A 57671-nucleotide genomic window follows, 5' to 3' on the forward strand; every position below is an offset into this window, starting at 1 on the left:
TACCGCATCGGCCTTACCCATGGCTGGCGCGACGGTCTGCAACTGCCGGGGCAGCCCCGGTACATGCGTTTCAGTACACCGCTGGAGGGTGAGGTACGCACCAATGCCTTGCGTGAAGTGGAGCGACGGGAAGCCACCCCAGTGTTTTACGACGACCTGATCGCCCGCAACTATTGGGTGCGCTACCTCGAAGACAAGTACCCCGATCAATTCAGCGCGCTCCAACGTCATGAGGCGCAGGAGCAGGGACGGATCGAGGATGAGCATGCTGACATTTCCAGCGAGGCATATGCACAGGCCCTGCAGACCCTGGAAATTGAGCGTGCCGTGGCGCGCAACCAGACGTTATTGGAGCTGTCGCGCCAGGAGGTGGCTGCTCTGGAGGCTGTACCCCGTGATCCGAACCTGCCCGGCTCCTCCAGAGAAACGATGGGCAGCTAAGTGGCCGGCGACCGCATGGGGTAAATAGTCAGGCTTTTTGCCCGCGTGGCCCCAGTAGGCTGATGGTTTTCCATCAAGGATGACCGTCATGCCCGATCTGCAAACCCCGCCTGCCGCAGGAGGCACCCTTAATGCCGACTTGCGCGGCGTTCACTACGACCTGCTCAAGACGCGAGTGCCGACCTGGTTTTCCCAAGGCCCGGCACACCGCCAGATGGAACTGGGCAACTACGAACTGCACCTACCGTCCTGGTACCGGCGTGCGCCCCCGGAGCAGCATGCAGCGTTATCGCGCAGTCACCTGGACTTTCGCGAAGCGTTGAACCAACTGGAAACCCGTCTGGCAAGCTTCAATGACATTTTCGATTTCGCCGAGCAGCCGCTCAAGGACGCGATCAAGGACCAGTTCAACTTGGACCTGGATGTGCGCAATGTCTATTTCGCCCGTAAATACGCATTCAAGGACCGTGATGATCTCTACGGTTTCCTGGTGTTTGACCGTACCAACGACCCCTCGCTGAATCACGAGTACCGTGGCATTTCCCTGTTGGAAGCGGCCCTGGCCAACTTCGAGCCCAATGAGGAAAAACCGCCGCGTTGCAGCGATTGCGAGATTATCACGGGGTGGGGCAGCTACGACGGCGACATCATCGTGCGCTACCCCACCGTGAGGTCGGAGGCCATCGCCATTGCGCCCCACGCGTTCGCCAAGCTCTGCCGCAACCTGGATCTGGGCAAGCGCTACCAGCAGCACATCAAGGACATCCTGCAACCGTCCAATCCGGTCGCGCGCCAGTCGTTGGAGGCACAGCTGGAAGAGCACCAGCGTCAGCATCTGGCGGTGAGCGTCGACATTGCCCGGCAGCAATATGCGCTGAAACCCAGCAGCCGTGAGATCGAGTCGGGTGTCAGCGCCGATGTCTACAGCATGCTGCAACAGCTACTCGGCAATACTGGCAATATTCTGTTGGATGGCCGGCCCGTACTGGTCCAGGCGCTCAAGGTATTCGACATCGGACTGGTCGGGCCACTACTGATCGGACCGACGCGTTTTCACGCAGGCAAGGCCCAGCGCCTGGCGGTATACCTGCCCAATGACCCGCAACAACCGTTGAAGGAATACGCCAGCGGCGCCGCGTTTATGGCAGACCTGAGGATGCGCCTGCACAGCGCTGCCTACCGCCGCTTCTTCAGCCGTTTTATCCCGGTGCGCCAGCAAGGCGAGTTTTTCCGAAAATTCAACAACCTCTACCAACCCGATGGCAGTGACGGCCAGGGCGACTACCCACTGCGCTCCAGTCCCGCCAAGCTGCCGTTGGAGGATGTCACTCTCAACGGCGACCTGTGGCCGCAACTGCGTCGGGCGAGTGTCGATAAAATCTACGCCGATGCTCGCGCAGTCGCGGTGCCCACTGGTGATGAGGACCGCAAGGCCCGCAATGAACGGTTGTCGTCCTATCTGGACGCCGTGGTCAGCGTGTTCAACCTCGCCGCCTTCGTGGTGCCCGGACTGGGACCGATCATGCTGGCGGTGGGCGCGGCGCAGATGTGCCGAGAGGTATTCGAGGGCTTTGAAGCCTTCGAAAATGGCGATACCCGGGAGATGTGGGCGCATTTTTCCAGTGTGGCGCTGAATGTCGGTTTTATTGGCACAGGCGCCTATGTGCTGCCCCGGATTCAACGGTCGAGCGTGGTCGACCAACTCAAGCCGGTCACCTTGGCCAACGGTGAGCGCCGTTTATGGAAACCGGACCTGGCGCCCTACAAGGCCGACCTTGAGCTGGCCCAGGATGCCCAGCCCGATGGGATGGGCTTGTTTGATCACGACGGGCACAAGGTGCTGAACCTGGACGGCGATGTTTACCGGGTCAAGCAGGACGCCGACAACGGCGACTTTCGGGTGCAGCATCCGACCCGATCGCAGGCATATGCGCCCTTGCTCGAGCACAACGGGCAAGGCGCCTGGAGTCATGAAGCCGAAGAACCGCAGACCTGGGATGGCCCCACCACGCTCCGGCGCCTGGGCCATGATGCGAGATCCCTGACTGCCTCGCGTCGGCAGGAGGCGCAGATCGCCAGCGGCATAGGCACTGACACCTTGCGCGCCGTGCATGCCGATCAGCAGCCAACACCGTTGTTGCTGGCCGATACGCTGCAGCGTTTCCGTCTGCATCGCGAACTGAGCACCTTTATCGAGCAACTGGGCAGCCCCGACCGAACGGTTTACGCCAAGGCCGGCCTGGCTGCGCAACTGGACCTGATGTCGCGTCGGGGTTTGTTTGGAACCCAGACGCTACGGGTGCTGGGCAGTTCCGGTGATGTGCTGTGGGACGCCCCGGCATCGGCAACCACAACCACGCCACGCATGCGGGTGGTGCTCAATCAGGACCAGATGGCGCGGGGAGAAGGACTCATTGAAGTATTGAAGGCACTTCAAAGATCCGACCCTGAGCTAAAGGAACTGCCAGGCAGTGCATCGGACACTGTCATCCAGCGTGCTACCCGGCTGCGTCAGTATTTGGCGGCACAAGCCTCGGACCTCAAGCGCATTCTGTTGGAAGAGCGCTACCGTGCGCAAAATCTTGACGCTGATCCGGCCGTACGGCGGCTTCTGGCGCAATATCCAACACTGCCGGTACGCATCGCGCGTGTATTGCTCGACAGTGCCGGCCCGCTTGAAAGCGAGACGCTACCTGCCGCACTGGACGAACAGGCACGTTGGGTGGAGCAGGAAACCCGTGTCTCCCGTGCTTACGAAGGACTGTTCTTCGATGACCTGGCCAGTCTCGACACCCAGCGCCTGGCGCTACACACCCTTGAAAACCTGCCCGGCTGGCAGCGCGGCACACGTCTGGAACTACGACAGGTGGCGGCCGACGGTGCGCTTCTGGATGCCATCGGCCCCCCCGGTGCGCAGGCAAAACGAAGCCTGATCCTGACGGTGGATGGCCAATTCGACAGTCCGCAAGGCGCGGATTTTTATTCGGCCACCTGGGCCCTGCTCACCCCCGTCGAACGCCAGGCCCTGGGCTTCAACGGCGTAGGTGACCTCAAGCACGCCATCGTGCATAGGCCCTTGTCGCGCGAGCCATTGCGTGAGGTATTGCTGGAGCACCCCGTGCGCAAACCGGCCTACGACACCTCGATGCGATTGCTTGGTGGCGGCCGCGGTGTACCGCAGTTGTTGGCCGGCACGGCTAACGCCTTGCGTACGCCGCAAGCGCGCGTGCGTCGGCTGTTTCGCACGTTCAGTGACGAGCAGGTGGCACGGTTTATCGAGTCACTGGGGCCCGATGTTCGCGGTGAACTGACACGGTTGGAATTCGAGTACGCAACCCTCAAGCAGCAACTCAAGGAGTGGGTACGGACCAGTGGTCGTACCTCGGCGCTCTCGAAGATCAACGCGAACGATATCGCCCTTCAAATCAAACGTTGCTGGCGACGGGAGACGGGCAGCGAGTTGCGTCTGGTACCTTCCCAGCCCCATGGCTTGCCAGCACTGACTGCCGATTTCAGGCATGTGCAGACGGTGGTCATTCGTGGGGTGACATGGTCGCCTGAGGCGGACACCCTGCTCAATAACTTCACGGCTCTGAAGTCACTGACGATTTCTCGCTCCAATGTCCGGCAATTGCCTGAGGCTGTTGGTGCCATGCGTGAGCTGACCTATCTGTCCATGCGGGAAAACAGCCTGCGGCTGACGGTACACAGTGCCGCGAACCTGGCGGCGCTGGAGCGCCTGGAGTATGTGGACCTGTCCCACAATAACCTGGGGATTGCTCCGGATTTCAGTGCCATGTCTGAGCTCAAGCACGTGGATCTGAAATACACCGGTATTGACCAATGGCCTGCCGGAGTGCACAACCAACGCAACTTGCAACGCCTGGACCTGCAATTCAACCAGCTCCGCGACGTGCCGAGTGACACGCTTGAACCCGCCCCCGAGGATTATGAGCATAGGGTGCGTATTAACGGCGTGACCCTGATTGCCGGCAATCCGTTTTCACCTGAGGCCGGGCAGCGGGTGGATGACTATTGGTTGCGCCTCTCACGTGAGCGGCCTGAGCTGCTCAATATCGGTATCACCGATGCTTTCGGTGTCGAGTCGCCGATGATCCGGCAGGTACGGCACATGCACCCGAACATGACGTTCATGGCTGCCAGAGAACTGATCTGGAGCCTGGGCGAGGGCGCTGAGGCCCAGTTGACAGGGCAGGTGCAGGCGTTCGATCAACTCCACGCGCAACTCAATGCCTGGGCGTTTTCCGGCGGTGGTGCGCGCCAGCGTTACATTCGTCATAGTCAGTTGCAGCTCAACGCACGGACCCGAGATGTGCGCTTCATCGCCAAGGACCGCATTCTGCGATGCTGGCTGCGCGAAACCCCGTCATTGCAGGCCCACGATGGTACGCCTATCGGCCTGGAACTGGACCTCAGCGGCCTGGACTTGCCGAGCCTGCCGGACCTGGATGCAGATTTCAGCCATGTCGGCTCACTCAAACTGAGCAACATGAACCTCAGTACATCACCGGAAGGGTTCCTGGCGAAATTCCGTGGGGTGCGTTGGCTGGACCTGTCGAACAATCAACTACGTGAGTTGCCGCCAGCGCTGGAGCAGATGCAAGGCTTGACCCGGCTGTTTCTGCAGAAGAACCAGATTCGCCCGAGCCCGCAAACGTCGCGGATTCTGGCGACCCGCACGACGTTGCGTGCCTTGTGGCTGGACAGTAATCCACTGAACGTGCTGCCAGACTTCAGCGCTATCACTGACATGCGTTCACTGAGCCTCCAGAGCCTGGGGCTCGACACGTGGCCTACCGGACTGGGCGAGCAGCCTTTGCTGGACCTGATCGATCTACGGGATAACCAGTTCACCGAGATTCCCGCTTCGCTGGTGGCGCCACCAGCCGAACAACTGGCGCACAGTGCACGTATCACGAATACGGTCTATCTCTCGGGAAACCCGCTGTCCGAAGTGACGTTGCAGCAGGTGCGTGCCTACGGCGAGCGACTGCGGGAAGCGGGGCTGAGCACAGTCGAGGCACCCAACAGATTGGTAGCGTCCGCGGGCGGTCGTGACCACGTGCGCAGTGTGGCGTTCGACGCCACTCCGTTCACACGCTGGAGCCAAGGCCTGGGGGGCGATCAGTTGCAGGCTCGCAAGCTCCAGTGGCAGGCCCTGCGCGGGCAGGCCGGCGCGGATGGGTTCTTCCAAATGCTCAACGACCTGCCACAGGCCGGTGCCCAGCATGAGGATCTGCAACAACGGGTCTGGACGGTCATCGACAGCATCACCGAGCACAGTGCGGAGTCCGAAGCGTTGCGCGAGCGCATGTTCGAGTGGGCCGGACGGGCAGCCTGCTGCGACCGTGCGGCGTTGTCCTTCAGTAATGCGGAGGTCATGGCCATGGTCGAAAAGGCCCGTGCCCAGGCGAGCGACCAGACCCAGGCGGGAGCCTTGATCAAACTGTCCCGTGGGTTGTTCCGACTGGACGAAGTCGAAAAAATCGCCCTGAATGACATTGCCGCGCGCACCGCTGCGATCTATGAACAGCGCAACCTGTCGCCGGTGGAGCAACAGGACCGGCTCCAGCGCCTTGAAGAAGTGGAAATCCGGCTGGCCTACCGCGTCGGGCTCAAAGGACCGGAGCGCCTGGACCTGCCCGGGCAACCCAGCCGTACACAATTTACTGCGCTGGGCCAGGTCACCCCGGCGATGCTTGATGCGGCCCAAGCCAAGGTGCTTGAACTCAACGGTACGCCCGAAGAGTTCCAGGCTTTGATGTCCAGGGAGTTCTGGCAGGATTTCGTCACCGGCAAGTACCGCGCGCGATTCGACGCCTTGAGCAAGCCCTATCAGGAGCAGTTGGCGGCCTTGCATGACCAGGTCTCAGCCGGGTCCCTGGGGAACGACGCTTATGACACCCAGGCTAGGGCATTACAGGCGCAACTGGCAGTGGAAGAGGCTGCCCTGATCGAAGCCCTGTCCCGTCAGGAGCTACTTGAGCATCCCCTGACCTGAGGGGCCACGTCGACGGGTAGATAGTTAGCGCCGTCTGCCCGAATTCGCGACCTAGGATGACCTTCTTTCACTCCTGAAGGTAGGTCATCCCATGCCTGATTCCCAAGCCTCTCAACCCTCATCACTGGCGTTGCCCGGTGAACAGGGGCAGCACTATGCGTTTATCCGCCAGGCCATCGCGCCGTGTCTGGTGCAGGCTTCGCCTCGACACCGTGAGTCCCTCAAGCAAACGGCCCCGCAGATACCTGCATGGTATGCGGCGGCCACCGACACCTAGAAGGACCGGCTCAAGACGCTGATGCAAGCACGCTGTGAGTCGCTCAACGTGATGGAAAAAACCCTTGGCAACGTTCAGCCGGTGGAGACGTTCTGCCAACCGCTGCTGGAAGCCGCGTTGAAAGACGCCGGTTACCCTCTGAATGTCAACACCACCTGGCTGCGCCTGTACAGCCCGGTGGCGGATGCGTTCGGCGTCAAGACCGGAGGCTTCAAGAGCAAGACCTTCTCCCTGTTGCAGGCGGCGCTGAATAATTTCGACGCCGAAGAATCCGAGGCCGGTTATTACAACGCGGCTTCCGGTTTCATCACCGAACCGGATGCGCGCGGCCACTTCGAGCGCCATGCGACGACGCTGAAGATCGAAACCTTCACCCAGTTGTGTCGCGGCCTGGACCTGGGGGCCCGCTACCAGGCCCACCTCACCAGTCAGCTGCACCCGGTGGATACGGTGGCCGAGGGCGTGCTGCGCGAGCGCTACTTGCGCTACCAGAAGGACGCCTTCCTGGCCGCCGCGTACCTGGCACTGGTCAAGGGCGATGTCACAGACAGTGATTACGCGCTGCTGTTAAGAGTGGCTGAGGGGGAAGCCGCGATCATGCTCGGCGACAAGCAGGTCTGGTATCGCGCGCCATGCCTGATGAACCTGCGCCTGCACGACTGCCTGATCATTGAGCCCTGTGTGAAGTACCGCTATTCGGACTGGTTCATTGCGTACATCCCCGATGACCCCGACCACCCCATCAAGCGCTACGCCAACTTCAGTGAGTTTCACAATGACCTCAGCGCGCGGCTCAAGGGGGCCGGCAAGGACCGCTCGGCCAACGGCTCGGTGACGGATACCCAAATGTTCTTCAGCCGTTTCATCGCCTATAAGGACCGCCCCTACTATTTTCGGCGGCTCACCGAGTTGGTGGTGGACGCGCCGCCTCAGCCGTTCGCCACGCAGTGGCTGGGGTCGGAGTGGGGGCAGGTGGCGCTCGGCCTGGCTGCGCCCCGCCTGGTACCGTTCAGCTCGTTGCTGGGGAACCCGCAACCGCAGGTTCGCGTGCCGGTGACGGACCCGCAATTTCATATCAATGCCGACGCCCTCGGCAGCCCCTGGGCCGAGATCGACCTGTGGCCCCAGCGTTTCGAAGACCTGCGTAAACGGATGCTTGCCGATGGCCGGGCCCAGGCCATTTCCACCGCCGACACTGATGCCGCCGCCCGCGCCGGGCGCTTGCAGCACTACCTCAATATCGGCCTGTTCGGCGTCAACCTGCTGGCGATGGCGGTGCCGCCCCTGGGGGTGGTGATGTCGCAGGTGATGGTCGGGCAGTTGCTGTACGAAGTCCTCGAAGGCGCCATCGAGCTCAGCGAAGGTGACCGCGAAGCGGGTTGGGCGCATATCACCGACGTGCTTGAGAATGTCGCGCAACTGGCGGCTGGGGCCGCGGTGTTTCATTTCACGGTGTCGCCGTTCATTGAAAGCCTCAAGTCGGTGCAATTGCCCAATGGCGAAACGCGGCTGTGGAAACCCCAGCTTTCCGGCTACGAACACACCAGCCCCCTGCCTACAGCACGTAGCACCGATGAGTTGGGCCTCGATAGGGTTGGCGGCCGCCGCCTCCTGAGCCTTGAAGACAAGCGCTACGGCGTGCGCCAGGACCCGCTCACCGAGAAGTTCTATATCGAGCACCCCACGCGCCTGAATGCCTATCGGCCCAAACTGGTGGAAAACGGCAGCGGTGCCTGGAACCACGAGCTGGAGCGACCGCTGGAATGGCAGGGCGTGACGTTGATGCGCAGGCTCGGTCCGGTGGTGGAGGGGTTCAGCGACGAACAGCTGGAACATATCCGCCAGGTCAGCGGCGTTGAGGAGGCCACGCTGCGCCGGATGCACGTGGAAGGCGAACCGGTACCGGCGATGTTGCTCGATACGGTTCGCCAGTTCCGTGCCTATGACGAAGCGGCGCAAGTGGCGCAGGGCATTGGCGCGGGCGCGTTGTCCGATGCCCTGTGCAGTTATGCCGCGTCCCTGGCGGTGGAGTTGCCCGGATGGCCGTCGGGCAAGGCGATTGAAGCCGTCAGCGGGGCTGAGCTGAGTGGGCCGTCGGTCAAGTACGGCGACCCACAGGCCAGTGGCGCGCAGGTGCTGAAGGTCAGCCGCCATGACTTGATGACCGGGCAATTGCCCCAGCGCATCGTCGATTTTCTCGACGAAGGCCAACTCGACAACTTGGTAGGCCGCCAGACCCCGCGCACCCCGCAAGCCCGTGTCGATGCGATACGCCAGCAATTGCAGGCACGCGCCGAATTCTGTCGTTCACGGTTGATGCGCAGCCTCTACAGTTCGCGCCAGCCTATCGCCGACACGGCCGTGAGCCTGGTACAGCGTGACTTCAAGGGCTTGCCGACCCTGATGGTGCGCGACCTGGTGGCCAAGGCGAGGCCCGCCGAAAAAGCCCAACTGGATCGAGGCCAGCGTATCCCCCTGCGCCTTGCCGAACAGGCGCGTCGTCTGCAACAGCAGGTGCGGCTGAACCTGGCTTATGAAGGGCTGCACATGGACGCCATGGCCAACCCGGACACCGAAGCCCTGGCGCTCAACAGCCTGGCGAACCTGCCCGGCTGGACCGACAGCCTGCGCCTGGAAGTGCACGACGGCGGCATGGAGGGCACCCTGAGAGCCAGCTTTGGCCCGGCGGACGCCGCCGAGCGCAAAGTGCTGGTGCGCGTGGCCGAAGGGCATTACCAGGCCTTCGATGCGCGAGGCCAGCAATTGCACGGAGTCAATGGCCTGTTCGGTGCGCTGCAACATGCCTTGACCGATGCCCATCGCAACGCCATCGGCCTGCCCCATATCGGCCAGGGCGAGCAGTTGAGAACACGGCTTATCGGCAAGGCGCTGTCCCGCGATGCCCTGCGCGCGGTTCTGGGCATGCAGCCCGAGCGTTTGCCGTTCTTCCGCTGGCCCTGGCGGGTGTCCGATAACCGCCTGGGTTACCCACTGAGCGGGCGTGGGCGCGGGACCTGGCGCGGCCAAATCGAAGAGCGGGTGCAAGCGCTTTACCGCACCATGAACCCGACGCAGATGGCGGAATACTTGCGTGGCCGCAACCTGGAAGATGACAGATGGCTCAAAGCCCTGGAGGCGGAGCAAAGGCAGTTGGACAACGTTTTGAGCAGTTGGTTGGTGGACGGGCCGAGGGACAGGCCAACACTGAGGCTTCGTCGCAAGCTCTATGACGTGATCAAAAACGCCTGGGCCAAGAGTGGTGAGTGGGATGTCGACTTGAGTGGCAACTACCGTGGGCAACGCATCTACTTGGAAAATCCGGGAATGGGCGCGCAGATCGCCACCCTGCCGGCGTTGCCAGGCAACTTTGATCATGTCACCAGCCTGCATCTGCCTGGGTGTGGCCTGACCGATCAGGGGGCGGGCTTTCTCTCCACGTTTCGCCGGCTGCGGATTCTGAACCTGGACGACAACCAACTGACCCAGTTGCCCGACGCCTGTGCACAGATGTCGCGCCTGGAGGGCTTGGACCTGTCCGACAACGAGGTGGTGTTGACGGAGCAGGCCGCCCTGCAACTGCGCGGTCTGCACCGTATGGAATGGCTGGCGCTGCAGGGTAACCCGCTGCTCCTGCCGGTCGATATCAGCCGCATGCCAAGGCTGCGCTGGTTGTACCTGTCCGGTTGTGGCCTGAGCGCCTGGCCCGTGGGGGTGTTTGCGTCGCCCCGGCCCCGGGAGTTTTTGCTGGAGCTGACCGGTAACCACCTCACCTCGATCCCGGACGTTGCGCCCGGTTCAGAGCGGGCGCGGATCCTGGCCAGGACGGCGGTGACACGTGAATGGTTGCGGCCCGACGTGCTCGCCAAGCTCAAGGTTTACCTCGAGTCCGTGGGCCTGGACCCGAATCGCAGGTTCCCACCCCGGGGTGCCCAGGACAGTGCGCACTGGATGCGTGGGATGACCAAAGAGCAATGGCTGGATAAGCAAGGGGTTTGGAACGACCTGGAAGAGGCGCTCGACAGCGAGCCGTTCTTCGATGAAATCCGCAAATTGAGCGAACACCTGGAAGCGCGACCAGAAGCCTACAAGGTCGATTTGACCGCCAAAGTGTGGCGCATGCTCGAGGCCATGGCCGGCAATGAAGGTTTGCGCGAGCGCCTGTTTCAGATGGCGGTGGCGCCGACCACCTGTGTTGACGCGGGCGCGCAGCTGTTCAATGGCATGGGCGTGGAGGTGTTGCTGCACGAGGCGCTGTCGCTGGCCAATGCCGACCTGAAGCGTCTGGAGTTGCTGGCGCTCGCCAAAGGCAAGGCGCGCCTGGACGAACTGGGGCGTATCGCCCATGCCCGCGTCAGTGAACTGGTCGATCAGGGTCGCCGCTTTCCGGAGTACGACAGTGATGGTGGCCTGGTCCAGCAGACCGACGCCGCCGGCAACCCGGTGCTGGGCATCGATGAAGTGGAAATCCATATGGCCTACGTCACGCGGCTGGCCGACCGCCTGGAACTGCCTTGGCAGACCGCGATGTTTTACCGGGAGCCGGATGTCACGGATGCGATGATCGAGGCTGCCCACAGCCGGGTGGTCGCGCTGGAGCATGGTGACCTGCTACGTGACGGCATCATCGACCAGCCGTTCTGGGCCGACTACGTGCAGGACACCTTCGCCAACGAGTTCGAGGCGGTCAGCGCCAAGAACGAGGCGTTGATCGACCTGTACGAGGCCCAGCACGAGCTGGCCGACAACGGTGACCTATCGGCCCAGAAAAAGGCCGACCTGCGCCAGGTCATCGACACGTCGACCCAGGTGCTGGGCAAGTCGCCGTCCCAGGTCAGCCCGGAGCGGGTGATGAGTGACGACGAGTTCTTTGCCGACATGGCCGACTTGGGCGAGGAGCGCAAGAACGTCCTGCGCACCGTGACCGATCGGGTGATGGGGCGCGAACCTCAGAACAGGAAGTAACGCTGGGCCATCGGCAGCACCTCTGCCGGTTCGCACCACAGCAACACGCCATCGGCCTTGACCTGATAGGTCTGCGGATCCACTTCGATGTCCGGCAGGTAATCGTTGTGGATCAGGTCGGTTTTCTGCACATTGCGGCAACCCTTGACCACCGCGATCTGCTTCTTCAACCCCAGGGCTGCGGGCAACCCGGCGTCTTGGGCGGCCTGGCTGATAAAGGTCAGACTGGTGGCGTGCAGGGAGCTGCCGAAACTGGCGAACATCGGGCGGTAATGTACCGGCTGCGGGGTGGGGATCGAAGCGTTGGCGTCGCCCATGAGGCTTGAGGCAATGGCGCCGCCCTTGAGGATCAGGGTCGGCTTGATGCCGAAAAACGCCGGGCGCCACAGCACCAGGTCGGCCCACTTGCCCACTTCGATGGAGCCGACGATATGGCTTACACCGTGGGTGATCGCCGGGTTGATGGTGTACTTGGCGATGTAGCGCTTGGCGCGGAAGTTGTCGTTGCCGGGGCCATCGCCGGGCAGCGGGCCGCGCTGTTTTTTCATCTTGTCGGCGGTCTGCCAGGTACGTGTGATCACTTCGCCCACGCGACCCATGGCCTGGCTGTCGGAGCTGATCATGGAAAACGCGCCGAGGTCGTGCAGGATGTCTTCGGCTGCGATGGTCTCGCGGCGGATACGGCTTTCGGCGAAGGCCACGTCTTCGGCAATGCTCGGGTCGAGGTGATGGCAGACCATCAGCATGTCGAGGTGTTCGTCGATGGTGTTGCGGGTGAACGGCCGCGTCGGGTTGGTGGAGCTGGGCAACACGTTGGCGAAGCCGCAGGCCTTGATGATGTCCGGCGCGTGGCCGCCACCGGCGCCCTCGGTGTGGTAGGTGTGGATCGTGCGACCCTTGAGCGCGGCGAGGGTGGTTTCGACAAAACCGGATTCGTTAAGGGTGTCGCTGTGGATCGCTACCTGCACGTCGTAGTCGTCGGCCACGCTCAGGCAGTTGTCGATGCTTGCCGGGGTGGTGCCCCAGTCTTCGTGCAGCTTCAAGCCGATGGCACCGGCCTTGACCTGCTCGATCAGCGGCTCCGGCAGGCTGGCGTTGCCCTTGCCGGTGAAACCGATGTTCATCGGGAACGAATCGCTGGCCTGGAGCATGCGCGCCAGGTGCCATGGGCCCGAGGTGCAGGTGGTGGCGTTGGTGCCGGTGGCCGGGCCGGTGCCGCCGCCGATCATGGTGGTGACGCCGCTGGTCAGTGCTTCTTCGATCTGCTGCGGGCAGATGAAATGCACGTGGCTGTCGATGCCACCGGCGGTGAGGATCATGCCTTCACCGGCAATCACCTCGGTGCTGGCGCCGATGGCCATGGTCACGCCGGGCTGGATATCTGGGTTGCCGGCCTTGCCGATGGCGTGGATGCGGCCGTTCTTGAGGCCGACGTCGGCCTTGACGATGCCCCAGTGGTCGATGATCAGCGCGTTGGTGATCAGGGTGTCGACCACTTCATGGGCGAGCAGTTGGCTTTGGCCCTGGCCGTCGCGGATCACCTTGCCGCCGCCGAATTTCACTTCTTCGCCGTAAATGGTGAAGTCTTTTTCCACTTCGACAAATAGCTCGGTGTCGGCCAGGCGGACCTTGTCACCGACGGTGGGGCCGTACATGTCGGCGTAGGCTTGGCGGCTGATTTTCATGTGTGTGCCCTGAAATATTTGTGTTGAATGTGAGACTGCTTTCGCGAGCAAGCCCGCTCCCACATTTGAAATGCATTCCCCTGTGGGAGCGGGCTTGCTCGCGAAGAGGCCCTAAAGATCACCCATAACCCGCCCGGCAAACCCAAACACCCGGCGCCCACCGCTCAAGTCCACCAACTCCACCTCCCGACTCTGCCCCGGCTCAAACCGCACCGCCGTCCCCGCCGGAATATTCAGGCGCATGCCGCGACTCGCCGCACGATCAAACGTCAGCGCGTCATTGGTTTCGAAGAAATGGTAATGCGAACCCACCTGGATCGGCCGGTCGCCGCTGTTGGCCACGCTCAGGCTGATCGTACGGCGGCCGACGTTGAGTTCGATATCGCCAGGCTGGATCTGATATTCGCCAGGAATCATGCAGGTTGCCCCAATGTCTTGAAGTAGATAGCGGTCGGGCTGTAGCGCCCGTCCGGGCTTTGGCAGTAGTCGGGCAACTCACCGATCCTGGTGTAGCGCAGCGACTGGTAGAACGCTTCGGCAGGAGAGCCAGCCTCGGTGTCCAGGTACAGCAGGCCGCGCTTGTGCTGGCGGGCGGCAAGTTCCAGGGTGTTCATCAACTGCTGGCCGAGGCCGTGGCGCCGTGCGCTGCTGTGCACCAGCAGCTTTTGCACCTCGGCGCGGTTCAGGCCGTTGGCCTTCTGGCACAGCGCCAATTGCACGCTGGCGATGACGTGCTCGTCGCGCACCACCACCCACAGCAACAGGCTGGCGTCTTCGATGCTGGCCTGCACGCCGCTCAAATAGGTGCGCGCCTGGGCCTCGTCGAAGTCGGCCATAAAGCCCACTGAGGCACCGTTTTTGACCGCGTCCAGCAACAGTTCGATCAAGCCCTGGCGATAGTGGGCAAAACTTTCGGCATTGACTCGACGCAGTTGGGTCGCGCTCATCGCTCTCACTCCTTGGGTGGCTCTGCACCCGGGTTCAAGGCCAGTTGCATAAAGGTCAGGTCCAGCCAGCGGCCGAACTTGATGCCCACCTGGGGCATTTGCCCGGTGGTGATGAAACCCAGGCGTTCATGCAGGCGGATCGAGGCGTGGTTGCCGCTTTCGATGGCGGCGACCATTACGTGTTTGCCGCCGCTGCGCGCGCGCTCGATCAGGGCTTGCATCAGCAGTGGGCCCAGGCCCTTGCCGCGCTGGTCGTTGCGCATGTACACCGAGTGCTCGACGCTGTAGCGGAAGCCTTCGAAGGGCCGCCAGTCGCCGAACGAGGCGTAGCCGGTGACTTCGCCGTTTTCCACCGACACCAGGATCGGATACTGCTGCGCCTGGCGCGTGTTGAACCAGGTCTGGCGGTTGGCCAGGTCCACCGGTTGTTCGTTCCAGATCGCCGTCGTATTCAGCACCGCATCGTTGTAGATATCGCGGATCGCCGGCAGGTCGCTTTCAAGTGCATCACGAATCATGGCGGCTTCTCAGGCAATCGGCTGGTGGACGGTGACGAGCTTGGTGCCGTCGGGGAAAGTGGCTTCCACCTGGATGTCCGGGATCATTTCCGGGATGCCTTCCATTACCTGTTCGCGGCTGAGCAGGGTAGTGCCGAAGTGCATCAGGTCGGCCACGGTGCGGCCATCGCGGGCGCCTTCCATCAGGGCAGCGGAGATGTAGGCGATGGTTTCCGGGTAGTTGAGCTTCACCCCGCGTGCAAGGCGGCGCTCGGCGACGAGGCCGGCGGTGAAGATCAGCAGTTTGTCTTTTTCCCGTGGGGTCAGATCCATGGTTCAAGGTCCTTCATAAATACATTCTCAAATACACCAGAGATCCAATGTGGGAGCAGGCAAGTCAGCTCCCACAGTTTTGATCTTCATGTGCTCCAGATTCGTGGTGAGACGGCTTCTCGGCCCAGCACGGCTGGGCGCAACAGACGCCATAAATCAATCAACCATGCCCGCGCCAACAGCGCCTCACTGGCCAGGCAACGCGCCACCAACAGACCCGGCAATTGGCTCAAGTCGCCACGCACCGCATGGGGCAGGGCACGGCATTGTTCGAGTAACTCGGGGTCAATCTCGCCCGTCAGCAACAACGTCGCAAACACCGGTTGCCCATCCAGCCCGATCGGCGAGTCGAGCAAACCATCGGCGCCAACAATGCGCTGGCGCTCATGCCAGAGCAACTGGCCGTCGCGGCGGATATCCAGGTGGGATTGAAAGTGGCCCAGGTCAAAACGCTCGCCACTGGCAGGGCGGCCAAGTGCGACCACGTCCCAGTAGAACAGGCGCGCGTCGCCTTGCAGCTCGATGCGCGTGGTGAGTTCGGCCTGGGCCGCGCTGAACACGATGGTTTCCTGGGGCAGCCATTCCAGCGTGGCGCCGGCTTCGACAGTCAGGTCGACCTGCTGGAACGCCGGGCCGCTGGCGCGGTACCACTTGGCCGCGCCGGGGCTGGTCAACTGCGCCCAGGCGCCCGCGCCGACATGGGCGCTGATGTCCAGGCGATCACCGCCGGCAATCCCGCCAGGCGGATGCACGATGATGTGTTGGCACACCTCGGGGCCTTCGGCGTACAGGTGCTTTTGCACCCGCAGCGGGCCGAGGTGGCGGCGCATCACCGGGCGCGTGGTGTCGCCGAAGCGCGCGTAGCCGAGGTTCAGTTCGGCGTGCCAGCTGGGAGTGAACAGGGCAGGGGTAACGGGCAGGTTCATGGTGTGTGCTTTTTATCAGGACGCCACAGATTAGATGGTAACGAGGCCACGCACACCCTCGCTTTCCATATTTTCACCACGGCCCTGGGCGACGATTTCACCCCGTGACATCACCAGGTACTGGTCGGCCAGTTCGGCGGCAAAGTCGTAGAACTGCTCCACCAACAGGATCGCCATATCGCCGCGGGCGGCGAGTTTTTTGATCACCGCGCCGATCTCCTTGATCACCGAGGGCTGGATGCCTTCGGTGGGCTCATCAAGGATCAGCAGGCGCGGACGGCTGGCCAGTGCGCGGCCAATCGCCAACTGTTGCTGCTGGCCACCGGACAAGTCACCGCCACGCCGGTGTTTCATTTGCAGCAGCACCGGGAACAGCTCGTAGATAAACGCCGGGACTTCCTTGGCTTCCGAGCCCGGGAAGCGTGCCAGGCCCATCAGCAGGTTTTCCTCCACCGTCAGCCGCCCGAAAATCTCGCGGCCCTGGGGCACGTAGGCGATGCCGGCGTAGACCCGCTGGTGCGGTTTGAATGTGGTGATGGCCTTGCCTTCCCAGTTCACTGCGCCTTCTTTGGCGGGCAGCAGGCCCATCAGGCACTTGAGCAAGGTAGTCTTGCCCACGCCGTTACGGCCGAGCAGGCAGGTGACTTCACCGACTTTCACATCAAAGGACAGCCCGCGCAGGATGTGGCTACCGCCGTAGTATTGGTGCAGCTTGTCGACTTGCAGCATTCTAAAATCTCCTCAATTCCCAATTGGGAACCGGATCAAATGTGGGAGCTGGCTTGCCTGCGATAGCGGACTATCAGTGACAACTGTTTGGCTGACCCACCGTCATCGCAGGCAAGCCAGCTCCCACATAAAGCAGTCTGTGGCAGCCTTATCGGCCGAGGTAAACCTCGATCACCCGCTCATTTTCCTGCACCTGCTCCAACGACCCTTCCGCCAGCACACTGCCTTGGTGCAACACGGTGACGTGGTCGGCAATCGAGCCGACAAACCCCATGTCGTGTTCCACCACCATCAGCGAATGCTTGCCCGCCAGGCGCTTGAACAGTTCGGCGGTGAACTCGGTTTCGGCGTCGGTCATGCCCGCTACCGGTTCGTCCAGCAGCAACAGTTGCGGGTCTTGCATCAGCAGCATGCCGATTTCCAGGAACTGCTTCTGCCCGTGGGACAACAAACCGGCCGGGCGCTGTGCCGAGGCGGTCAGGCGGATAGTGTCGAGCACTTCATCGATGCGGTCCTTCTGCTCACCGCTCAGGCGGGCGCGCAGGCTGGCCCACACCGATTTGTCGGTCTTCTGCGCCAGCTCCAGGTTTTCGAACACGCTCAAGGCTTCGAACACCGTGGGTTTCTGGAACTTGCGGCCGATACCGGCCTGGGCGATCTGCACTTCGCTCATGCTTGTGAGGTCGAGGTTTTCGCCAAACCACGCGGTGCCGTGGCTGGGTCGGGTCTTGCCGGTGATCACGTCCATCAGCGTGGTCTTGCCCGCGCCGTTGGGGCCGATGATGCAGCGCAACTCGCCCACGCCGATGTACAGGTTCAAGGTGTTGAGGGCCTTGAAACCATCGAAGCTGACGCTGATGTCTTCCAGGGTCAGGATGGTGCCGTGGCGGGTGTTCAGGCCCTTGCCGGCGACCTGGCCAAGGCCGATGGCTTCACGGCCGCTGCCTGCGTCGAAAATAGGTTCAAGCATGACGTTCCTCATTTTTTCAGCAGCCCGATCACGCCCTTGGGCAGGTACAGGGTGACGATGATGAACAGCGCTCCGAGGAAGAACAGCCAGTATTCCGGGAACGCCACGGTGAACCAGCTCTTCATGCCATTGACCACGCCGGCGCCGAGCAGCGGGCCGATCAGCGTGCCGCGCCCGCCGAGGGCCACCCACACGGCGGCTTCGATGGAGTTGGTCGGCGACATCTCGCTGGGGTTGATAATGCCGACCTGCGGCACATACAGCGCCCCGGCCAAGCCGCACAGCACCGCGCTCAGCACCCACACGAACAGCTTGAAACCACGCGGGTCGTAGCCGCAGAACATCAGGCGGTTTTCGGCATCGCGCAGTGCCGTCAGCACCCGGCCGAACTTGCTCTGGGCCAGGCGCCAGCCGATGTACAGGCTCGTCACCAGCAACAGCACTGTCGCGACAAAAAGCACCGCCCGCGTGCCCGGCTCGGTAATGCCGAAGCCGAGGATGCTGCGGAAGTTGGTGAAACCGTTATTGCCGCCAAAGCCGGTCTCGTTCCTGAAGAACAACAGCATCCCGGCAAAGGTCAGGGCCTGGGTCATGATCGAGAAATACACGCCCTTGATCCGCGAGCGGAAGGCGAAGAAACCGAACACCAGTGCCAGCAACCCCGGCGCCAGCACCACCAGACACATGGCCCAGAGAAAGTGTTCGGTGCCGACCCAATACCACGGCAGTTCGGTCCACGACAAAAAGGTCATGAACGCCGGCAGCTCATCGCCGGATGCCTGGCGCATCAGGTACATGCCCATCGCATAACCGCCGAGGGCGAAGAACAGGCCGTGGCCGAGGGACAACATTCCCGCATACCCCCACACCAAATCCAGGGCGAGGGCGACGATGGCGTAACAGAGGATCTTGCCCACCAGCGTCAGGGTATAGGCGGAGATATGAAAGGCGCTGTCGGCGGGCAGCAGCGACAACAACGGCAGCGCCAGCAGCAGGAGCAGGATCACCGCACCCACGGCGATCGTCACTTTGGGGCCGGCCTTTTGCGCGGCCGTGAGCATCAATGGCTGGTTCATCAGTCGATCACCCGTCCTTTCAGTGCGAAGAGTCCTTGCGGGCGTTTCTGGATAAACAGAATGATCAGCGCGAGGATCAGGATCTTGCCGAGCACCGCACCAATCTGCGGTTCGAGGATCTTGTTGGCGATGCCCAGGCCGAAGGCGGCCATCACGCTACCGGCCAACTGGCCGACACCGCCGAGTACCACCACCAGGAAGGAGTCGATGATGTAGCTCTGGCCCAGGTCCGGGCCGACGTTGCCGATCTGGCTCAGCGCCACGCCACCCAAACCGGCAATGCCGGAACCGAGGCCAAACGCGAGCATGTCCACGCGCCCGGTGGGCACACCGCAGCACGCCGCCATGTTGCGGTTCTGGGTCACGGCGCGCACGTTGAGGCCCAGGCGCGTCTTGTTCAGCAGCAGCCAGGTCAGCACCACCACGCACAGAGCGAAGGCGATGATGACGATGCGGTTGTACGGCAGCACCAGGTTGGGCAGCACCTGGATGCCACCGGACAGCCAGGCGGGGTTGGACACTTCGACGTTCTGCGCACCAAACACCAGGCGCACCAACTGGATCAGCATCAGGCTGATGCCCCAGGTGGCGAGCAGGGTTTCCAGTGGCCGGCCATACAAGTGACGAATCACCGTGCGCTCCAGCGCCATGCCGATGGCAGCGGTGACAAAAAACGCCACCGGCAGCGCGATCAACGGGTAGAACTCGATGGCCTGCGGCACATAACGCTGCATCAGCATTTGCACCACATAGGTGGAATAGGCGCCGAGCATGAGCATCTCGCCGTGGGCCATGTTGATCACGCCGAGCAGGCCGAAGGTGATCGCCAAACCCAGGGCTGCCAGTAGCAGGATCGAACCCAGGGACATGCCGCTGAAGGCCTGGCCGAGGATCTCGCCGAACATCAGCTTGCGCTTGACCTGGGCCAGGCTGGTTTCGGCGGCGGTGTGCACGGTGGCATCGGTTTCCACGCCGGGGGCGAGCAGCGCTTCAAGGCGCGTGCGCGCCAGCGGGTCGCCGGTGCTGCCGAGCAAACGCACGGCGGCGAGGCGCACGGCCGGGTCGGTGTCCACCAGTTGCAGGTTGGCCAGGGCCAGGCTGAGGGCGGTGTGCACGTCCTCATCGGTTTCGCTGGCGACCTGCTGGTCGAGGAATTTCAACTGTGCGGGTTGCGCGGTTTTTTGCAGGGTTTGCGCGGCGGCCAGGCGCACCTTGGGGTCGGCGGCGAGCAATTGCTGGCTGGCTCGGACGTTGTCGATCAGGCCGCGCAGGCGGTTGTTCAGGCGCACGGTCCTGGTTTCACCGTTGAGCGTGAGTTGGCCTTGTTGCAGGGCATCCACCAGCTCGATGCGTGCCGGGTCGGGCTGGGCGGCCCAGTCCTGGAGGAGCTTGGCTTGTTGGGCCGGGTTGGCGGCCAGGAAGTCTTCGGCGTCGCTGGCGTGTGCGGCGAAAGGCAGCAACAGCAGCAAAGCCATGAAATAGCGATGAAGGGCAGTAGGCATAACTAAAGTGTCCTGATCATGCGCGGTCAAAACTGTCGGAGCGGGCTTGCTCGCGAATGCGGTGGATCAGTAACAGATGGATTGACTGACACACTGTATTCGCGAGCAAGCCCGCTCCCACATTTGATCCGTGGTGGGGCTTAGTTACTTTTCACGGCGTAATCCGGCTTCTTGTCATTGCCCGGAATGTAAGGGCTCCAAGGCTGGGCGCGGATTGGCTCCTGGGTCTGCCACACCACCGAGAACTGCCCATCGGCCTGGATCTCGCCGATCATTACCGGCTTGTGCAGGTGGTGGTTGGTCTTGTCCATGGTCAGGGTGAAGCCCGACGGCGCGGCAAACGTCTGCCCGGCCAGCGCTTCACGCACTTTGTCGACGTCGGTGGACTTGGCTTTCTCCGCCGCCTGCGCCCACATGTGAATGCCCACGTAGGTGGCTTCCATCGGGTCGTTGGTCACGGCTTTGTCGGCGCCCGGCAGGTTGTGTTTCTTCGCGTAGGCTTTCCAGTCGGCGACGAATTTCTTGTTCATCGGGTTTTCCACCGATTGGAAGTAGTTCCACGCCGCGAGGTTGCCCACCAGCGGCTTGGTGTCGATGCCGCGCAGTTCTTCTTCACCCACCGAGAACGCCACCACCGGTACGTCGGTGGCTTTCAGGCCCTGGTTGGCCAGTTCCTTGTAGAACGGCACGTTGGAGTCGCCGTTGACGGTGGAGATCACCGCAGTCTTGCCGCCAGCGGAGAACTTCTTGATGTTGGCGACGATGGTCTGGTAATCGGCATGGCCGAACGGGGTGTAGACCTCTTCGATATCTTTATCCGCTACGCCCTTGGAATGCAGGAACGAACGCAGGATCTTGTTGGTGGTGCGCGGGTACACATAGTCGGTGCCCAGCAGGAAGAAGCGCTTGGCGCTGCCGCCTTCTTCGCTCATCAGGTATTCCACCGCCGGGATGGCTTGCTGGTTCGGCGCTGCGCCGGTGTAGAACACGTTCGGCGACATCTCTTCGCCTTCGTATTGCACTGGGTAGAACAGCAGGCCATTGAGTTCTTCGAACACCGGCAATACGGATTTGCGTGACACCGAGGTCCAGCAGCCAAACACCACGGCCACTTTGTCCTGGGTCAGCAACTGCCGGCCTTTTTCCGCGAACAGCGGCCAGTTGGAGGCGGGGTCCACGACAACGGGTTCGAGCATCTTGCCGTTCACGCCGCCCTTGGCGTTGATCTCGTCGATGGTCATCAGCGCCATGTCTTTAAGCGATGTCTCGGAGATAGCCATGGTGCCGGACAGCGAATGCAGGATGCCGACCTTGATGGTCTCGGCGGCCTGGATCGTCCAGGTCATGCCCATGGCGGCAATGGATGCCGACAGTGTGAAAGCCTTGATCAAGCTGCGACGCTTCATGGTGCGATCTCCGTGAACCCAAGTGTTGTTGTTGGACAGATGAGCAGGTGTTTGCAAAGGCTGTGCCTGCTTGAAGCAGGTGCCTGAATACGGCGGCGTGCACAGGGATGGACGGGGGTGGCTGCACCGTTACGGCGCTTGATTTGGGCGGCGGTGCGGCGAGGGCACTGCGCTGGTGCGTCGGGGCGCAACTATGTAGCGCCCGGTTTTTTGGTGGGGGGGCAGGATGGAGGCCTACCTTTGTCTCGAGGCCTTCATCATGGGCAAACCCCTTCCCCGGCTCAGCCCCCCATTCATCAGTGCGGATGACGCCGCGCGCTACGTGCATGAGCACATTGCGCCGAGCCAGACGGCGGAGTACGGCAGTGTCATCCTGCAGCGCGAGGCCGACGGGCTGTTCGTCGCAACGCTGCCGATGGCCGGCAGTGCGACCTCGTTTGACTGGACGCTGCTGCTCGACCGACACGGACCGGCCGCCGACTTTGTGCACCCCACGGGCTACCGGATTGTCGCGAGCCTGCACTCGCACCCCGATACGCTCGCGCCCACACGGCGGTTGAATCCCAAATGGTCGGACGCCCAGGCCAGGGCGTTCATGAGTTTTTATTCCGAGCGCGATATCAGCTTCAACTTCAAGGAGCGCGTGAGGTTCGGCGTGGCGTACCTGTCCGGGCCAGACGGAGCATTGCTCAAGTACCAGGTGCAGGACACGCCCGCTGCCGCCGGTTATGTGCACTGGCTCGACACCCAGGGTACGTGGGAATCACCCCATGCCCATGACGGAACGCTGGAAGGTGCGTTCAAGAAACTCGCCAGTGTTGGCACCCTGACTTTTTTGCGTTCGAGCCCCTCATGGGGCGGCTCGGTGGGGCAGGTACACAGCGACTGGCAGCCGCTGCAACCGTTCACCAGTGCGCCCTTGCCTCTGGCGTGCGGGCCGGTTTTCGTCGACCGGATGCTGGCCCTGCAAAACGCCTGGGGCCGTCTGCAACGCCAACCCACCCTGCGCCGGCACGTGGTGATTCTGCAGCAGACGCTGGGGGAGCGATACATCGCCTCACTCGCGCTGCCGGACGAGCTCGTCAACCTGCCACCGTTACCGGGTGGTTTTCATCTGCATGGCTTCTACATTCACTCGCGGCCCCTACCGGGCAATTACCCTGTGCTCGAGGCCTGGCTGTACAAGAACTTCATCAGCCCGTCGCAACTGGCCCAGCAGATTGCCCGGTTCCGTCGCCAGCCGACCCTGGGGGCCTCGCTGTTCATTCGTCTGCGCGACGAAGCGATCCTGCGCTACCGCTTTTCCGGTTCGGCGGCGGAGTCCGCCCTGTTGAACGTGGACGATAACGGCCCGCAGGCCCGGTTGACTCGGGAGTTCGTGCTGCAAGTTGCCCAAGCCGGCGAGCTGACGGTGGAGAAAACCAGCGCCTTGTGGGATCGCGCTGGAGTGATCAAGGATGATTGGCGTCCGTATGCGGCCTGGGCCCTGCCCACCCTGAGCCAACCCTTTTTGAGCACCGACGATGCGGCGCGCCATGCCCATGCCGTGATCGGCGGCCGTCGGGACCGAGCGTACGCGGGGCTGATCCTGCAACGCCGTGACGGCCGCTTTGTGGTGACGCAACCTGAGCCTGCGGGCACTGACGTCTACCCCAAGGACCGCCAGGGACGGCTGATTATTTTGCACGCAGGTCATCACCTGCACGCCCACTATGCCTCGCGCCCGGCGTTGTCGAACCTTGAACCAGGCGAGGGCGCGCGCGAAGACATTGAGTTGCGTGGCCAGGTTTTTCAGCTGGCCGACGTACAGGTTCCAGGGATCAGCTACCTGTCAGGCACGCAGGACAGCTTGCTTGCCTATCAACCCGACACGTTGCCCGCCGGCGCTCCCGAGCATCCCACCGAGTGGGTGCGCTGGCTCGCTGCGAACGGCACCTTGCGCGTGCTGATCGGCAATCGATTGTGGGGGCCGGCCGGCAAGGTCGAGTCGGACTGGGGGCCTTATGTGCGCGCGTTGGCGTACGAGTCGCCGGAGCGTTTGAGCTGCGGCGCGATCTTCGACAGCGCCGATGCGGCCGCCAAGGATCTTCAGGCGCGCCCACCCAACGCCGAGGCGCTGCACTTTATCAGCCGGTTTTTTGCCTTCATCCTCAAGGGCTCGGCCGGCGAGGTATTTGTCGCCACCGAATGGGTGCCGGCCACGCAAAAGATCCCGTTGTTTTCCCTGGATGATGCGCTGCCGGAAGGCATGGTTATCCATGCGCGGGTGTATTCGAAGCAATGGGCGGGCAATGGCTCGACGGCTTGGCTGGAACGCTTCTTTATCGCGCCCACCGACTTGCAGGTCGCGCAGCAGGCGTCTGCTGGCAAGGTTATCTACATGGCCCCGCCGGAGGGGGGGCTGCTCAGGTATCAGGCGCCGGCCAGCGGTGGTGTGTTTGAACAACAAAGCGGCGAGGACATCGACGCCAAGCTGAATGCCGGCACCCTGACGCCGTTGCAGTTCGTGCGGCAAGTAGCCGTTGCTGGCGATCTGCGGGTAATCGTACCGAGCTCCTGCTGGGATCGCAGCGGCCTGGTGCCGGGCCTGTGGAACCCTTACGAACATTTGTCACGCCGACGTTTGAGCGCAGCCTTTCTGACCCAGGACGACGCCGCGCGCTATGTGCGCCAGCGGGTGCCCACCGGGCTCCTGCATTTCTACGGCGGTGTGATCCTGCGTCGTGACGACGGTTGGTTCATGGCCACCGAACCGCTGGAAGTGCCGGATGAAGTCTTTGATATCAAGTGGGTCTTCCCCGATCAAATCGTGACCCGTGGCCTCTATCCCGTGCGCACCAACGTGGTGGCCTGCTATCACTCAAGGCCTGAGGTGTATCCGTCATTTTTGTTGAGTTCCGAGCAGGCCACGGTCTACCGCAACATGTTTTCCACGCGGGCGCTGGCCCAGGCGTTGGCGGCCGGGCAGGAGCGTTTGCAGCACTACCTGCTGGCGCCGGATGGCGCCTTGATCAGCCTGTCCGCTACGACGCGTGTGAAGTACCCATTGATCACCGCCGCTGACTTCGTGCTGCGCCCGAAAAACCGCCAGGATTGGCTCAATGGTGCGCTTGAGCGGCGGATTCGTTCGGGCGAGCTGACGCCCACCGAATACGTCAACCGCGTGGCCGATACCTTCACCCTGTACGTGGTGGAGGGCAGTGGTCTGTGGGGCGGACGCGGGCAGGTATCGGGCTGGCGCCCCTTTGCCCCGGCAATCGCTGGCGACGCTCGGCATGATCCACCGTGTACGCCGATTTTCGTGCAGCCGGACGATGCGGTGCGCCACGTACATGCCCAGGTGACGGCGCGCAACGTGCTGAGCTTCGGCTACCTGCTCAAGTCCAGGCAGAACGGCCGGTACGTGGCGACCTTGCCAGTGCCCGAAGACGGCGCGAAATTCGCCCATCGACGGGTGTTCAGCGACGCCGGTTATCTCTACCGCCATGACATGGCCGGGTTGTATTTCTGCGTGCCGTCCGATGGTGGTCTGCCACCGGGCTTGTTTTCTCCGGCAGACCTGATCGAGGCGCTCTACCAAGTGCACGCCACCCGCACCCGTGGCGCATTGCCGTTGTACATTTCTTGCGCCGACGGAGCGTTGCTCAAGTTTTGGGTGCGCGATGCGCGCTTCACCCGCTATGACGACCTTGTTCAACTGCGCACCCGTGCGTTGAGTGCTGGCGACTACATCCGCCGGATGGCGGCGGCCGGTGATTTGCGCCTGTTGCAGGCCAGCGACAATTGGCGCGGGCATGGGCTGGCGACGGTTGACGAACGCGTGTTGGCGCTGGGGCCGATGCATGCCCACGGCGACGATGCTGCGTGGTACGCACGGCGCCAGGTCGGCGACTATGGGGGGCAACAATACCTGAGCGCGGTGCTGGAAAACGCCCAAGCCAGCGCCTGGCTGCCGGTGCTGCCCGTGCCGGACCAGGGCTTTCCTTCACAAGTAGCCCAGCGCTGGTTTCCCAAGCACATCAACTGGCCAAACGGCTACCAATGCCGCGCCGTGCATGTGTTGTTTCACGCCGGCCTCGACCAGCCACACGCCGTGGCAGAGGACCTGTATCGCGAGTACTTCGTGTCATGGCGCGAACTGGCGCACTACATCCATCAATTGACCCGCGATGGCCTGCCCATCAACGCGTTCTACCTGAGCGCCCGCGACGGCGCGCTGCTGCGCTACACCCCGGGGTTCAGTGACGCGGAATACAACCTGCTGGCCACCCCCGGCAAATGGTCCGAGCAGGGCGGATATACGCGGTTTGCGCCTGAACCGTCCTGGGTTGTCGCCGAGTTGGCACGCATCGGTGAGTTGCGGGTGCTGCACGCTGGCCGCTTCTGGACGAGGCGCGGAGCAGTGGAAACCAGGGGGCAGCAGCCCAGCGATCCCACACCGGGAGTGCCCGAAAAAGATGAACTTTGAATCGAGTTGCCGCGTGTACACGGCGCTCAATCACGCTCTTTCAAAAAAACCTCAAGGATAAAAGGTCATGGACAACCTCAAGACCATCACCGCACAGCGGTTGTTGCAAACACTAAGCCCACGATTTGCTTCATGCGATGACGCGGCGCGTCATGCGCTGGCCCAGGTTGATCGGCAGGCAGCCCATGCTCAGGGTGGTTACCTTATTCGTGCAGCCGATGGCAGTTGCCATGCCTCGGCACCCCTTGGAGGGTCGCTCGATGAGTTGCTGTTCAAAGATGCAGTCAGCATGGAGAGCGCCGGGAATCGCCAGCTACCCGAAGGGTATCGGTATGTAGGTTATTATTTTTTCGACATTGATCGGCACGCGCAAATATCCAGGCTGCGCCCCGCGTGGTCAGTGGACAGCATCGTATTGCAGCAAAGTATTGCGCCGGCCAGTGGGGTGGTGTCCTGTATCCAGCTTGGGTTGGCGTTTTACAAGATTGGGCCAGAGGGCTCACTGGTGAGGTTCGCGCTTTTGAAACGGCCTCGCGAGCTGGAGTATCTGCGCGGGCTGAACAAGCGACTACAGGCAGAACCCGAACCGGTTCTGGAGGCTTCCGCGCAGGAGTATGTGCGTAATTTAAGTGATGCAGGTGAGGTCAGGGTCATCGTGACGTCTGCCATTTGGGCGGGATGGCGCGGCGTATTGACGCCCAAATGGAAAGCGAATTCGCCCGACCCGGACCCTGCGACCCCTGATCCGTGGATGAGTCCGATCTTCGCGAATGCAACATCGGCCCTGGCTTTTGTACACCCGCTGATGCTGCGCAATCCGACCGTGCTCCAGATAGGTTTTTTGCTCAAGACTCATGAGATTGAGGACTACATGGCCACCGAGCCCGTTGCGGTGGGCTCGAAACCCTTTGATCCGGCAGCGGTATTTCCGACAACACCTGATGGCCGGCTGATCCACGCGTGTGCCTGCGATATTGTCGGTGTCTACAGCTTCGCCCCCGATAGACCAGCCCCGCCAACGGCCAATGAACCCTGGCTTTACGAACGCTTCTTTTCACCCCGGATGTTGGCTGAAGCCGTGTGGTTGGCACACGGGCTGAGGAAGAAGGGGTTTACGTATTACCTGAGTACCTTCGACCGTGCGCAGTTGCGCTACACCGTGGCCGACCCACAGGCCAGATTGCCATTTTTCAACCCGCTCCATTCGGCTACCCAACCGATCGACAATGGCTTGCAGGTTGATCTGGATGAAGGCGCGCTGATCCCCAGCGACTTTGTGCGGCAGGTCTATGGCGCAGGCCAGTTGTCTGTGCTCAAGACCAGCAGCCTGTGGGGCGTTGCTGGCAGGGTCGGGCGTGACTGGCAGCCTTATGCGGGGATGCGTCGGCCCTCCTTGAGTCCGGCATTTGTGCAGGCTGACGATGCGGCACGGCATGCGCACGAACGGATTGGCAGTCGTCGCGAGCGCGGTTATCTCGGCTTGATTTTAAAGCGTGACGATCAGCGGTTTGTCGCGACTGAACCTCTGCCGTTCAACGGTGAACGCTTTGCCTTCAATCGGCATTTTCCGACCGGCCGTTCGGGGTTGCCCTTTGTCGTTGCGTCGGGACATGTCGTGCATGGGGTCTACAGTTCGCGCAGGCTTGATGACTACCACGGCCACTGGGAGGGCGACGAAGCGCAGGTAGGTGCGCAGATGTTCATGGACACTGACCTCCAGCGCATCTTGACGATGCCTGGCCTGCCGGTGGCTTACCTGTCAGGTTCGGCCGACAGCCTGCTGGCTTATCAACCTTATCTGCCGGATATGACCCATCGGCTGCTGGAGCGTGCACAAACCGGCGAGAGTGGCAGTCGCCTGTCCCATGATTTGAATGACGGCACACTGCTGCCCAGCGACATGGTCACTGAAATGACCTTGTCCGGAGTATTGTGCGTGGTGGTCGGCAACCGTATCTGGGGCCCGCCCGGGCTGGTCGAGAGCAGTTGGACGCCGGCGGATGCCCCTGACCTGGGCATGGTGCCCAGCCAGCCGCAACTCGGCCCGGTGCATGCCTCGGCCCGCACGGCCGTGGAGGCCGCTTGCACTCATTGGCGCAGCCGTTATGGCCTGGACCGTTGCGGCCTGGGTCTGGTGCTCAAACACCAGGCGCGTGATGAGTTCGTGGCCACGCAGACGGTCTCTGGATCAAACCTGGACAGGCTGTACCACACCAGCCGTTTTGGCGCGACGCTACTCACCGAGCCGTTCCAGGTGTATGCCGTCTATTACTCGGCACGTGGGTTGTCCGGTGCATTGATGGGGCAAGAGGCCTGGCTGGCCCGACACTTTATCGGCGCGCCGGACTTTTATGCTGCGCTTTACGATCAGCAAGGTATTCGCCGCGGTAGCGGGCTTGCGCCGTTGCCGTTGTATCTTTCGACACTCGATGGTGCGTTGTTGGAGTACCGCACGCAGCAGGACCCGCATCCATTGTTCAAGGATGAGTCGGGCCAGGTGGATGAACAGGTGTTGGTAAAAAAACTTGCCTTGACCCTGACGCCCCATAGCCTGGTGCAACAGGTCGCCCAAAGTGGGCAGTTGTCGGTGTTGGTCACCAGTGATTATTGGGATGTGTCGGGGCCGGTCGACGCTGTTTGGGCACCGTTTGCGCAGCTGGACCGACGCTTGTTGGGGCCGGTGTTCATGACTCAGGACGACGCCGCGCGGCATGCACTGTTTACGTTGGGCAGCCGACGTGAGCGTGTCTATGGCGGGCTGATCCTGCGCCGCAGCGATGGCTTGTTCACGGCCACCGAGCCGCTGCCGGTGGGTGTGGAAGACTTTGCGCCGAGCTGGATTCGCCTGGACGAACTGGTCAACCAGGCACGGTTTCTGGGAGCCAGCACCGCTGTGGCGCGCTACCACTCGGCCGTCGCGTGTGAGCCGCCCTTCGGCCTCACGGACGTTCAGCGAGCGGTATACCTGGACATGTTTCCCAGCGATTTTCTCGGCGCGGTACTGCGGCCTTCGACAGTCCCCTCCAAGCATACCCTGGGCTGCGAATACCGATTCTGCGCCGACGGTGCCATGCTCTGTTTCACCGTCAGGGGCGGCGCGCTGGCGCATTCACTGGCCAACCAAGTGGCAAGTGCTTCACGCAATCATCCCAAGGACAACCGACTGGAACAGGCCCTGCGTGATTGCCAACTGACGCCGGTGGAATACGTCAACCGTGTTGCGCGTGCCGGTGTGCTTCGGGTGGTGCAGGGCAGTGGCTTGTGGGGACGGCCCCGTCAGATCGAGGATTGGGCACCCAATACGCCGTTGGATGCCTCCGCTCCAGTGTCGTTGGACACAGGCACCAGTGCGGTTTTCGTGCAACTGCCGGACCTGTTGCATTACCTGCATCGCCAGGCCGCTCAACGCCAGCACCTGACATATGGGGTGATCTTGAAAGCACGTAAAGCCGAGCATTACCTGGCGAGCTTTCCGCTTGTGGCTGCAGGCGCTGCGTTGACGCTGAACCAAGTATTTGTGGAGGGTTTGGCGCCCCATGGGTATGACGTACTGGGCCTTTACCTTTGCCCGCCCACGCAGCCCGACATACTTGCCAGCGATCCTATCTACCCCCATTTCGTCAGTCCTCGGGACCTGGCGCGTGTCGTGAATCTCAAGTGGCCAAACGGCCAGGGTTTCCTGTCGGTCTACCTGGGCTGCACGGATGGCGCCTGGCTCAGGTTCGAGCGGCGCGACACAAGGGCGTTCGTACCTGAGGCGAGTACCGCATGGTCGCGTTTGCAGGCAGGCACCCTCAAGCCCCAGGCCTATGTGCAGCAAGTGGCGGCGGCCTGGCCAACGACGGTGATAGTGACCAGCAGCCTCTGGCACACGCCCGGCGCCGTCAGCCCGCGATGGCGAATGCCGTCACCAGGGACTGTCATTTCCCCGACGTCGGCGCTGACGTTTGGCCCGTTGTTTTCCCACCCCGACGACGCCGCGCGGCATGCCCGTCATCGAGCCCGCCGTTTCGAACGTCATACCTTCCTGGGCCTGGTGCTGGTCGATGAAGGGGGAACCTTGTATGCCGCCGCCGAGCCCCTCAAGGACGAAGGCATTGAATCGCCGGTCCCGCAGCGTCTGTTTTTGTACGAGGCTACCCTGCTGGGGCCTTCGCCGCGCAAGCCTGCGTATCCAGAAGGTTTCAAGTTGCTGGCGGCGCATTTGTTCTACAAGGCGATGGGGAATAGTCGCGAGTGGGCCCCCGCAGACCAGCAGCTCGGCGAGCATTTTGTTGCCCGGGACGAGTTGGGCTTCTATCGAAACCTGTTAAAGGTCGGTGGGGTGAAAGGTGCCTTTTTTTACCTGTCCACGCGCCAAGGTGCACTGCTCAAATATGTACCCAGGTTCTACCCGCAAGAGGAGGATCTGTTTACCGGGCAGTTGTTCTTCGGCCCGGATGAATACACACCGACGGCATGGTTGGCTCGAGTAGCAACGGATGGCGTGCTCGACGTGCTTGACCCAGATGATTACTGGACACGTAAAGGTGTGTTGAAGGTGAGCTGGAAGCTCAGTGTCGACGAGCAGTCGCCACCGATCCAGGTGCAGCCGACGCACCCTGGCAAAGACGAATTCTGAACACCCGGGGTTCAGCGCTTGCGCATCAACCCAATAAAAAACACCCCGCCAATCGCCGCCGTGGCCACGCCGATGGGCAGGTCCTCGGGGGCGATCAGGGTGCGTGCCGCCACATCCACCCACACCAGGAACAGGCTGCCAAGCAGGGCGCAGGCAGGCAGTAACCGGCGATGCTCGGCGCCCACCAGGCGCCTGGCGATATGCGGCACCATCAGCCCGACAAAGCCGATGGAGCCACTGATGGACACCAGCACACCCGTCATCAGCGAGGCCACCAGGAACACCTTCAAACGCACCGTGCGGGCGTTCAGGCCCAGGGTCACGGCGGTCTGCTCACCGGCCATCAAGGCGTTCAACGGGCGGGCCATGCCGAGCAGGACCAGCAGGCCCAGCAGCACGGTGGCGCAAGGGATCGCCAGCAGTTCCCAGCGCGCCAGGCCGAGGCCGCCGAGCATCCAGAACATCACCGCCGAGGCTGCGCGGTGGTCGCCCATGAACAGCAACAGGTTGGCCGCCGCCATCATCACGAACGACACCGCCACCCCGCACAACAGCAGTCGATCACTCTCCAGTCGCCCATTGCGGCTGGCCACCGCCAGCACCACCAGCATGCTCAGCAGGGCGCCGATAAACGCGGCGATGGGCAGGGTCAGCAGGCCGATGATTTCGCCCACATGCAGCACCACGATCACCGCGCCCAACGTCGCGCCTGAGGTCACGCCAAGCAGGTGGGGGTCGGCCAGCGGGTTGCGCGTGACCGCCTGCAACACCGCGCCGATCAATGCCAAACCGGCGCCGACCAATGCCCCCAGCAGCATGCGCGGTACGCGGATCAGCCAGACGATATGTTCCTGCCCCGCCGGCCAAGTCACCTCGCCGATGCCGAAGGCCTTGTACAGCACGATCCGCCAGACCACTTCCACCGGCACCCGCGCCGGGCCGAAACCCAGGGAGATCACGCACGAGGCCAGCAATAACGCTGCGAGGGCGACCAGCAGCAGGGCGTAGCGACGGGAGATCATTCGCCGTGGAACCCCTTGGCCAGGGTTTCCACGGCCAGCACGTTGTCGATCCCCGGCGTGGCCTGCACGTAGGGGATCACGATGAACCGCTGGTTCTTGATCGCGTCCACTCCTTGCAACGCAGGGTTATTCAGCAGGAATTGCTGCTTCTGTTCGGCGGTGATTTCGCTGTAGTCGACGATCACGATCACCTGCGGGTTGCGTTCCACCACGGTCTCCCAGTTGACGCGGGTCCAGCTGGCGTCGACGTCATCGAGGATGTTGCGCCCGCCAGCCGCGTCGATCAGCGCCTGGGGCATGCCCAGGCGCCCGGAGGTCATGGCGCGGTCTTCGCCGCTGTCGTAGAGGAATACCCGGGGCTTGTCGTCGGGCAGGTCTTTTTGCACCTCATCGACCTGGGCCTGCATCTGCGCGATCAGGGTATTGGCGCGGTCCTGCACGTCGAAGATCCGGCCCAGGTTGCGCAGGTCGTTATAGGTGTCGTCGAGGGTCGCGGCCGGGCGCTTCATCACGAAGGCGCAGGATTCGGTCAGCTCGTACACGTTGATGCCCAGGGGTTGCAGGGTGCTTGGCGTGAGGTCGCCGCCCACGCGCATGCCGTAATCCCAGCCGGCGAAGAAGAAGTCCACGTTGGCGTTGAGCAGGGTTTCTACCGACGGGTACTTGCTCGCCAGTTCCGGCAGACCGTCGAGGGTGCTGGCCATTTCCGGTGTCACCGACTTCCAGCCTGTCACGCCGCTGTAGCCGGCCATGCGCGGCTTGAGGCCGAGGGCGAGCATCATCTGCGTCATGTTGATGTCGTGGCTGACGGCGTGCCTGGGAGCTTCCTGGAAGGTCACGTCGCGGTTGCAGCTTTTGACGGTGACCGGGTAACGGGTGGCCTCGGCGAATGCTTCAGAGGCACCGGACAACAGGGCTACAGCCAGCAGGGAACGCAGGATCATGGTTGGGTTATCCAGGTGATTCGGGGGTAGTCGGACAAGGGGTGGGTGTCGATCAGCGCTTCAACGCCAAACACTTCGCGCAGCAGTTCGGTGGTCAGCACTTCATGGGGCGTGCCGCTGGCGACGATGCGGCCGTGGTTGATCACGTACAGGCGATCACAGAATGCGGCGGCCAGGTTGAGGTCGTGGATGCTGGCCAGGGTGCCGATGCTCAGGCGCTTGACCAGCCGCAGCAGCTCAAGCTGGTAGCGCGGATCGAGGTGGTTGGTGGGCTCGTCGAGGATCAGCAATTGGGGTTGCTGGGCCAGGGCGCGGGCGAGGATCACCCGTTGTTTTTCCCCGCCGGAAAGGGTGGCGAAGGCGTGGTCTTCGAAGCCGTGCATGCCCACTGATTGCAAAGCGGTTTGCACCAACTGCTGGTCGTGCAGCGTGTCGCCATCGAACAACCCCTTATGGGGCGTGCGGCCCATGGCGATCACTTCATCCACGCGCAGGCCGAAGGCGTCGGGGAATTCCTGGAGTACCACGGCGATGCGTTGCGCACACCATTTGGCGCTTTGTTTCCACACGTTCTGGTGGTGGAGCACGACGTCGCCGCGCGCCGGCTGGGTGAAGCGATAGGCGCAACGCAGCAGGCTGGTCTTGCCGCTGCCGTTGGGGCCGATCAGGCCGACGAACTCCCCCGCACCGACCTGCAGGCTGGCGTCACGCAGGTGGAACTGGTGATGGCAGTGGCTGGTTGGGGACCAGTTGAGGTCGGTGAGGGTTAGCGATGTCATCAAGTCTCTCAAGTTAAAACCGGTCCAAATGTGGGAGCGGGCTTGCTCGCGAATGCGGTGTGCCAGTCAATACATCTGCTACTGATCCACCGCATTCGCGAGCAAGCCCGCTCCCACATTTTTGACCTGTGTTGTATCAGTTAAAAGGTGTAGTCCGCGGTGACGAAGAACGAGCGCGGCTCACCGAGGATCCACTGCTGTCCATCATTGTATTGGCTGACGGCATAGGTGCGATCAAACAGGTTATTCAGTTGCAGCCCCAACGTGGTGTTGCGCATGGCCTTCCACGACACCGTCGCATCAACCACGGTATAGCTCGGCAGCTCGTTTTGGTTGGCCATGTCGGCATACCGCGCATCCACATAACGCACGCCGGCACCGGCGCGGATGTCGTCGGTCACCGCCTTGCTCAGCCACAGGTTGGCGGTGCGGCGCGGCACGTCCACCGGGCGGTTGCCGTCGCGGGAGACTTGTACGCCGTTGACGTCCTGCTTGAAGTCGTCGTACTGCGCATGCACCAGCGCCGCGTTGGCTTGCAGGGCCCAGGCGTGGGGCAGTTGCAGGTCGAGGCTGGCTTCCAGGCCACGGGAGGATTGCTGGCCGACTTGCTGTTGGCGGCTCGGATCGCCCGGTACGTCGGTGAGCAGTTTCTTTTTGACGATGTGGTAAGCGGCCAGGGTCCATTCGCCACGCTGGTCCCAGAAGGCTTGCTTGATTCCGATCTCGGTCTGCTTGGCGGTGGAGAGGTCGAACTGCTGCTGGCCGGGGCTCAGGGAAATCAGGCCACCGACGCCGTCGGTGCTGGTGGCGTATTGGCCGTAGACCGAGGTGTCCGGGGTGATCGCGTAGACCAGGCCGGCTTTCCAGTTATTGCCGGTGAGGGTTTTGTCGGACTGGCTGCCGTCGCGCAAGTTGTCGCGGTCCACGTGGGCGTAATCGCGACGGATACCGGTGACCAGCGCCAGTTGATCGCTGAGCTGCAAACGGTTTTCGGCGAAGCCGGCGACGGTTTTGGTGGTGGTGGCGAACAGCGGCAGGAATGCGCTGCTGCTTGCAAACTCGCCGGGTGCCGGGTGGTTGATATCGATGGGTTGGCCATCGGCAAAGGTATCGGTGAACGGCGAGTTGCTGGCCAGGCGGAAGCGGATGCGGTTGTATTCCACGCCGGTCACGGTCTGGCTGTCGAGGCCGAACAGGGTGTGCTTGAAGGTGAAGGTCTGGCGGTCGCCGACCTGTTCCTGGTTGTGCTTGATGCCGTAATTGCCGCTGCGGGTGAGCTGGCCGTCGGTGAAGTTGTAGTTCTCGGCGTTCTGCCAGCGGCGTTGGTTTTTCAGGTAGAACAGCTCGTTGGTGGCGCTGAGGTTGTCACTGATTTGCCACTCGCTGGTCAGGCGCGTCCACTGGTCGTTGTAGTGCTGGATGTCGTCGCGGACGTTGTAGTTTTTCTCGCGCAGGCCTTTGTGCAACTGGCCGTTGATCAGCGGCGTACCGAAGTAGTTTTGCGGGCGCTGGTCGCCGTAGTCGCTGGCGAGGGTGAAGCTGAGGTTGTCCGCCGCCTGCCAGCGCAGGGCGCCGCTGATGAAGTCGCTGCTGGAGTCGCCACGGTCGATGAAACCGTTGCTGCGCAGACGGTTGAGGTTGAGGCGATAGCTCAGGGTGTCGGTCAGCGAACCGCCGCTGTCGAGGGCCTGTTGCTGGCGGTCATAGGAACCGTAGCCGAGGCGGATGTGGTTTTCGATCTCGCCTTCGAACGGCTTTTTCGGCACGGTGTTGATCACCGCGCCGGTGGCGCCTTCGCCGTACAGCACGGAGGCCGGGCCGCGCAGCACGTCCACGCGTTCCACCGCCCAGGTGTCCACCGGGAAGGTCGAGGTGCCCATGCCCATGTACATGCGGTTGCCGTCGTAGAGCTGCATCACCGAACCCTGGCCGGTAAAACCGCGGGCCGACAACGACGTGCCGCCGTCCCCCGGGGTGCCGGTGCGGCTGATGCCGGTGGCGCGGGAAATCGCGTCCTGCACGCTGGCGTCGCCCCGCTCGCGGATCTGCGCGCCGGTCTGGCTTTCAACGCTGCCGGGGGTTTGCAGGGCCGTGAGGTTCAGGCGCGAACCGGCGGTGGTCGGGGTCTTCAGGTCGATGTGTTCATCGTCCACAGCCGGTGCGGTGACGGGGCTGGCGGGCAGGGTCAGGGCCTGGGCACTGGTATGCAAGGCGAGCAGGCACAGCCCGGACGCGAGGTACTTGTTCATGGGGCGATCAGTCTTCTTGGAGGGTTACTCGCCGCGTGTGGCGGCGAGCAACAATAACGCAGTAAGTGTTATAAGTTAACACTTATTCGCTGCGAGACAAAAGTCGCGCAAGGCTACAGAAGTGCTCTGTATGGGGCATCTCACTGGGTTCATGGCGAACCTGAGGCGGATTCATGTTGGCCAAAAAAACGCGAGAGAATCAGACGATCCAAGGCCCACACGACGATCAACGACGCGCCCACCAACGGGAAAACGATCGCCAGGCCGAGCATGATCACCATCGCGGTTTTCCACTTCGGCAGGTCATGGCGCAGCGGCGGTACCCCGAGCTTGCCCTGGGGTTTGCGCTTCCACCAGATCACCACGCCGCTGACGGCGCTGAGCAGGATCATCAGGCAGATCAGCAACACGATCAGTTGGTTGACCCAGCCGAACATCTTGCCTTCGTGCAGCATCACACCGGTCTCGGTGGCGCGGGCGACGGTGTTGTAGTGCTGCCAGCGCACATCGGCGAGGACCTTGCCGGTGTACTGGTCCACGTGCAGGGTGGCGTCGTTGCGCGGGTCGTCGGCGAACACCGCGACGGTGAACACGCCTTCGGCGGTGGTGGGGAAAGTGATGCTGTAGCCGGGCTCGACCTTGCGTGCGTTGGCCAAATCCACCACCTGTTGCAGACGCAGGGTCGGCGCGGCGGGAGCGGAATGCAGGGCGCCGTGGTTCATGTGCTCAGCGTGGTCGCCAGACATCGGCATGGGGGTGTTTTCCATGGCCCAGGGCACGGTCTGTTGGCTCGCGGTGTTGAGCACGCGGGCCTGCTGGTCGGACTGCGGCACATCGCTCCACATCGCCGCCGGGAATTTATTCCACAGGTCGGCGTATTGCTTGCCCCAGAAGCCGGTCCAGGTCATGCCGCTGAGCAGCATCACCAGCAGCAACGCGGCGCCCCAGAAACCGGTGACGGCGTGCAGGTCGCGCCAGAACACGCGGCCGCGACTGCTGAAACGTGGCCACAACACACCGCCCGGCGACTTGCCGCGCGGCCACCACAGGTACACGCCGGACACCACCAGCATCACGCCCCAACCGGCGGCGAGTTCCACCAGGCGGTCGCCGACGGTGCCGATCATCAGCTCACCGTGCAGGGCGCGGGCGATGGCTTGCAGGTTGTACTTGGCGTCCTGTTCACCGAGGACCGTGCCGCGATAAGGGTCAATGAATACCGTGACTTCGCGGCCCTTGTCGTGCAGCACGAACTGCGCGCTGCTGGTGGTGGTCGCGGGCGGCAGGTATTTGCTGATGGCGGCCTGGGGGTAGGCGACCCTGGCGCGTTGCAGTTGCTCGTCGGCGGTGAGCGCGTGTTCGGCGGCCGGGACGGTGAGCAGGTGGCCGTACATCAGCGGGTCGAGCTGGGGTTTGAACAGGTAGATGATGCCGGTCAGGGCCAGCAGCACCATGAAGGGGGCGACGAAGAGGCCGGCGTAGAAATGCCAGCGCCAGGCCAGGTTGTAGAAGGAAACTTTTGGGGTGCTCATCAGGGGCTCCGCAAGGCTTTAGAAATTTTTGTCTGTTATGCCGCCTTCGCGAGCAAGCCCGCTCCCACAGTTGAAATGCATTCCAACTGTGGGAGCGGGCTTGCTCGCGAAGCTTTTAGAAGCTCATATCAACTTTGGTCCACAGGGTGCGACCAGGCTCCTTGATGGCCTGCGGATCATTGGCCGGGTAGCCGAACCCGGCGTTGCCGGCCAGGTTCAAGTGCTCGGCGTAGGCTTTGCCGAACAGGTTGTCCACACCGGTGCTGACCTTGAAGTTTTTATTGATGCGGTACGCCGCGTTCAGCGAGAACACGCCAAAGCCGCCGCTCTTGGCGTAGTCCTTGCCGACCACGTTGCCCTTGTTCTGATCGATGCGGTTCTGTGCCGCGACCACCCGCCACAAGGCGCCGGCGCTCCAGTCGTCTTCGCTGTAGGTGAGGCCCAGGCGGGCGTCCAGCGGCGGCATTTGTGGCAGGGCCTTGCCGTCGCTGCTGTTCTTGCCCCAGGCGTAGGCGAGGGTGGCGTCGGTTTTCCAGTGACGCGTCAGTTTGTACGCCGCGCCCAGTTCGCCACCCATGATGCGCGCGTCGACGTTGCGCGCCTGGGAGGTGGTGCCCATCATCCCGGGCTTGTAGTCGAACAGGATGAAGTCCTGCACGCGGCCGATGTAGCCCGAGGCCCAGGCTTCGAGGTCGGCGCTTTTGTATTGCGCGCCGAAGTCGAGTTGGGTGGTCTTTTCCGGTTTTACGCCGTCGAACGCGTTCACTGAACCGGCTGCGCCGGTGTTCGGCGAAAACAGCTCCCAGTAATCCGGGAAGCGTTCCGAATGGCCCAGGCCGGCGTAGAGGGTGGTGGGGCTGTCGGCCAGGTCGTGCTCATAACGCACGAAGCCGGACGGCAAGGTGTCGGCGCGGGTGTTGTCGGCCGTCGGGTTGGGGCGCGTCATCATGCCGGAGCCGGTGCGCTGGCGGAAATCCTTGGCCGAGGCGCGGTCCAGGCGCGCGCCGGTGATCAGGCGCTCGCGGTCGGCGGCGTACCAGGTGAGTTCACCGAACACCCCGTAGTTGTGGAAGTTGGCGTCCTTGACCCGGGGCAGCTCCTTGTAGGTGTCGATGCCCATGCTGCTGCGCTGGCGGTGTTCGTTGGTCTGCGCATCCAGGCCGCTGATCAGTTGCACATCGGCCCAACGCCAGGTGGCCTTGATGCGTGCGCCGAGGGTGCGACGGTCGACATTGGACGCCATCGGCCCGGCCATCATCCCGGTGCCCGAGGGCGTGCGCAGGCTGTAGTTGTCCATCACGTGGTCGGCGTAGTTGTAGTAGACCTGGGCCTCGACCTTGTCCAGCACCTCGCCGATGTTGGATTTCTCGAAACGCAGCCCGAGGCTTTCGCGCAGGAACTGCGAGCCGTCCATGCCGCGTCCGGCGTAGCGCGCTTCGCCATCGCCACGGCCGGCGGTGAGTTCCAGCAGGGTGTCGGCGTCGGGGGTAAAGCCGACGGCCACGTCACCGTTCCACTTGTCGTAGCGCGAGGCCACGGTGTCGTTGTTGCCGTCCTTGTAGTCATCGGCGTGGGCCTGGTTGCCGATCACCCGGACATAGCCCAGTGGGCCACCGGCGGCGGCGTCGATGACCTTGTCGAAGCGCCCGTTGGAGCCGGCCAGCACGCTGGCGTTGAGGCGTGTGCCCAACTCGCCGAACTGCTCCGGCTCGCGTTCGAACAGGATCGTGCCAGCCGAGGCGCCCGGGCCCCAGAGCACGGTCTGCGGGCCTTTGATCACGGTGAGCTTGTCGTAGGTTTCCGGGGAAATGTACGAGGTGGGCGCGTCCATCCGGCCGGGGCAGGCGCCGAGCATCATGCTGCCATTGGTGAGGATATTCAGGCGCGAGCCGAACATGCCGCGTAGCACCGGGTCGCCGTTGGTGCCACCGTTGCGCACCAGGGCAAAGCCGGGGATGGTCTTGAGGTAGTCGCCGCCATCGCTGGCGGGCACCGGCTGGCGCGGGTCCTTGGGGTTGGTGATCACGGTCAGCGGTGAGCTGGGGGCAATCGCGGTGATGACGGTGGGGCTCAGTTCGTTTTCATCGGCGTGAGCCAGTGGCACCAAGAGTGCGCCGCACAGAACGGCGAACACGGGGGTACATCCCAAACGGGAGTCAGCAGTAAACCTGGACATGACAAATTCCATCAATCAATCGTAAACAACACGGCCAGCAGCCTGCGGCTGTCTGTCTAAAGTCGGCCGGGGTGAAGTAACGCTGTGAAGTGCCTACGAGACGATGGGCGGCGCACGGCTACGGGCGCCGGGGAAGATGCTCTGCCGGGCATGTCCCAGACGCGTGGCGGGGGTGAGGGCGGTGGCCGGCGATGGGGCGCCGAAGGTGATTGTGGAAACGCCGCCGGGCAGGGCGGGGCAGCTGTAGAGCAGGTCGCAATAGCCGCATTTGGCCCAGAGGGCGTGGTGTTCGTCAGGGGCTTTTTTGTGATGGGAGTCGCCGTGGTCCATCGGCATGTCCATGGACATGCTCATCGACATACCGGCGTGATGATCCATCGGCATCGCTTGGGAAATCAGCGGACCGATAAAAATCATCAGCATGGCGAACAGGCTGATCCAACTGCCGCGCGTTACGCGGGCGTGTGGCGACAACCTGGCGCGAGGGGCGCCCATCGAGTGTTGGCCTAGTGGGCGTGTTTATGCTCGTGGGCGGCCATCGGCGGCACCTTCTGCACCGACACTTCAACCTCGACCTTGCCGGCTTTTTCGAAGGTGAGGGTCAGCGGGAATTGCTTGCCGTCGGCCAGCAGGCTGCGGTCTTTGAGGCCCAGCAGCATGACGTGGTAGGCCATCGGCGCGAAAGTCAGCTCGCCCTTGGCGGGCACGGCGACGTTGGGCACTTGTTGCATCTTCATCAAATCGCCCTGCATGACGTGTTCATGCAACTCGGCTTTGTCGGCGACCGGCGTCTCGACGCTGAGCAGGCGGTCCGGCGTTTCGCCGGTGTTATGAATCACAAAGTACGCCGCGACCGTTGGCGCATTCGGCGGCAACTCCTGGGACCAGGGATCGCTGACCAGCAGGTCGCCGGCCTTGTAGTCATCGGCATTGGCAGCACTGAACACCGGCAGCAACAACGCGGCCAGAAGCAGGGAAGATTTGAGCATGGCAGTTCTCCAGAACGGTTCTAAACGCAGTTCACTTGCGAAGACATCAGGCCGTTGGAGAGGCGCGCGGGTTGAGGCTCGGCCATTGCTGGCGTGGCGTCGGGCTTTGCAGCTGGGGCGGCGGCAAGCTCTGTGAAGTGTTGAATTGCGTGAGGTACAACTGCGGCACATGCCCCGGCAACGCCACCAATGGCGCCGAGCCCGAGCAACACCAGCAATGCTGCATGGTGGAATGATCGTCCTGCTGCGGTGCCGGGATGTCCAGCTTGCCCAGGGCGATGGTCTTGAGCGTGGCGCCATTGGAGGAACAGAAACTGCCCCACAACAATTGCTGCACCGGGTCCTGGGATTGCTGCATCGCGCTGGCCAGCGGCATGGCAAAGGCGTTGAACAGCACTGCAAAGCAGGCGATCCACACAATTGCAAAGCGTTGACGGGCCATGGCGGACAATCCGTAGGGTTAAACGATCAGGTGGGTATTTAGCCTGATCGTAGGGGATAAGTAAAAAGGGGGGGTGTGGTTTGGTGTCGCACTGACAGTGGTTGAGGATAGACGGGAACTGATTAGGTTGCCGGTATCAAGGGTAACGCGGTGCTAAATGTGGGAGCGGGCTTGCTCGCGAAAGCGGAGTGTCAGCCAATACATGGGGGGACTGACACACAGCCTTCGCGAGCAAGCCCGCTCCCACAGGGGATTTGTGGTGTTTAGAGAGTGGTGATTGCCTGTAGTAGTGCAGGTACTGTGGTGAATTCTCGATCTACCTGAGCCAGAACGGGCCGCTTCAACACCAACACCGGCACCCCCAACTCCCGCGCCACTTCCAGCTTCGGCTCCGTCGCCGTGCTACCGCTGTTCTTGCTGATCAGCACATCAATCCCACGCCGTTCGAACAGCACCCGCTCATCCTCGATCAGAAACGGCCCGCGTGCGCCGATCACTTCACAGCGTTCATTGCCCGGATACACATCCAGTGCACGCAGTGTCCAGAACTGCTCTGGCGGGATCTCATGAAGGTGCTGCAACGGCTCACGCCCCAAGGTGAACAGCGGTCGTTTGAACGGCTCCAAAGCGTCAATCAACGAAGCCCAATCACTGACCTCCCGCCAATCATCCCCCGCCTGCGGCTGCCACGCCGGGCGGCGCAAGGCCCAGCAGGGCACGCCGCTCAACTGCGCTGCCTCGGCAGCATTGCGGCTGATCTGCGCTGCATACGGATGGGTCGCGTCGAGAATCAGCCTAATGCCCTCATCCCGGACAAACTTCGCCAAGCCCTCAGCACCACCATAACCCCCGACCCGCACTTGGCAGGTCAGGTCGGTCGGCACGCGCCCGACGCCAGCCAGGCTGTAGATATGTTCCGGGCCCAATGTGCGGGCGATGGCCAACGCTTCCGTCACGCCGCCCAGCAGCAGGATACGTTTCATAGCGGCTTGACCACTTCCAGCAACGTAATCGGCAACGCCTGCCGCCACGTATCAAATTCCCCCAGCGGCTGCGCCTGGGCCACGTGGATGCGCGTCAGTTCGCCGCCATGCCGGACGCGCCAGTCCATCAAGGTCATTTCACTTTGCAGGGTCACGGCGTTGGCGACCAACCGCCCGCCCGGCCGCAGGTGTTGCCAGCAGGTGTCGAGCACGCCTTCGCGGGTGACGCCGCCGCCGATGAAGATGGCATCCGGGGCTTCCAGGCCGTGCAGTGCGTCCGGCGCCTTGCCGCGAACCAATTGCAGCCCGGGCACGCCAAGGGCGTCGCGATTGTGTTCGATCAGGCCTTGGCGGCCCTCATTCGCTTCAATCGCCAGCGCGCGGCAGCTCGGGTGCGCACGCATCCACTCGATACCGATGGAACCGCTGCCCGCGCCCACATCCCACAGCAATTCGCCGGGCATCGGCGCGAGGCGGGCCAGGGTCATGGCGCGCACATCGCGTTTGGTCAGTTGGCCGTCGTGTTTGAACGCCGAATCGGGCAAGCCGGCCAGACGTGACAGGCGCTGAGCCTGCGGGTCGGCCACGCAGTCGATGGCAACCAGGTTCAAATCGGCGACTGAGGCGTGTTGCCAATCCACCGCCAGCCCATCGATGCGCCGCTCATCCACGCCGCCCAAGTGTTCAAACACAGAAACGCGGCTCGGCCCAAACCCGGACGCGGTCAACAAATCGGCAATCAACGCCGGACTGCCCCCGTCATTGCTCAACACCAACAACCGCACGCCACTGGCCAGATGGGCATTCAGCGCCGCCAAAGGCCGCGCCACCACCGACAGTGTCACCACGTCCTGCAACGGCCAGCCCAACCGCGCCGCCGCCAACGACACCGACGATGGCGCCGGCAAGATCAGTAGCTCATCCGCCGCCACCTGCCGCGCCAGGCTCGCGCCCACGCCGTAGAACATCGGGTCACCGCTGGCCAGCACGCACACAGGCTCGCCGCGCCGCGCCAGCAGCGGTTCCAGGGAAAACGGGCTTGGCCACAACTCACGCGCGCCACGAATACACACCGGCAACAGGTCCAACTGGCGCTGAGCACCTATAATCCGCGTGGCGCGCAACAGGGCATGCCGGGCATTGCGGCCCAGGCCCTTGAAGCCGTCTTCACCGATGCCTACAACCGTCAGCCAGGGCGACATAAAGATTCCTTGAGCGACATCCGACGGGCAGGCTTTTCATGCCGCCGGACAAAGCAGGCATAATACCGCGCCTTTACCCGTGAACCGGTAGCCCCGTGAAACAGACGCCCGCTGTGAATACCTTGCGCCCCTCGGCTTGTCCGGGGTTGCTGCGTATCGTCCAGGCGTTGGACGGCGGCATTTGCCGGATCAAACTGGCCGGCGGTTCCATCACCGCAGCGCAAGCCCATGCGGTGGCAGATGCGGCCCAGGCCTATGCGGGCGGGGTGATCGAGGCGACCAACCGCGCCAACTTGCAGATTCGCGGGATCGGCAACGAAGAGGGCGCGTTGATCGCCCTGCTGCTGGCTGCCGACCTCGGCCCCAGCAACGCTGCGGGCGATGATGTGCGCAACTTGATGCTCAGCCCCAGCGCCGGGATCGACCCGCAGATGCTCTTCGACACGCGCCCGCTGGCCGAACAGATCCTCACTACCCTGCAAGGCCACCCGCGTTTCCATGAGCTGTCGGCCAAGTTCGCCGTGCAACTGGATGGCGGCGAAGATCTGGCGATGCTCGAACATCACCACGACCTGTGGTTGTCGGCGTTTGTACGCAATGGCCAGACGCTGCTCGCATTTGGCCTGGCCGGTTGCCCGGGGCTGGATGCGCCGGTGGCCGCCGTGCCGCTGGAGCAAGGCCATGCATTGGTGGTGGCCGTGCTGGAGGCGTTTCTCGACCTCGCCACGCCAGAGCAAACCCGTATGCGTCATTTGGCTGTGGATAAGTTGCTGAGCCGCCTCAGCGTGCCGGTGCTAACGGCCGACGGCTTCAAACGCCCGGCCAGTGGTGCTTTGCTGCACCTCGGCAGTTATCCACAGGTGCAAAAGAATCAGTTCTATGTTGCCGCTCTCGCGCCCTTGGGTCGCCTGGACGCGACGATGCTCAAGGGCGCCGCGCAACTGGCCAGCGACTACGGCGACGGCACGTTGCGCTTCACTCCTTGGCAAGGCGTGCTGCTGCCCTACGTCGAAAAGCCCCACGCCGTGACCGAACGCCTGATGCAGCTGGGCTTTCTGTGTTCAATCGACCAGCCCCTGGCGCGCATGACCGCCTGCACCGGTTCCAGCGGCTGCGGCAAGGCCCTGGCCGACACCAAGGCCGACGCGGTGCAACTGGCCGCCCTGCAAGTGGCGCATGACGTGCACCTGTCCGGCTGCCCGCGTTCCTGCGCCGCCGCGCACACCGCGCCGGTGACCTTGCTGGCCGTGAGCCCCGGCCACTACGACCTCTATTTTCGCGATGCAGCCCAGCCCGGTTTCGGCCGGCTGCATGCGCATGCCCTTTCTATTGAAGCGACGGGTGCCTTGCTGCGCGCCCGCCCACGGAGCAACACCGATGATTGATTACATCCGCGACGGTCAGGAGATCTATCGCAACTCCTTCGCCATTATTCGCGCGGAAGCCAAGTTGGAGCGCATCCCGGCCGACCTGGAAAAACTCGCGGTGCGGGTGATTCATGCCTGCGGCATGGTCGACGCCATCGACGGCCTGCAATTTTCCGAAGGTGCAGGCAAGGCCGGGCGCGATGCGCTGGCCGCTGGCGCGCCGATCTTGTGCGATGCGCGGATGGTCTCCGAAGGCGTGACCCGCGCGCGCCTGCCGGCCAATAACGAGGTGATCTGCACCCTGCGCGACGACAGCGTGCCGGAGCTGGCGCGGGAGTTGGGCAACACGCGTTCCGCTGCGGCTCTGGAGCTGTGGCGTCCGCACCTGGAAGGCAGTGTGGTGGTGATCGGCAACGCGCCGACTGCGTTGTTCTACCTGCTGGAAATGATTGATGCGGGCGCACCGAAACCGGCGTTGATCCTCGGTTTTCCGGTGGGCTTTGTTGGCGCCGCCGAATCCAAGGCGATGCTCGCCGCCGACAGCCGTGGCGTGCCGTTCGTGATCATGCAGGGCCGCCTGGGCGGCAGTGCGATGGCCGCCGCAGCGGTGAATGCCCTGGCCACGGAGGTCGAATAATGCAGGCGCGTGGACGTTTGATTGGCCTGGGCGTAGGCCCCGGCGACCCGGAACTGATCACGCTCAAGGCCTTGCGCCTGCTGCGTGAGTCGCCGGTGGTGGCGTACTTCGTGGCCAAGGGCAAGAAGGGCAACGCCTTTGGCATCATCGAGGACCATCTGGTGCCGCAGCAAACGCTGATGCCGCTGGTGTACCCGGTGACCACCGAAGCCTTGCCGGCACCGATGTCGTACGAGCAAGTGATCAGTGACTTCTACGACGCCGCCAGCGTGGACGTGGCTGCACACCTGGACGCCGGTCGCGATGTGGCAGTGATCTGCGAAGGTGACCCGTTCTTCTACGGCTCCTACATGTACCTGCATGACCGCCTCGCCGAGCGATACGAAGCGCAGGTCATCCCCGGCGTGTGCTCGATGCTCGGTGGCGCTTCGGTGCTCGGCGCGCCGCTGGTGTATCGCAACCAGAGCCTGTCGGTGCTCTCGGGCGTGTTGCCCCCTGACGATCTCAAGCGCCGTTTGGCGGACGCCGATGCGGCGGTGATCATGAAGCTGGGCCGCAACTTCCCGAAAGTGCGCCAGGTGCTGGAGGAACTCGGCCTGGCTGGGCGCGCGTTGTATGTGGAGCGCGCCACCATGGCGAACCAGAAGATCGTGCCGCTGGATCAGGTGGATCCGTCATCGTCGCCGTACTTCTCGCTGATCATCGTGCCCGGTGAACGGTGGCAAGGTTGATGACGCCGGCGATTGTCATATTGGGCCAGGGCAGCCTGGCCACTGCGCGCGCGATTCAGCAGGTTTACCCCGGTGCGTTGATCCACGGTCTGACGGGCCGCGTTGAAGGCGCCGACCAGACCTACAGCGAATTCGGCGCGACCCTGCGTCAGCTGTATCAACAAGGCACGCCGCTGATTGCGCTGTGCGCCGCCGGGATCGTGATCCGCACCCTCGCGCCGTTGCTGCTGGAGAAAGGCGAAGAGCCTGCCGTGCTGGCGGTGGCCGAAGACGGCAGTGCCGTGGTGCCGCTGCTCGGCGGCCTGGGCGGTGTGAACGTGATGGCGCGGGAGATTGCTGCAGCGCTAGACGTGGCGGCTGCGATCACCACCAGTGGCGAGCTGCGTTTTGGCACCTGCCTGCTCAACCCTCCAAGCGGTTATGAACTGGCCGACCTGGAGCTGGGCAAGCGCTTCGTCTCGGACCTGCTGGCGGGTGCGAGTGTGCGCATCGAAGGTGCGGCGCCGTGGCTGGACCACGCCGACTTGCCCCAGGATCAGCAGGCGCACCTGGCTATTCACGTGGGCAGTGCCGAGCGTGTGCCGGCCGCCAACGAGTTGCTGATCTACCCGAAGAACGTCAGCGTGACCTGCGCGCCGGGCGCACAGTTGGCCGAACGTGTGCGCGCGGCGTTGCATGACGCGGGCATCGCCGTGCAATCCCTCGCCTGCCTCTTGGCCAGCGACACGCAGATGGCCGAAGCATCGTTGCATGACGCGGCACTGGAGCTGGGTGTGCCGCTGCGGTTTACCCGCGTGACCCAGGACGCCGACATTGTGGTCAACGTTGCCGAGCAGCCGCTGGACCTGTCCCAGGTAGGCCGTGTGCGTGGCCGTCTCGCCGTGATCGGCCTGGGCCCTGGCGCGGCCGAGCTGATGGTGCCCGCGGTGAAGGCCGAACTGGCCCGCTGCACCGACGTGCTCGGCTACGAAACCTATGTGCGCATGGCCGGGCCGTTCCGTGACGACCAGGTGCAGCACTGCACCGATAACCGCGAAGAAATGCAGCGCGCGCGCCACGCGTTCGAGCTGGCTGCGCAAGGCCGTTCGGTGGTGGTGGTATCGTCCGGCGACCCGGGTGTGTTCGCCATGGCGTCGGCGGTGATCGAGGCGTTGCATGAGTCCAGTGATCCGGCCTGGCATCAGGTCGACCTGGAAATCCTGCCGGGCGTCTCGGCTTCCCTCGCCACCGCTGCCCAGGCGGGCGCGCCGTTGGGGCATGATTTTTGTGTGATGTCGCTGTCGGACAACCTCAAGCCCTGGTCGATCATCGAAAAGCGCCTGGACCTCGCGTCCCAGGCCGACCTGGCGCTGGCGTTCTACAATCCGATCTCGCGCTCGCGGCCGTGGCAGTTGGGGCGCGCCCTGGAGATCGTCGCGCTGCATCGCACGCCTGAAACGCCGGTGGTATTGGGCCGTGATATCGGGCGCCCGGGCCAGACCCTGCGTGTCACCACCCTTGGGCAACTGACGCCCGGGCAAGTGGACATGCGCACCATGGTGTTGATCGGCTCATCCACTACCTGCGTGTTCCCGCGCGCCGGTGGTGGTGAGTGGGTGTACACGCCGCGTTGGTACGGCGAGAAACCCGCCTCCTGAAAACAGCCTCACGGCTGCCGGAAAGCTCCGAATGACCCAGGGATTTACCTGTGGTTGTCCGGGGCTTTTTCTTTTTTGCGCGACGAAAACTGGAAGGCCCGCAGGTACCCCGCGCGATTGCTGGGCGCTGGGTTTTCGCGGGTGGCGCCAAGGTATGTTTGTGGCGTGGAAAGCCTGGCGGCCACTGGACTAGTGTGAGGGCAAGCCCCATGTGGGGTGCTTGTGGAGAACTGAAAAATGGAGCGACATCACAAAAGGATCATCAGTGCAAAACGACGCAAGTTGATTGCCGCCTACAAGCTGCCAGGCTCGCCGGGATTGAATAGCTCATTGCCGGTGGACACGGCGGATGACAGTAATGCGGCGGTGGTCAACAACGGCGTGATCTCGTTTGTCGAGGGCATGTCGGCGTTGAATCGGGAATACATTCGCAAGAGCTACCTGCTGGCGAGCAGTTACGTCAGCGATGTGTTGAAGGTCCATCGAGGGACCGAGGCGTGGTACGACGAATTTATCAAGGTGATGATCAGCCTGGGCTGGCTGCCGCTGCGCAGCAGCTTTGAGCGGGTGGCCAGTTCCGGCAGGGGCCTGACGGTGCAACTGGCGGCGCTGAACATGATTGCCGCGATGCTGGCTTCGACGTCATTGGCCTCGCCGCTATTGGCGGCGTTGCCGAAGCTGGCGGCGGATGCGCTGGAAGCCATGAAGCAGACGCCGGCGTCCTTTGAGCTGTTCAAACGCAACAGCACGGTGCAGGAGGGGGGCGACTTCGGCCTCGCATCCTGCGCGCAGGCCGATGGTGAAGTGACGATGGTGCTGGTGACCTACAGCACCCGTGGCGTGAGCAAGCAGGTCGGCCTGCCGTTTCTTGAGTGGGACAGCTCATCTTCCGAGGCTTTCAGCGGGCAGACCTGCCTGGTGTTGAATACCTCGGTGGTCAACGAAAAAACCATCCAGCTGATGCGCGAGAGCGCGGGTGACAAGGTGCAGCTGGCCATCGCCAAATACCGGATCTAAGGCACCAGGTAACCGCGCACCCCGGTAAAGATGATTTGCGCGGCGAGGGCGCACACGAACAAGCCCATCAACCGGCTGACAATCTGCAAGCCCTGGTCACCGAGGATTCGCTCGATGCGGTTGGACAGGTACAACACCACGCCAACCGTAAGGCTGGCCAGGGCGATGCTGAGGATGGCGGTGAGCTTGTCGTCCCAGTGTGGCTGGCTGACGCCCATCACCAGCAGCGCACCGATGGTGCCGGGGCCGACGGTGAGGGGGATGGTCAGCGGCACGATGGTCACGTCCTGTTGCACGTTGTCGCTCTGCACCGCCGACTTGCCCTGGGCCATGCCCAGGGCGGAGATGAACAACACACTGCCGGCGCCGATACGGAACGCATCCACGGTGATGCCGAACACACTGAAAATCACGCGGCCGAACAGGTAGAGCAGCACGCTCGATACCAGGGTCGCCAAGGCGACTTTCCAGGCCAGGCGCCGCCGTTCCTTGCTGGAGTAGCCACGGGTGAGGCTGATAAAGCAGGACAGCACGAAGAACGGGCTGTAGAGCACCAGCATTTTCAGGTAGACGCTGAATAACACGTGGAGCATGGGGGCGGCTCGCGATGAGAGAAGTCTGCGGAGTCTATCAGGCGAAACTGATCAAATGTGGGAGCGGGCTTGTGTGGGAGCGGGCTTGCTCGCGAATGCGGAGTGTCAGTCGATGCATCTTTAACTGATCTACCGTCTTCGCGAGCAAGCCCGCTCCCACAGGAGATTGTATTTCAACTTAAGAGGGGGCGTGTTCCGGGCGCTGTTGGCGCTGCGCCACCCAGTATTCCACCAGCTCACGCAACTGCGACAACTCCACCGGCTTGGCCATGTGCCCGTCCATGCCGGCCTGGCGCGCGCGCTCTTTGTGTTCCGAGAGGATATGCGCAGTGAGCGCCACCACCGGCGTGCGAATGCGCTGGTGGCTGACTTCCCACGCGCGCAGTTGCTGGGTCGCCGAGAACCCGTCGAGGATCGGCATTTCGCAGTCCATCAATACCAGGTCGTAGCGCTGGGCTTTCATCGCTTCCAGCGCTTCCTCGCCATTGCTGGCGGTGTCCGGGTTGAGGTTGAGCTTGCCGAGCATGCCCCGGATGACCTTGGTGGAGATGCTGTTGTCTTCGGCCACCAGGATGCGGAAGTCGGCGGGCACGGTCACCGCGGCCGGCGCGCTTGGCACCACGCGTGGCTGGGTGTTGCCCTTGCTGCGTTGGGTCAATTCGTCGGCCAGGGTGGTCTTGAGGGTGTAGCCCGCCACTGGCTTGGCGAGGATGCGCTTGATCCCGCTGTTGCGCGCGATGATTTTGCTCGGCGCATTGCTGATGCCGGTGAGCATGATCAACAGGATGTCGTGGTTCAGGCTTGGGTCTTCCTTGATCTTCGCCGCCAATTGCATGCCGGTCATGCCGGGCATGTTCTGGTCCAGCAGCACCACGTCAAAGTAATCGCGCAGGTGCGCCTTGGTGCGCAGCAGCGCCAGGGCTTCTTTGCCGGAAGGCACGGCGCTGACGTTCAAGCCCCAGGCGGTGCATTGCTGCACCAGCACCTTGCGGCAGGTGTCGTTGTCGTCCACCACCAGCACGCGCGCGTCTTTTAACGGGCCGTCGAGGTCGGAGGTCGGGTGTTCTAGGCGTTCCGGGTCCAGCGGCAACGTCAGCCACAGGGTGCTGCCCTGATGGCTGCCACTCTTGATGCCGAACTCGCCGTTCATCAACAGGATCAGTTGGCGGGCGATGACCAGGCCGAGGTGGCCGCTCAAACGGGTAGCCGAGAGGAAGTTCTTGCTGTGCAGTTCGCTGTGCAGCAGGGCGTCGCGCTCGGCGGCTTCCATCGGCAGGCCGCTGTCTTGCACGGCAATGCGCAAGCGCGGCTTGGTGCTGCGCTCGTCCAGGGCGACGACGATCAGCACTTCGCCTTCATCGGTCTTTTGCAGGGCGTTTTCCAGCAGGCTCAACAGCGCCTGGCGCAGGCGGGTCGGGTCGCCGCTGATGACGCGTGGCACCTGGGGCTGGATAAAGCTGATCAGCTCGACGTTTTGCTGTTCGGCCTTGGCGCGGAAGATGCTCAGGCAGTCTTCGATCAAGGCGTTGAGGTCGAACTGTACGTCGTCCAGTTCGATCTGCCCGGATTCGAGCTTGGAGATATCGAGGATTTCGTTGATCAGTGTGAGCAGTTCGTTGCCGGCGCTGTGGATGGTTTGCACGTAGTCGCGTTGTTTCACCGACAGCGGCGTGCCCAGCAGCAACTCGGTCATGCCCAGCACGCCGTTCATGGGGGTGCGGATTTCGTGGCTGATCTTCGCCAGGAACTCGGCCTTGGCGGCGATTTCGGCGTTGCTGGCGGCGAGGTCGCGGCTGAGGCTGAAACGGGTTTCGACGATGGCGCGCTGGCGTTCACCGAGGGCCAGGCTCATCAGCAAACCGCTGAGGCAGATAAAGGCGAGCAGGGTGACGATCAAGCCTTGCGGCGCCAGCAGCGTGAGGCCGAGCAGGGCAGGGAGGATGATCAGCGTACCGGTGTTGAACACCACCATGGCGGCCACGAACAGGCGCGCCGGGCGGTAGCCTTTCTGCCAGTGATAGGCGGAGACAAACAGCATGCTCAGGCCGGCCAGGGCCACCAGGGCGTAGGTGATGATGTTCAGCGGCAGGGTGTTGACGAACAACAGCAGCAGGCCGCATAGCACGATAAACAGGATGTCGGCCATCAGCAGCTTGTTCAGCGGGTGTGGACCGAGTGGCATGAAGAAGCGATAGGCAAACATCAGCCCGCACGGTGCCGTCAGCAGCAGGGCGAGGTAGGCGCCGGGGGTCTGGATTGCATGCCAGTTCGGCAGCCACGGCCCGACCACGTTGAGCAGCAGCGCCAGGCTCAGCATCAACAGCACTTCGCACGCCGCCAGCCACAGGCTGCTGCGCGAGCGGTGGTAAGCGAAGCGTGTGAGGTTGTGCAGGATCAGCATCAGCAGGCAGCCGAACAGCAGGCCGTAGATCAGCGTCTGGGTCTGGTTGGCGGCGGCGAGGACGGCCGGCTCCAGGGTGATGTAGGGGCGTAGTTCGTGTTCCGAGACCAGGCGCAGGTAGACCTCAAGGGGTTTCTGGCTCTGGGGCATCGGCAGCATGAAGTCGCTGCTGGGCAGCGGGCGCTCGGCCTGGGGCTGGCGCGTGCCGGTGCTCTGTTGTTCCACCAGAGTGTCGCCATCCAGGACGTAGAGGCTCAGGTGGGACAGGTCCGGGGCAAACACCCGCAACACTTGCTCGTGTTTGCCGGGTTGCAGCTTGAAGCGTACCCACAACGCACCGTCGGGCTGCGCAGCAGTGATCCGGTCGAGTTCGATGGGGCTGAATTGATTGGTGTAGCGGGGGGAGCGGATGTCGCTTAGTTGCAGGTCGGCCTGTTCATCAAGCAATACCGCCCAACCACTGCCTTGTGCCGCAGCCTGGGCCGGGAACAAGCAGAGCAGTGTCAGCAGACTGACTGTGAAACCTATGGCGATCCTGAGCCAGCGCACGGCGAAATCCCTTCGTAGGTTGATGCACGGGTTAACTATGCGCGGGGCGACATGTGTACGGCAAGGGCCAGGGGCCCTTGCCTAACCGAACGGATAGCTACTTACTGGTTCTCGCCACGTTCACGGGCAATCGCGCGATAGCCGATGTCGGTGCGGTAGAAACAGCCTTTCCAGTCGATCTTCGCGGCCAGCTTGTACGCCTGCTGTTGCGCGGCGTCCACACTGGCACCCATCGCGGTGGCGCACAATACGCGGCCACCTGCGGTCACAACCTTGCCATCCTTGAGCGCGGTGCCCGCATGGAACACCTTGCCTTCCAGCGTAGCAGCTGCGTCCAGGCCTTCAATCACATCGCCCTTGGCGTAGTCGGCCGGGTACCCGCCGGCGGCCAGCACAATACCGACGCTCGGACGTGGATCCCACTGTGCTTCAACCTTGTCCAGGGCCTGGGCCAGGGCGGCTTCCACCAGCAATACCAGGCTCGACTGCAGGCGCAGCATCACTGGTTGGGTTTCCGGGTCGCCGAAGCGGCAGTTGAACTCGATGACCTTCGGGTTACCGGCTTTGTCGATCATCAGGCCCGCGTAGAGGAAACCGGTGTACACGTTGCCTTCGTCGGCCATGCCACGCACCGTCGGCCAGATCACCAGGTCCATGACGCGCTTGTGCACGTCAGCGGTGACCACTGGAGCCGGGGAGTACGCACCCATGCCGCCAGTGTTCGGGCCGCTGTCGCCGTCGCCGACGCGTTTGTGGTCCTGGCTGGTGGCCATCGGCAGCACGTTCTTGCCGTCGACCATCACGATGAAGCTGGCTTCTTCGCCGTCGAGGAATTCCTCGATTACCACGCGCGAACCGGCTTCACCAAAGGCATTGCCGGCGAGCATGTCGCGCACGGCGTCTTCGGCTTCTTGCAGGGTCATGGCGACGATCACGCCTTTACCGGCGGCCAGGCCATCGGCCTTGATCACGATCGGCGCACCTTTTTCACGCAGGTAAGCCAGGGCTGGCTCGATCTCGGTGAAGTTCTGGTAGTCGGCGGTCGGGATCTTGTGGCGCGCGAGGAAATCCTTGGTGAACGCCTTGGAGCCTTCCAGCTGGGCAGCGCCAGCGGTAGGGCCGAAGCAGTCCAGGCCACGGCTGCGGAACAGGTCCACGACGCCGGCAACCAGTGGCACTTCCGGACCGACGATGGTCAGGGACACATTCTTTTCAGCAAAGTCCGCCAGTTGCTCAAGGGCCAGCACGTCGATAGCGACGTTCTCGCACTTGGCTTCAATGGCGGTGCCGGCGTTGCCGGGTGCGACGAAAACTTTCTGGACGCGTGGGTCCTGGGCAACTTTCCAGGCCAAGGCGTGTTCACGGCCACCGCTGCCAATGATCAAAACATTCATTTCAAAAACCTCAAATTCTGTAGGCGCTGCAGGAGCGCTTTTAAATGTGGGAGCGGGCTTGCTCGCGAAAGCAGTGTGTCAGTCGCAGGATATGTAGCTGATACACCGCATTCGCGAGCAAGTCGAATCGTCGCACCGCCGCTCCCACACAAGCCCGCTCTCACATCTCTATCGAGTTGGATCAGTGGCGGAAGTGGCGCATGCCAGTGAAGACCATGGCGATGCCGGCTTCATCAGCCGCAGCAATCACTTCGGCGTCGCGCATCGAACCGCCCGGTTGAATCACGGCAGTCACGCCCGCTTTCGCGGCGTTGTCCAAACCATCGCGGAACGGGAAGAACGCATCGGAAGCCATCACCGAACCCACTACCTGCAAACCAGCGTGCTCAGCCTTGATCGCAGCGATACGCGCCGAGTTAACGCGGCTCATCTGGCCGGCGCCGACACCGATGGTCTGGCGGTTCTTGGCGTAGACGATGGCGTTGGATTTAACGTACTTGGCCACTTTCCAGGCGAAGATCAGGTCGTTGATCTCTTGCTCGGTCGGTGCGCGCTGGGTCACGACTTTCAGGTCTTCGCTGCCGATCATGCCGATGTCGCGGCTTTGCACCAGCAGGCCACCGTTGACGCGCTTGTAGTCCCAGGCCGCAGCGCGGTCAGCCGACCACTCACCGCAGGCCAGCAGGCGCACGTTGGCTTTGGCGGCCACAATAGCGCGGGCTTCTTCGCTCACGCTTGGGGCGATGATCACTTCCACGAACTGACGCTCGACGATCGCCTTGGCGGTCTCGGCATCCAGCTCACGGTTGAAGGCGATGATGCCGCCGAATGCGGATTCGGTGTCGGTGGCGTAGGCCAGTTCGTACGCCTGGCGGATACCGCCTTCAGCGTCGGGGCTCACGGCCACGCCGCACGGGTTGGCGTGCTTGACGATGACGCAGGCGGGCTTGACGAAGCTCTTCACACATTCCAGCGCGGCGTCGGTGTCGGCCACGTTGTTGTAGGACAGTTCCTTGCCTTGCAGCTGGGTCGCGGTGGCGATGCCCACTTCGGCGGGCTTGGCTTCAACGTAGAACGCCGCGCTCTGGTGCGGGTTCTCGCCGTAGCGCATTTCCTGGGCCTTGATGAACTGGCTGTTGAAGGTGCGCGGGAACTGGCTGCGGCCTTCGGTCGACAGGGTTTCAGCGGCCTGGTTAACCGTGCCCATGTAGTTGGCGATCATGCCGTCGTAGGCGGCGGTGTGTTCGAACGCCTTGAGCATCAGGTCGAAGCGCTGGGCGTAGGTCAGGCCGCCGGCTTTCAGGCCTTCCAGCACGTTGGCGTAGTCGCTGGCGTTGACCACGATGGCCACGTCTTTGTGGTTCTTGGCTGCCGAACGCACCATGGTCGGGCCGCCGATATCGATGTTTTCGATGGCGGTCGGCAGGTCGCAGCCTGGCTTGTTGATGGTGGCTTCGAACGGGTACAGGTTAACGGCCACCAGGTCGATCGGCTTGATGCCGTGCTCGGCCATGATCGCGTCGTCGGTGCCGCGACGGCCGAGGATGCCGCCGTGGATTTTCGGGTGCAGGGTCTTGACCCGACCGTCCATCATTTCTGCGAAACCGGTGTAGTCCGCCACTTCTACTGCGGCCACGCCGTTGTCCTGCAGCAGTTTGAAGGTCCCGCCCGTGGAGAGGATTTCCACGCCCTGGGCTTCCAGCTCCCGGGCAAATTCGAGGATGCCGGTCTTGTCGGAAACGCTGATCAAGGCGCGGCGGATCGGCAGGCGGGTAGTCTGGTCGGTCATTTCAATTTCCATCAAAAGCAAAGGAGTCAGCAAAAAAGGCGACCGTTTTTTACGCGGGCGCCTTTCTGGTTTGATTGAATGCTTACAACAAATCGTACTGCTTGAGCTTTTTGCGCAAGGTGCCACGGTTGAGGCCCAGCAGCTCACTGGCTTTGGTCTGGTTGCCCTTGACGTAGTTCATCACGCTTTCGAGCAAGGGCGCCTCGACTTCGGAGAGCACCAGGTTGTACACGTCCGTGACGGAAGCGCCCTCAAGGTGGGCGAAATAATTGTGCAGCGCCTTCTCGACACTCCCGCGAAGGGTCTGGCCTTCTTCGCTTGGCGTGTTCAGGTGCTGTTTCAAATTGACGTTGTCGCTCACGGGTGTTGTTCCACTCACTAAAGTCTCGGTCATCATCGTCATGCGGCCACCCCCTCTCCGTCCCCTGTCCCCAGGCTCTTGTAACGCTCGCTGAAGAACTCACGAACGTTGGCGCACTGTGCTTCCGTATCATCCAAACGATTGAAGTGGGCGCGAAACTCCCTGGCGCCCGGCAGGGTTGCGAGATACCAGCCGACATGCTTGCGAGCAATGCGTACTCCCATCACGTCTCCGTAGAAGGCGTGCAGGGCGGCCAGATGCTCTAGCAGAATACGTTCCACCTCGATCAACTCTGGTGCCGGCAACACTTCGCCGGTACGCAGAAAATGGTCGATCTCACGGAAAATCCATGGCCGCCCCTGGGCAGCCCGGCCGATCAACAAGCCGTCGGCACCGGTGGCGTGCAGCACGCGCCGGGCTTTCTCGGCTGAGTCGATGTCGCCATTGGCAAAGACCGGCATCGACACCGCCTGCTTGATCGCGGCAATGGTGTCGTACTCGGCTTCACCGGTGTAAAGGTCGGCGCGGGTGCGGCCATGCACCGCCAGCGCTGTAATTCCTGCCTGTTCGGCGATCTTCGCCACCGTCAGGCCGTTCTTGTTGTCCCGGTCCCAGCCGGTACGGATCTTCAGGGTCACCGGCACATCCACTGCGGCGACAACGGCCTGCAGGATCTCGGCAACCAACTGCTCATCTTTCAACAGCGCGGAACCGGCGGCCTTGTTGCAGACCTTCTTGGCCGGGCAGCCCATGTTGATGTCGATTATCTGCGCCCCCAACTCCACGTTGGCCCGGGCCGCATCCGCCAGCATCTGTGCATCCCCACCGGCGATCTGTACCGAGCGTGGCTCGGGATCACCTTCGTGGATCATGCGCATCCGCGATTTGCGGGTGTTCCACAAGCTCATGTCGCTGGTGACCATTTCCGAGACTACAAGACCTGCGCCCAAACGCTTGCACAGCTGACGAAAGGGCTGGTCGGTGACGCCCGCCATCGGGGCGAGAATCAAGCCGTTGTGCAATGTGTATGGGCCGATGCGTACCGCCGACATAGGACTTCCCTGTTGTGGGGCCGGATCATTAGAGTTCGAAAAAGGGTTGGCATGATACCCGCTCTCGATGACTGGATAAAGGCTGAATTGGATAAAATCTGAACAGTTATTTCTTTATCGCCGCCGGTTTGGTTGCGCGACGAAAAGTCAACAAACCGCCGTCAAGGCTTTGTATGTCGGCCGATTCACTCGGGCGAGTGGAAGCTCAGGCTGTAATTCACGGCTTTGTTGCCTGGATCAAGGATGTCCAGGGAGATGTGGATCGGCGTTTGCGACGGCATTTCGCTGACCCCGGCCAACTCGCCGCTGAGGTATTCGGCAGGCTTGAAGCGACGACTGGCAATCAGGCTGCCGTTGAGGTCGGCAAACCGCAGCTCCAGCAGCGGGAAGGGCTGGGAGAAGGTGGCACGGTTATAGATGATGGCATCGACCACCAGCGCGCCGGCGAACTCCGGGTGGCTGCGCACCACCAGGTTGCTGCTCTTGATGTGGGCGATGTCGACCCGTGATGGCACGGTGCAGCCGAGTGTCGGGCACAGTTGCTGGAACCATGGGCGATAGGCGTCCTGGCGGGCCAGGTCATCGAATTGATAGGCGATGTATTGGCCTGCCAGGCCTGCAGCGGCGATCAGCACCAGCAGGATCCAGATCAGGCGGCGGCCCCAGCCCTGCGGGCGTTTTTGCGCGTAGAGGTGCAGCGGGTCGTCTTCCAGGTCTTGCAGCACTTCGTCGTGCACGCTGGTGGAAGCGCGCGGGCGCTTGCGGCGCGGGGCCGGGCGCTCTTCGGGTTCCGGTTCTTCTGCGGCATGGGTCAGCGGCGTGAACGGTGGGTCGATGTCGTCTTCATCCGGCGTCGAGCGCAGTGGCGGCTCGTCGTCCAGGTCGTCGGTGTGGAACGACATGGACGGTTCGGTGCGCTGCCTGGTCGCAGGTGCGTTCGTCGTTTCGGCGTCATCTTCGGCG

40 protein-coding genes (2 of these 40 only partly in view) are annotated in these 57671 nt (G+C 62.8%); 11 read left to right on the forward strand and 29 right to left on the reverse strand.

Features of this window, described 5'->3' with window-relative positions; genetic code table 11:
- From DBR46_RS07255 to DBR46_RS07270, 4 genes are all read left to right on the forward strand, one after another.
- A protein-coding gene (locus tag DBR46_RS07255; protein WP_256659245.1) for an NEL-type E3 ubiquitin ligase domain-containing protein crosses the window boundary here: on the forward strand, positions 1-441 show its end. 6555 nt of this gene lie to the left of the window's left edge; the window shows 441 of its 6996 coding nt (coding positions 6556-6996); the start codon falls outside the window, past its left edge; its stop codon occupies positions 439-441.
- An 88-nt stretch (positions 442-529) separates the two neighbouring features.
- Complete coding sequence (locus tag DBR46_RS07260) at positions 530-6463, forward strand: DUF6543 domain-containing protein (protein ID WP_158619147.1); 5934 nt, start codon at positions 530-532, stop codon at positions 6461-6463.
- A 91-nt stretch (positions 6464-6554) separates the two neighbouring features.
- The gene (locus DBR46_RS07265) at positions 6555-6740 is read left to right on the forward strand and encodes a hypothetical protein (RefSeq protein ID WP_124525594.1); all 186 of its coding nucleotides are present in this window, start codon (positions 6555-6557) and stop codon (positions 6738-6740) included.
- Positions 6741-6761: 21 nt separating this feature from the next.
- Positions 6762-11702 (forward strand): DUF6543 domain-containing protein, encoded by a 4941-nt coding sequence (locus DBR46_RS07270; RefSeq protein ID WP_124525595.1) that lies wholly within the window; start codon positions 6762-6764, stop codon positions 11700-11702.
- On the opposite strand, the gene ureC is transcribed toward DBR46_RS07270, so the two are convergent.
- From ureC to urtA, 11 genes are all read right to left on the reverse strand, one after another.
- Positions 11687-13387, reverse strand: a complete 1701-nt coding sequence (gene ureC, locus DBR46_RS07275; RefSeq protein WP_124525596.1) for an urease subunit alpha — start codon at positions 13385-13387, stop codon at positions 11687-11689. The genes DBR46_RS07270 and ureC overlap by 16 nt on opposite strands.
- Positions 13388-13498: 111 nt before the next feature.
- Positions 13499-13804 (reverse strand): urease subunit beta, encoded by a 306-nt coding sequence (locus DBR46_RS07280; protein WP_017737512.1) that lies wholly within the window; start codon positions 13802-13804, stop codon positions 13499-13501.
- Positions 13801-14334 carry a GNAT family N-acetyltransferase gene (locus DBR46_RS07285; RefSeq protein ID WP_124525597.1) on the reverse strand — a complete coding sequence of 178 codons (534 nt, stop codon included), beginning with the start codon at positions 14332-14334 and terminating at the stop codon, positions 13801-13803. Before DBR46_RS07285 ends, DBR46_RS07280 begins: the two co-directional genes overlap by 4 nt.
- A gap of 5 nt (positions 14335-14339) precedes the next feature.
- Complete coding sequence (locus DBR46_RS07290; protein ID WP_124525598.1) at positions 14340-14852, reverse strand: GNAT family N-acetyltransferase; 513 nt, start codon at positions 14850-14852, stop codon at positions 14340-14342.
- Between the two features lie 9 nt (positions 14853-14861).
- Positions 14862-15164, reverse strand: coding sequence for an urease subunit gamma (locus DBR46_RS07295; RefSeq protein ID WP_010213535.1), 303 nt, complete (start codon positions 15162-15164; stop codon positions 14862-14864).
- An 86-nt stretch (positions 15165-15250) separates the two neighbouring features.
- A complete protein-coding gene (locus tag DBR46_RS07300; RefSeq protein ID WP_124525599.1) occupies positions 15251-16090 on the reverse strand; it encodes an urease accessory protein UreD in 840 nt (279 codons plus the stop codon).
- Positions 16091-16120: 30 nt separating this feature from the next.
- Positions 16121-16819 (reverse strand): urea ABC transporter ATP-binding subunit UrtE, encoded by a 699-nt coding sequence (gene urtE, locus DBR46_RS07305; protein ID WP_017738506.1) that lies wholly within the window; start codon positions 16817-16819, stop codon positions 16121-16123.
- Between the two features lie 148 nt (positions 16820-16967).
- Positions 16968-17801: an urea ABC transporter ATP-binding protein UrtD gene (gene urtD / locus DBR46_RS07310; RefSeq protein ID WP_177414010.1), complete on the reverse strand. Its 834-nt coding sequence runs from the start codon at positions 17799-17801 to the stop codon at positions 16968-16970.
- Entirely contained in the window at positions 17798-18865 is a 1068-nt protein-coding gene (urtC, locus tag DBR46_RS07315) for an urea ABC transporter permease subunit UrtC (RefSeq protein ID WP_124525601.1), read from the reverse strand. The genes urtD and urtC overlap by 4 nt, the downstream gene beginning before the upstream one ends.
- Complete coding sequence (gene urtB / locus DBR46_RS07320; RefSeq protein WP_124525602.1) at positions 18865-20367, reverse strand: urea ABC transporter permease subunit UrtB; 1503 nt, start codon at positions 20365-20367, stop codon at positions 18865-18867. The genes urtC and urtB overlap by 1 nt, the downstream gene beginning before the upstream one ends.
- 140 nt (positions 20368-20507) lie before the next feature.
- Positions 20508-21773, reverse strand: coding sequence for an urea ABC transporter substrate-binding protein (gene urtA, locus DBR46_RS07325; protein ID WP_124525603.1), 1266 nt, complete (start codon positions 21771-21773; stop codon positions 20508-20510).
- Between the two features lie 259 nt (positions 21774-22032).
- Between urtA and DBR46_RS07330 the strand changes: the two genes are divergently transcribed.
- Together DBR46_RS07330 and DBR46_RS07335 are read left to right on the forward strand one after the other, a co-directional pair.
- The gene (locus DBR46_RS07330; protein WP_158619148.1) at positions 22033-26241 is read left to right on the forward strand and encodes a DUF4329 domain-containing protein; all 4209 of its coding nucleotides are present in this window, start codon (positions 22033-22035) and stop codon (positions 26239-26241) included.
- A 751-nt stretch (positions 26242-26992) separates the two neighbouring features.
- Positions 26993-30862 (forward strand): hypothetical protein, encoded by a 3870-nt coding sequence (locus DBR46_RS07335; RefSeq protein WP_124525605.1) that lies wholly within the window; start codon positions 26993-26995, stop codon positions 30860-30862.
- Positions 30863-30873: 11 nt separating this feature from the next.
- Here the strand turns inward: DBR46_RS07335 and DBR46_RS07340 are convergent, their stop codons facing one another.
- The 11 genes from DBR46_RS07340 to cbiE all read right to left on the reverse strand — a co-directional run bounded on the left by DBR46_RS07340 (position 30874) and on the right by cbiE (position 43180).
- A complete protein-coding gene (locus DBR46_RS07340) occupies positions 30874-31884 on the reverse strand; it encodes an iron ABC transporter permease (protein WP_124525606.1) in 1011 nt (336 codons plus the stop codon).
- On the reverse strand, positions 31881-32828 hold the full coding sequence (locus tag DBR46_RS07345; protein ID WP_124525607.1) for an ABC transporter substrate-binding protein: 948 nt from the start codon (positions 32826-32828) through the stop codon (positions 31881-31883). The genes DBR46_RS07340 and DBR46_RS07345 overlap by 4 nt, the downstream gene beginning before the upstream one ends.
- Entirely contained in the window at positions 32825-33607 is a 783-nt protein-coding gene (locus tag DBR46_RS07350; protein ID WP_124525608.1) for an ABC transporter ATP-binding protein, read from the reverse strand. Before DBR46_RS07350 ends, DBR46_RS07345 begins: the two co-directional genes overlap by 4 nt.
- 140 nt (positions 33608-33747) lie before the next feature.
- Positions 33748-35856 (reverse strand): TonB-dependent siderophore receptor, encoded by a 2109-nt coding sequence (locus tag DBR46_RS07355; protein WP_124525609.1) that lies wholly within the window; start codon positions 35854-35856, stop codon positions 33748-33750.
- A gap of 149 nt (positions 35857-36005) precedes the next feature.
- Positions 36006-37388, reverse strand: coding sequence for a PepSY domain-containing protein (locus DBR46_RS07360; protein WP_124525610.1), 1383 nt, complete (start codon positions 37386-37388; stop codon positions 36006-36008).
- A 115-nt stretch (positions 37389-37503) separates the two neighbouring features.
- Positions 37504-39564, reverse strand: coding sequence for a TonB-dependent copper receptor (locus DBR46_RS07365; RefSeq protein ID WP_124525611.1), 2061 nt, complete (start codon positions 39562-39564; stop codon positions 37504-37506).
- Positions 39565-39657: 93 nt separating this feature from the next.
- Positions 39658-40059 (reverse strand): DUF2946 domain-containing protein, encoded by a 402-nt coding sequence (locus DBR46_RS07370; protein WP_124525612.1) that lies wholly within the window; start codon positions 40057-40059, stop codon positions 39658-39660.
- Between the two features lie 11 nt (positions 40060-40070).
- The gene (locus tag DBR46_RS07375) at positions 40071-40553 is read right to left on the reverse strand and encodes a copper chaperone PCu(A)C (RefSeq protein ID WP_017738518.1); all 483 of its coding nucleotides are present in this window, start codon (positions 40551-40553) and stop codon (positions 40071-40073) included.
- Between the two features lie 46 nt (positions 40554-40599).
- A complete protein-coding gene (locus tag DBR46_RS07380) occupies positions 40600-40995 on the reverse strand; it encodes a DUF2946 domain-containing protein (RefSeq protein WP_124525613.1) in 396 nt (131 codons plus the stop codon).
- Positions 40996-41258: 263 nt separating this feature from the next.
- Complete coding sequence (locus tag DBR46_RS07390) at positions 41259-41978, reverse strand: cobalt-precorrin-6A reductase (protein ID WP_124525614.1); 720 nt, start codon at positions 41976-41978, stop codon at positions 41259-41261.
- Positions 41975-43180, reverse strand: coding sequence for a precorrin-6y C5,15-methyltransferase (decarboxylating) subunit CbiE (gene cbiE, locus DBR46_RS07395; RefSeq protein ID WP_124525615.1), 1206 nt, complete (start codon positions 43178-43180; stop codon positions 41975-41977). Before cbiE ends, DBR46_RS07390 begins: the two co-directional genes overlap by 4 nt.
- A gap of 95 nt (positions 43181-43275) precedes the next feature.
- On the opposite strand from cbiE, the gene cobG reads away from it, so the two are divergent.
- The 5 genes from cobG (at position 43276) to DBR46_RS07420 (ending at position 48569) form a co-directional block, all read left to right on the forward strand.
- On the forward strand, positions 43276-44565 hold the full coding sequence (cobG, locus tag DBR46_RS07400) for a precorrin-3B synthase (RefSeq protein WP_305955594.1): 1290 nt from the start codon (positions 43276-43278) through the stop codon (positions 44563-44565).
- Positions 44558-45184 (forward strand): precorrin-8X methylmutase, encoded by a 627-nt coding sequence (locus DBR46_RS07405; protein ID WP_017738525.1) that lies wholly within the window; start codon positions 44558-44560, stop codon positions 45182-45184. Before cobG ends, DBR46_RS07405 begins: the two co-directional genes overlap by 8 nt.
- Positions 45184-45915: a precorrin-2 C(20)-methyltransferase gene (locus tag DBR46_RS07410; RefSeq protein WP_124525616.1), complete on the forward strand. Its 732-nt coding sequence runs from the start codon at positions 45184-45186 to the stop codon at positions 45913-45915. The genes DBR46_RS07405 and DBR46_RS07410 overlap by 1 nt, the downstream gene beginning before the upstream one ends.
- Complete coding sequence (gene cobJ, locus DBR46_RS07415) at positions 45915-47552, forward strand: precorrin-3B C(17)-methyltransferase (RefSeq protein ID WP_124525617.1); 1638 nt, start codon at positions 45915-45917, stop codon at positions 47550-47552. Before DBR46_RS07410 ends, cobJ begins: the two co-directional genes overlap by 1 nt.
- 237 nt (positions 47553-47789) lie before the next feature.
- Entirely contained in the window at positions 47790-48569 is a 780-nt protein-coding gene (locus tag DBR46_RS07420; protein WP_124525618.1) for a hypothetical protein, read from the forward strand.
- On the opposite strand, the gene DBR46_RS07425 is transcribed toward DBR46_RS07420, so the two are convergent.
- The 7 genes from DBR46_RS07425 to DBR46_RS07455 form a co-directional block, all read right to left on the reverse strand.
- A complete protein-coding gene (locus DBR46_RS07425) occupies positions 48566-49162 on the reverse strand; it encodes a MarC family protein (RefSeq protein ID WP_124525619.1) in 597 nt (198 codons plus the stop codon). The two genes, DBR46_RS07420 and DBR46_RS07425, sit on opposite strands and share 4 nt — an antisense overlap.
- A gap of 178 nt (positions 49163-49340) precedes the next feature.
- Positions 49341-52112, reverse strand: a complete 2772-nt coding sequence (locus DBR46_RS07430; RefSeq protein ID WP_124525620.1) for a hybrid sensor histidine kinase/response regulator — start codon at positions 52110-52112, stop codon at positions 49341-49343.
- 101 nt (positions 52113-52213) lie between these two features.
- A complete protein-coding gene (gene purD / locus DBR46_RS07435; RefSeq protein ID WP_124525621.1) occupies positions 52214-53506 on the reverse strand; it encodes a phosphoribosylamine--glycine ligase in 1293 nt (430 codons plus the stop codon).
- A 181-nt stretch (positions 53507-53687) separates the two neighbouring features.
- Positions 53688-55295, reverse strand: a complete 1608-nt coding sequence (purH, locus tag DBR46_RS07440; RefSeq protein WP_124525622.1) for a bifunctional phosphoribosylaminoimidazolecarboxamide formyltransferase/IMP cyclohydrolase — start codon at positions 55293-55295, stop codon at positions 53688-53690.
- Between the two features lie 82 nt (positions 55296-55377).
- Positions 55378-55698 carry a DNA-binding transcriptional regulator Fis gene (fis, locus tag DBR46_RS07445; RefSeq protein ID WP_002555375.1) on the reverse strand — a complete coding sequence of 107 codons (321 nt, stop codon included), beginning with the start codon at positions 55696-55698 and terminating at the stop codon, positions 55378-55380.
- On the reverse strand, positions 55695-56708 hold the full coding sequence (gene dusB / locus DBR46_RS07450) for a tRNA dihydrouridine synthase DusB (RefSeq protein ID WP_124525623.1): 1014 nt from the start codon (positions 56706-56708) through the stop codon (positions 55695-55697). Before dusB ends, fis begins: the two co-directional genes overlap by 4 nt.
- A 185-nt stretch (positions 56709-56893) precedes the next feature.
- Positions 56894-57671: the 3' portion of a DUF3426 domain-containing protein gene (locus tag DBR46_RS07455; protein ID WP_124525624.1), read on the reverse strand. 464 nt of this gene lie beyond the right edge of the window; the window shows 778 of its 1242 coding nt (coding positions 465-1242); the start codon falls outside the window, past its right edge — the gene reads right to left on this strand; its stop codon occupies positions 56894-56896.

Origin of the sequence: Pseudomonas sp. KBW05 (genome assembly GCF_003852405.1) — a bacterium.
GTDB lineage: Bacteria > Pseudomonadota > Gammaproteobacteria > Pseudomonadales > Pseudomonadaceae > Aquipseudomonas.

Coding starts and splice junctions, on each gene's coding strand:
- DBR46_RS07260 (WP_158619147.1), top strand. CDS start 530: ATGCCCGATCTGCAAACCCCGCCTGCCGCAGGAGGCACCCTTAATGCC.
- DBR46_RS07265 (WP_124525594.1), top strand. CDS start 6,555: ATGCCTGATTCCCAAGCCTCTCAACCCTCATCACTGGCGTTGCCCGGT.
- DBR46_RS07270 (WP_124525595.1), top strand. CDS start 6,762: ATGCAAGCACGCTGTGAGTCGCTCAACGTGATGGAAAAAACCCTTGGC.
- ureC (WP_124525596.1), bottom strand. CDS start 13,387: ATGAAAATCAGCCGCCAAGCCTACGCCGACATGTACGGCCCCACCGTC.
- DBR46_RS07280 (WP_017737512.1), bottom strand. CDS start 13,804: ATGATTCCTGGCGAATATCAGATCCAGCCTGGCGATATCGAACTCAAC.
- DBR46_RS07285 (WP_124525597.1), bottom strand. CDS start 14,334: ATGAGCGCGACCCAACTGCGTCGAGTCAATGCCGAAAGTTTTGCCCAC.
- DBR46_RS07290 (WP_124525598.1), bottom strand. CDS start 14,852: ATGATTCGTGATGCACTTGAAAGCGACCTGCCGGCGATCCGCGATATC.
- DBR46_RS07295 (WP_010213535.1), bottom strand. CDS start 15,164: ATGGATCTGACCCCACGGGAAAAAGACAAACTGCTGATCTTCACCGCC.
- DBR46_RS07300 (WP_124525599.1), bottom strand. CDS start 16,090: ATGAACCTGCCCGTTACCCCTGCCCTGTTCACTCCCAGCTGGCACGCC.
- urtE (WP_017738506.1), bottom strand. CDS start 16,819: ATGCTGCAAGTCGACAAGCTGCACCAATACTACGGCGGTAGCCACATC.
- urtD (WP_177414010.1), bottom strand. CDS start 17,801: ATGAGGAACGTCATGCTTGAACCTATTTTCGACGCAGGCAGCGGCCGT.
- urtC (WP_124525601.1), bottom strand. CDS start 18,865: ATGAACCAGCCATTGATGCTCACGGCCGCGCAAAAGGCCGGCCCCAAA.
- urtB (WP_124525602.1), bottom strand. CDS start 20,367: ATGCCTACTGCCCTTCATCGCTATTTCATGGCTTTGCTGCTGTTGCTG.
- urtA (WP_124525603.1), bottom strand. CDS start 21,773: ATGAAGCGTCGCAGCTTGATCAAGGCTTTCACACTGTCGGCATCCATT.
- DBR46_RS07330 (WP_158619148.1), top strand. CDS start 22,033: ATGGGCAAACCCCTTCCCCGGCTCAGCCCCCCATTCATCAGTGCGGAT.
- DBR46_RS07335 (WP_124525605.1), top strand. CDS start 26,993: ATGAGTCCGATCTTCGCGAATGCAACATCGGCCCTGGCTTTTGTACAC.
- DBR46_RS07340 (WP_124525606.1), bottom strand. CDS start 31,884: ATGATCTCCCGTCGCTACGCCCTGCTGCTGGTCGCCCTCGCAGCGTTA.
- DBR46_RS07345 (WP_124525607.1), bottom strand. CDS start 32,828: ATGATCCTGCGTTCCCTGCTGGCTGTAGCCCTGTTGTCCGGTGCCTCT.
- DBR46_RS07350 (WP_124525608.1), bottom strand. CDS start 33,607: ATGACATCGCTAACCCTCACCGACCTCAACTGGTCCCCAACCAGCCAC.
- DBR46_RS07355 (WP_124525609.1), bottom strand. CDS start 35,856: ATGAACAAGTACCTCGCGTCCGGGCTGTGCCTGCTCGCCTTGCATACC.
- DBR46_RS07360 (WP_124525610.1), bottom strand. CDS start 37,388: ATGAGCACCCCAAAAGTTTCCTTCTACAACCTGGCCTGGCGCTGGCAT.
- DBR46_RS07365 (WP_124525611.1), bottom strand. CDS start 39,564: ATGTCCAGGTTTACTGCTGACTCCCGTTTGGGATGTACCCCCGTGTTC.
- DBR46_RS07370 (WP_124525612.1), bottom strand. CDS start 40,059: ATGGGCGCCCCTCGCGCCAGGTTGTCGCCACACGCCCGCGTAACGCGC.
- DBR46_RS07375 (WP_017738518.1), bottom strand. CDS start 40,553: ATGCTCAAATCTTCCCTGCTTCTGGCCGCGTTGTTGCTGCCGGTGTTC.
- DBR46_RS07380 (WP_124525613.1), bottom strand. CDS start 40,995: ATGGCCCGTCAACGCTTTGCAATTGTGTGGATCGCCTGCTTTGCAGTG.
- DBR46_RS07390 (WP_124525614.1), bottom strand. CDS start 41,978: ATGAAACGTATCCTGCTGCTGGGCGGCGTGACGGAAGCGTTGGCCATC.
- cbiE (WP_124525615.1), bottom strand. CDS start 43,180: ATGTCGCCCTGGCTGACGGTTGTAGGCATCGGTGAAGACGGCTTCAAG.
- DBR46_RS07405 (WP_017738525.1), top strand. CDS start 44,558: ATGATTGATTACATCCGCGACGGTCAGGAGATCTATCGCAACTCCTTC.
- DBR46_RS07410 (WP_124525616.1), top strand. CDS start 45,184: ATGCAGGCGCGTGGACGTTTGATTGGCCTGGGCGTAGGCCCCGGCGAC.
- cobJ (WP_124525617.1), top strand. CDS start 45,915: ATGACGCCGGCGATTGTCATATTGGGCCAGGGCAGCCTGGCCACTGCG.
- DBR46_RS07420 (WP_124525618.1), top strand. CDS start 47,790: ATGGAGCGACATCACAAAAGGATCATCAGTGCAAAACGACGCAAGTTG.
- DBR46_RS07425 (WP_124525619.1), bottom strand. CDS start 49,162: ATGCTCCACGTGTTATTCAGCGTCTACCTGAAAATGCTGGTGCTCTAC.
- purD (WP_124525621.1), bottom strand. CDS start 53,506: ATGAATGTTTTGATCATTGGCAGCGGTGGCCGTGAACACGCCTTGGCC.
- purH (WP_124525622.1), bottom strand. CDS start 55,295: ATGACCGACCAGACTACCCGCCTGCCGATCCGCCGCGCCTTGATCAGC.
- fis (WP_002555375.1), bottom strand. CDS start 55,698: ATGACGATGATGACCGAGACTTTAGTGAGTGGAACAACACCCGTGAGC.
- dusB (WP_124525623.1), bottom strand. CDS start 56,708: ATGTCGGCGGTACGCATCGGCCCATACACATTGCACAACGGCTTGATT.